The organism is Dehalococcoidia bacterium (genome assembly GCA_021295915.1).
Classification (GTDB): domain Bacteria; phylum Chloroflexota; class Dehalococcoidia; order Lucifugimonadales; family UBA1123; genus VXRN01.
On the sequence record JAGWBK010000029.1, the window covers coordinates 1 to 43,696 of the forward strand.

Sequence of the window (43,696 nt, forward strand, 5' to 3'; positions counted from 1 at the left end):
GTGCAGCAGTGCTTGCGGCGATGTCAGTCTGACGAAGTCTTCACCAGTCCAGGCCGACCGATGTGGTCAGGAACTCCGAGAACGGTGAGGCCACCCTGCAGGCGTCGGCAAACGTGTCGATGAAGTCGGCCGAACATGCCTCTTCTTCAGTGAACCTCGTGATGGCGGCGAACGATTTGAGCTTTAGCTGCTCGATTAGAGGGTGGTCAGGGTCGACCCCTCTCGGCGCTCGCTTCAGCGACTCCCCCTCAACTTTATACATCGAGCTGAATCCGTCTTCGTTGACTATGCTCGTCCATCTGTCAGGGTTTGCGATGATTGCTCCCCTGATCTTCCCAACAGTCGCAGAATTGGGACGCCAGATTCCTGCGGAGCCAAAGACCTGGCCGGGCTGGAGGTTCAGATAGATTCCGGGGCCGTGTACCTCGCGTCCGACCTCGTGGCGGAAGTGCATGCCAGCGTTGGTCTTGTAAGGGCTCTTGTCCTTGGAGAACCGTACGTCCCTGTAGATGCGGAATATCGAGCCACCGGACAGCCTCGGGTCGGCCACCATGTGAGGGCTTATCTCGCGAAGCTTGTCCCCAAAGTCTGATACGAAGTGCACGAGTGCATCTCGCACGTCCCTCTCGTAGCGGGCCTTGTTGTCCTGGAACCATTCGCGACTATTGTTGTCGGCAAGCTCCGACAGGAATTCGAACAGGGCTGGTGTGAAGTGGGGTGATGCGGTCATGGGCTCTCCTGATCTGGAGCTTCGGTTTCAGTGCTCGACATGGGAATAACTAGGTCGATATTTTAGGAATGGGGCAGCATGTGCCGCTAGGCGTATCGCTCAAAGAAATCGCCATTTGCTTTGTGGTACCGTAGGAGAAAATCAGCACAGGAAAGACCATGTCCCAGTCAGATATCAAGCTAATCGCCCACCTCATGCGCAGGGCCGGATTCGGCGCTACGCGAGTGGAATTGGACGCGTACGCGGCGAATGGCTACGAGGCGACCGTCGAGAGCCTTCTGGACCCACCCGACACTGATTGGCTCGGGGACGATATGGTCAGGCGCTTCGATCTCGAAGCGTCTGGAATGATCAACGCTCCCGGCTCTTCGCGGAACTGGGTCTACCGCATGATTACGACGAACGCGCCTCTGCTGGACAAGATGGCACTGTTCTGGCACGGAATGTTCGCGACAGGAGTACCGAAGGTCATCAACGGCAGGGTGCTGTACGACCAGATCAACACCTTTCGCAGGCACGGCATGGACAGCTTCAACTCCATTCTCGTCAGGCTTGCGAAAGACCCGGCGATGATCGTCTGGCTGGACAACCAGGAGAACCACAGCCACGCTATCAATGAGAACTGGGCACGCGAGTTGCTGGAGCTGTTCTCGATGGGTGTAGGCAACTACTCGGAGGACGACATCAAGGAGTGCGCTCGGGCCTTTACCGGCTGGACCATCGGCAACACCGAATACATGATGGTCCGATCGCAGAGAGACTCGGACTGGCCGTATGGGCGCATCGCCTACCACTTCGACTATCGCCCTGAAGACCACGATGACGGTGAGAAGAGCTTCCTCGGTCACCGGGGCAACTTCAACGGTGACGACATCATAGACATCATCTGCCAGCAGGAGTCCACAGCGCGTTTCATCTCGAGGCATCTGTACCACTACTTCGTGGCGGATGAGCCGGCCGTTCCGGCCTGGCCGTACACTCCTCCACGAGACCCTGAAGCTATCGAGACGCTGGTCCAGACGTACTTCGAGAGTAAATATGACATCAGGTCGGTCCTGCGTGTTCTGTTCAACTCCGACTTCTTCAAGTCAGAGGACGTGCGATACAAGAAGGTCAAGGGCCCCGCTGAGTACCTGGTGGGCGTGCTCAGGATGACCGGCGAGTTCGACATGCCGCGCAGGGACATGATTCCGAGGTATCGGCAGACTGTGTGGATGGGACAGGAGCTGAGCAATCCTCCGAGTGTCGAGGGCTGGCACGAGGGTGTTGAGTGGATCGACACTGGCACTCTTATCGAGAGAATTAACTTCGCGTCCGAGCAGTTCGGCGATCCGGACAAACCCGGCGTCAAGGCAATGATCGACAGGATCTTCCGGGACGGTGTCGACGATCTCTCATCCGAACAGCTTGTAGACCGCTGCCTGGACGAGATGGGTGCATTCTCGGTTGGCGACGAAACAAGAGACATCCTGATTCGATTCATCGAGGCAGACCGCAGTCGTGAAAACGTGGAGAACCTGTTGAGGCTGTCGGCCTCGACAAGAGAGTTCCAGCTTGCCTAATCCCATGCTCGAGTACAGTCACACAATTGGTATAGTCGCAATGGAGGGGCGCGGCTTCGAGTATCCCACCGATACAGTGCCGGCGAGAAATGGCCGGATGTACGTGCCGAACAGGTCCAGGGACTCCGGTGAGAGAGGAGTAAGGGTCACCGTCCTGGATCTGGACAGCGAGTACTACGGCACCTTCGGCTATCTGGGTGACGGAGAAGGGCAGCTTGTATCTCCCACCTGTGCGGCTGAAAGCCGAAAGGGGCTGATATACGTAGCCGACGACTTCACTCACCGCATCTCCGCATTCGACTACGATGGTGGTTTTGCGTTCAGGTGGGGCGCCAGGGGATCTCGTGAGGGTGAACTGAACGGGCCTTCAGGACTGGCCTTCGACAGACACGATGACGTTTACGTCGCGGATACCCATAACAGTCGCATTCAGAAGTTCACGTCTTCCGGCGACTTTCTCCACGCCTTCGGTTCGCTGGGTACTTCCAATGGTCAATTCAGGCTGCCCTGGGGACTGACTGTCGCCCGAAGCGGCGACATATACGTGGCCGATTGGGGGAACGACCGCATACAGCGCTTCTCGCCTGAAGGCGAATTCGTTGCGGCCTACGGCACAAGGGGCCGTGAGGATGGTCAGCTTCGGAGACCGTCTGGAGTTGCCGTCGACGAGCGTGGCTTCATGTACGTCTCCGACTGGGGCAACGAGAGGGTGCAGGTGCTGGACGGCGACGGCAATCCGGTCCAGGTGCTGAGGGGCGAGGCGACTCTGTCCAGGTGGGCCAGCGACTTCATGGCAACCAACCGTGAGGAGGCGCAGGCGCGTGCCACCGCCAACCTGAGTCCTGACTTGCCCGCTGTCTACGGGGGCGATCCGCACACTGAATCGGCCCATGTCGAGAGCCTGTTCTGGGCACCGGTGTCGATAAAGTTAGACAACGCTGGCCGGGTCTACGTCACCGAGGCCAATCGCCACAGAATTCAGATCTACGAACGCGCGTCCACTCGTTCCCCTTAGTTGCCGCCGAAATCACGACCAGACCGAGGCTTCATTGTCTTGCCCCCTACGCTTGACACGCACGCTCTCCTATGAGAACATATGTACTATATCAATGAGAGAGTGTTCCTAATGCTGATCAAGCGTACACCCGACCGATACGAGAAACTCGCCATCCTCGGCGGAATGGCGACTGACGACATCCTCTACCCGCCTGAGCAGAGGGGCGGACGTAAAGGGCCATATCCCCAGCCCAAGAAGAACCCTTCGTTTGGCGTCTATCGAGCTTCGTTACCCAACGGCAAATTCATCAACCTGATGCGCGTCATGTTCACAGACTTCTGCAAGATGGACTGCGCCTACTGTCCCAATAGCCACTGGGTACCGAGGAAGAGATATGCCTTCAAGGTTGACGAGCTTGCTCAGGTCTTCATGGAGGCTCAGCAGCGGGGGATGGTTAGCGGCCTGTTCCTGAGTTCAGGGATTGCCGGAGACGGATCGAAGACGACCGAGCGTCTAGTGAAAGTGGTGGACTCGATCCGCAATCGACACGGCTTCAAGGGATACATCCACCTCAAGGTGATGCCGGGTGCTGACTTCGAGCAGGTTGAAGCCGCCCACAACCTTGGCACTCGACTGTCGGTCAACATGGAGACCCTGACGACCGACCATATGCGCAAGCTCAGTAACATGAAGGACTTCGAGAACGACATCCTGGCCCCCATGCGCTGGATTGACCAACTCAATGAGGCCAGCACAGGCCGTGCGGTCGGACAGGCCACGCAACTGGTCGTAGGTGCCGCCGACGAGACCGACCGCGACGTGTTCTCCCGAATGGACCAGCTCTACTCTGAATGGAATCTAAAGCGCATCTACTATGCCCCGTTCAGGCCGGTGCGTTATACGCCGCTGGAGGAACATCCACCAACTCCGATGTCCAGAAGTCATCGTCTCTACCAGTTCGACTGGCTCAAGCGGGTGTACAGGTTCGCGAACGACGACCTCGACCTCGCCTTTTCAGAAGACGGTTATCTGCCTCTCGATCAGGACCCCAAGACATCGATTGCAGTAGAAAACCTCGATGCTTTCCCCGTGGACATCAACGGGGCGTCCAGAGAGCAACTGCTGCGCACCCCCGGCGTCGGACCAAAGTCTACGGAACGTATTATCAGCGCGAGGCAGCGACACACCGTCGACACGTGGAGAGACCTTCAGGCCATGGGCGTCGTGCGAAAGCGGGCCTGGCCGTTCATAGCCTTCTCCGGCTACCGACCACCAGCGGCAAAGCAACTGCGTATGGACCTGTTCGGCGCCGATGCAAAAGATAAGTCCCGCTCCATCTCTGATGAGGCCGAAGGGCAGGCGGCAGCCCCATGCGGAGAGCCGAGATCCTGCACGGGATGTCCGATGTTTGGAATGCCCGGACATCCGGGCCACTCCAGTTTCGCAGCGTAATTTCCCAGCGAGCTACCCGAACCGGGCCAGTGTCTCAACCGGTCCAAAAGCCGCGACGCCGTAGAAGAGTCCGCTCAGTATTGCGGCAAGGACGTACGGTACGTAGGCTGGCACCTTGGGCGTAGAAGAGTGAGTGGCCCAGTCCAGCACCCATGAGCCAATGCCGAACAGCCCTCCCGCCATCAGCCCTGTAAACAGCCCGAACACTCCGTGGGTGAATGCGGATGAAGGCGCCTGCAGTATGGCAGAGGTCGCGTGAACCAGAAAGTCCGAGGACGGAAGATCTCCGTTTTGGGTTGCCAGGAACACCATTGCCAGCGGCAGTGCGGCTCCGGTAGCCACGGGCGAGAGGACTCCGAAACCAAACCCCGCTAGGAGCCAGATGAGCAACCCTCGCGCGCGCTCACGCTCACTTGGGTTGGACATCCACAGCGTCATCAGTACCGCGAGGATGCCAGACGCTGAGGCGGCGCCACCTGACAGGAGAATCGTAGCGTCGACGGGCATGTGCTGAGGGACATGCGGTGGGTCGGTCCGTGCCAGGAAGTTGACCAGCAACGCTGCCCCGCCCAGGGCTGCTCCGTAAAGTCCAACGGAGACTAGGAGCCGCAGACGCCTCGGAGTGATCCCTTCAATTCTGATTGGATACTGTCGAGCTTGTGTCACCCGTCAGCCTGTTGCACCTGCGGAGGAATTACGCCGGCCAGTTCTAGCTCCTCGGCCCGATGGCAGCTCGCGAAGTGTCCGGGAGCGAGCTCTCGTAGCTCGGGAGTCTCGGTGCGGCAGAGGTCAGTCGCGAACTGGCATCGCGGGTGGAAGTAGCAGCCGGACGGAGGATTGGCGGGGTTCGCAACCTCGCCCTGAAGGATTACACGCTCCCTCTCCACCCTTGGATCCGGTTCGGGGACCGACGAAAGCAGAGCGGCGGTGTAGGGATGCTTCGGTGAGGCAAACAGTTCCTCGGTCGGCGCGGTCTCAACCAGCTTTCCCACGTACATTACGGCGACGCGGTCGCTGATGTGCTTGACGACGCTCAGGTCGTGCGCCACGAAGAGGTACGTGAGCCCCAGATCTCGCTGCAGGTCCATCATCAGGTTGAGCACCTGCGCCTGGACTGACACATCGAGCGCGGACACGGGTTCGTCTGCGACGATCAGGCGCGGGTTGAGCGCCAGCGCGCGTGCGATGCCGATACGCTGCCTCTGACCTCCGCTGAACGCGTGGGGGAAGCGTCGCATGAACTCAGGCCTGAGTCCGACCAGACCGAGCAGCTCGGCCACGCGGTCCTCCCGCTCGCCTCGTGGAAACCCATCGATCACAAGCGGCTCGCCGACGATGTCCATTAGCGTCATGCGCGGGTTGAGCGAAGAGAACGGGTCCTGGAAGATCATCTGCATCTCGCGACGCAGGCTTCGAAGCTGCGCCCGAGGCACGCCGGCTACGTCAATGACCGACCCGTCTTCCGACCTGTATAGCACCTCGCCGCTCGTCGGCTCCACGGCGCGAAGGATGCAGCGTGAAGTCGTCGTCTTCCCGCAGCCGCTTTCGCCTACGAGTCCGAGTGTCTCACCCTCGTTGATGTTAAAGCTGACGTCATCAACAGCTCGTATGGCGCCGACCTCGCGCCGCAGCAAGCCTTTCTTGATCGGGAAGTACTTGCGGAGATTGCTTATCTCGAGCAGCGTGTTCGGCGAACCGTTCTTATCGACCGCTTCAGTCAAGGCCTAACCTCCTCCGTGTCCATTTCCTGTCGGCGGATGGTGCAGGAAGCAGCTGACTTCATGGTTCTTGGCGAATGGGAGCAGCGTGGGGAATTGGGTGTCACAGACATCGCCCATGAACGACGGACACCTTGGATTGAAGGGACATCCGCTCGGCCTGGCATAGGGGTGCGGCACTGATCCGGTGATCGAAGCCAGCCTGTCCTGTGACTCGTCTGACTGGATGCGGGGGATGGACTCCAGCAATGCTCGCGTGTACGGGTGCTGCGGATTGTGGAATATGTCGTCCACGGGTGCACTCTCTACCACTCGACCGAGATACATTACCACAACGTAGTCTGCCATCTCAGCGATAACCCCAAGGTCATGAGTAATCAGGATGATCGCCATGCCGTACTGATCTTGCAGAGTGCTCATTAGGTCGAGGATCTGCGACTGCGTCGTTACGTCGAGCGCGGTCGTCGGTTCGTCCGCGATGAGTATAGTCGGATTGCAGGAGAGCGCCATAGCTATCATCGCCCGCTGCCTCAGTCCGCCGCTGAGCTGGAAAGAGTATTCGTCAACTCTCTGCTCGGGAAGTGGGATGCCAACGTGGCGAAGCAGCTCGACAGCCATTTCGCGCGCTTCCGACTTGGAGACGTCCTGGTGCAACCTGATCGCCTCTATCAGCTGGTTTCCCACTGTATGCACGGGGCTGAACGATGTCATCGGCTCCTGGAAGACGTACGAGATCTCGCCGCCACGGATCGCCCGCATTTCCGTGCTATCCGGGTCGTAGGACGTGAGATCCAATACCTCTTCCGTCCCGCTACTGGACTGGCGCCTGAAGATGATCTCTCCGTCGACGATCATGCCGGGTTTATCCAGGATACCGAGTATGGACCTCGCAGTTACGCTCTTTCCGCACCCGCTCTCCCCAACGATTCCCAATGTCTGCCCCGGATACAGGTCGAACGAGGCCCCGTCTACGGCGACGACCGTGCCCTCATCCAGAGGAAAGTGGGTGGCAAGATCTCTAACGGAGAGCAGAGGCTCTCCGGTTCGTTCGCTCTGGGTTGCTGGGCTAGCCGTATGGGTCCGCTGCATCTCTGAGACCGTCTCCAAGGAAGTTGAATGCCAGTACCGCTGCAATCACCGGTATCGCCGGGACTAACAGCCAAGGTGTCAGGGCCACTGCCTGAACGTTCTGGGCCTGTTGCAGCATAACGCCCCAGCTAATTGCTGGAGGGCGCAAGCCAAGCCCCAGGAAGCTCAGTGAAGTCTCGGCAATGATGATCGCCGGGAAAGCAAGGGTCGTGGCCGCAATTATATGGCTGAGGAAGGATGGCACCATGTGCCTGAATATGATGCGCAACTGGCTGGCGCCCGCAATCTCCGCCGCCGTAACGAAGTCTTCCTCCCGCAGCGACAGGAATCGCCCTCTGACCTCGCGGGCCAGCGTCGTCCAGCCTATCAGCGAGATGATTATCGTAATCGCAAAATAGACTTTGAGTATCGACCAGTCCCTCGGGACAGCCGCTGCTATTCCCATCCAAAGCGGAATCGTCGGGATTGACCTGAGTATCTCGATCACGCGCTGGATTATGGTATCTATCCAGCCGCCGTAGAAGCCTGACAGTCCGCCCAGCAGCACACCCAGGAACAGGCTGATCGCAACGCTGACCAGGCCGATGGTCATGGAGATACGTGTCGAGAACATCAGCCGGGACCACACATCGCGTCCCTGTACATCGGTCCCGAGAATGTATATGACCTCTTCGGCCTTCGCGGGGGCATCGACGCCAAGCAGGTGCCTGTCGGTCGTAATCAGTCCGAGGAACTTGTACTCGAAGCCCCTGGCGAAGAATCTTATCGGTAACTTCACATCAGGATCAGATACATAGACCCGCTTGAAAGTTCTCGGGTCTCGTGAACCCGAGACGGCGTTGACGTGCAGGTCGGGTGTCCACCCGTCGAAGAAATGCACCCGCTGAGGCGGCATCTCTCCGCGGCGCGCCTCACTCAGGAACGGGTCGGAAGTCGCAAGGAAGTCAGCCCCGATGACCATCAGGTACATGATGATCAGGACGATGCCAGCCCCCATTGCGAGGCGGTGCCTTCGCAGCCGCCACCACATCAGCTGCCATTGAGAGGCTACGTATACCTGGTCGTCTGCGACGTCCTGGCGCGTCCCCGGGATTGCCTCCTGAGCCTGAGCCATCAGGTGACCTCCAGTCTGATACGGGGATCAATCCAGGCCAGAAGCAGGTCAGAGATGAATGTACCGATCACTGTCATGACACCGATCAACATGATTATCGTGCCGGCCAGGAACATGTCCTGGGCCAGTAGCGCCACCAGCAGCATGGGTCCCACCGTGGGAAGGCTCATCACTACTGAAATGATGATGCTCCCTGAGACCAGCAGCGGCAGCAGGTATCCGATGGTGCTGATTAGCGGATTGAGCGCGACCCTGACCGGGTACTTCAACACCACTCGCCACTCGGAGAGTCCCTTGGCGCGCGCTGTCACCACGTACGGCTTGCGCAACTCGTCCAGCAGATTGGCCCGCAGCACACGAATCAGCTGCGCTGTTCCAGCAACTGCCAGTACGATGGCCGGCAGCCATAGATGATTCAACAAGTCAATAATCTTGGCTAGGTTATATGGCGAATCTGCATACTCTGGCGAGAACAGTCCCCCGATGTTAGCGCCCAGGAACACGAACCCCAGGTACATTAAGACGAGGGCTAATAAGAAATTGGGCACAGCTAGCCCAAGGAACCCCACAAATGTAAATGCGTAGTCACCAACCGAGTACTGTTTTACAGCCGAATATATCCCGATTGGGATAGCTAAGATCCACGTGAATACGACAGACGCAAAGGCGAGAGCAGCGGTCAGCCACAACCGGTCTCCAATGACGTCCCCCACGGGGCGCTGGTAGCCCATGGACAGACCGAAGTTGCCCTGGACGACCTGGTTCATCCACTTGAAGTACTGCACGATAAACGGACTGCCCAGTCCGTACTGCTCGCGCAGGTTGGCAGCCTCTTCATCAGTGACCTGCGTACCGGTGGACAAGAGCTGAGCAACGTAAGCCGTTACGTAGTCTCCGGGAGGCAACTGGATGATCCCGAACGAAATGATCGAGATCGCCCAGATCGTCAGTAAGGCTAAAAAGAGTCGCCTGACGGCGAATGCAATCAAGTGTAGGACCTTTCAGTCAGTCATTTGGGGTTGGTGCCACCATCCCCGCCCTGACCTTGTAGCCAGGGGGAGATGGCGGCACCGCTTTAGCCGTTTGGTAGGTAGACTCTACTCGTAAGACAGAGCCTGCTGCTCACGATTCTCTTCGCTCATCCACCAGAGGGTCTGGAGTCGAGAGATACCGGGAGTCTTGGTGTCCGGGCTGTTGAACTGCCGCTCGGGCACGTTGCCGAGATCGACGTTCGAGACCCTTACGCCCAGCGAAGCGGGGGACTGACCGACCAGTCCAACGGACCATGCCTGATCGAGCACGATGCGCCAGATCTGCTTGCCAATCTCGATGCGCTCTGCTTCAGGAACACCAAAGGCCTTCTTGTAGAGCGTCATCACTTCCTTCAGCTCAGCGTGAGGCTCCTGGCCCCTTTCGCCGTTAGACTGGAACCACAGGCCGAGGGCCGATCCCATCTCATTGCTGGTGAAGGCCGGGAATACGTGGCCTGGGAAGGTGAACAGGTGCTCGCTGCCGTCACCCCAGGAGACGCGAATCTGGTTCTCGTCTGATGCCTGGACTGTTCCGGCAAGGCTCCGCTCCATCGCCAGTACGTTGGTCTTGACCCCCAGGAATCTCTCCCAGTGCTCGGCGACCATCTCGGCCATCTGTACGAACTCAATGAACTGCGCGGTGCGGGCGCTGATCTCGATCACGAGCCGCTCGCCGTTGTCCGTGCGAAGCCTGAATCCGTCTGAGTCCTTGTCCGGGAGGATCTCGTCCAACATCGCGTTGGCCGTATCGGGGTCAAAGGTCGCCCATACGCCGCGATACTCGGACTCTGGTCCAGGTGAGAACGGGTTGGTTGGCGCCGGCGCAAACGAACCGGGGACACCGAATCCGAGGAAGAACACCTCGTTCATCTGTTCGCGGTCGATTCCGATTGCAAGCGCGCGCCTGAAGTCCACGTTGCGGTACAGGTCGCCGATGTACGGATCGACCTGGTACGACATGTTGAACTTGACGGTTGCGTCTGCTCCTGCTTCCTGGGTGTCGAAGTGCAGCTTGTAGCCGCCCTTCTCCTGATTCTCCAGGTACAGCGGCACCTTCGCCATGTTCAGGTGCCTGCCCTGCCAGTCGTACTCACCTGCGATGGCGCGCAGGTTGATGACCTCGAGGTCTTCAGCCAGCGTCAGGATCACTACGTCGATATACGGGAGCTGATTGCCGTCCGTATCCACCATCCAATAGTACGGATTGCGCTCCAGCTTCCACGTGTCGGAGTTGATCGGGGTGACCGTCACCCAGGGCGTGATCGCTGGAAGCTCGGTATTGAGCGCCCAGTCGTTCTTGAACTTGATGAGGTTCACCCAGTTGTCGTACCCCTCATCGTCGACAATCTTCTGGACGGTATCGTCACCGGCAATAGAAGGCAAGAACTGCTCAAGGTAGTGCTTGGGTGCCACCATGCCGAGCAGGGCCGGGCCCTGGTAGGCGTGTCCACCCAGGTGCGTCGAGCCTGCCAGGACGTCGAGGAAGAAGTAGTAGGGGTCCTCGAACGTGATCTTGATGGTTGTCGAGTCGACCTTCTCAAGCGTGCCCTGCTTGCCGTTGATGGCGAACCAGGAAGACTTGGTGGGGACCAACTCGTCATTCAGGTACAGCTGCTCGTACCAGAACTCGAAGTCGTCAGCGGTGAATGGTGCGCCGTCCGACCACTTCATGCCCTCGCGGAGGTTCAGCGTGTACTCGCGACCGTCGTTGGCGACTTCCCAACTCTTTATTACGTTCGGGCCGGGGTTGTTGCCGGTGTAGTCCCAGAACAGCATGTGGTCCGGGCCGGTGCAGCAACGATAGCCATTCCACTTGTCGGCAGGGCCTGTGAATCCACGCCGCAGGATGCCGCCGTACTGGCCGGTACCGTGGAGAGGCTCGATTACCATCAGGTCTGACTGTTTAGGCAGTCTCTCCTCAACGGGAGGAAGCGTGCCCGCAGAGACCAGTGCCGCAAGTTGAGGTGCCTCACCGAACGATGTCGGGAACTGGCTCTCGTCAGTTACGACCGATGGCCCTTCCAGCTTTCCAACGAGTCCGGTCTCCGTAGCTGGCGCCGACGGGGCCGGTGCTGCGGGAGCGGCGGTTGCCGCCGGAGCGGGCTGCGACGGTGCTGCGGGAGCGGCAGTAGCCGCTGGTGCGGGAGCCGGAGCCGCCGGAGCCTGAGTGGCTGCTGGAGCCGGCTGCGATGGGGCGGGTTCCTCTTCTTCAGAAGTGCTGCACGCCGCAAGAGTAAGCGCGGCAAAAAGCAACACAAGCGGGAGGACCAGGAAAATCCTCTTCAGACGCATGTTATTTCTCCTCCTAAGAGATTGCTGCCGGGCCCTGCTCTTACCGAGGCCGGTTCTGTGCTGACTGCGTCAACACTGAATCCTGCATCGTGAAATGCAATGCCCAGCACTGTTGGCGCGTATCTTAGGAGTCGAAATCGAAAGTGTCAACATTCAGTTAACGAATCGGAGACCCCTGGTGCATTCTGGGGCGTGTACCGGGAAATCGGCGCTATGAGTCAGGCCACGAATCCCCGCTGTAGGCTGCTTCCCAGAAGAGGTACTCGTAGCGCAGCGCAGTGTGAAAGGCCCGCTCTATCTTCGGACGCTGAGTACCGAGATTCGTGGTGTCCATGTACTCCTTGCACCAGCCGACGAAGTGGCCCAATACGGCTGGGCCGTGCAGGTCTATCCACTGCCGGTAGATCGGGTTGGATGGCCGCTTTCCCTGTTCGATTAGGCGTGTACCCCAGTCCAGATATGTCCCCTCGGTGACGTAGCAGACGGTTACTATCTCCTCGAAGCTGCCCTCGGTCCCAGTCCTCACAAGGAAGTCGCCAAATCCCTGTGTGACAGGGGATGCGCCGACCGCCGAATACTCCTCTTCAGTTGCCTGCAGCACGTCGAAAGCTCGAAGGAAGAACTGGTTCTCTGCTGCCGCCTGCGGGTCGAGTATCCCGGCCAGGAAGGAGTGCAAGTGGCTGGCCGCTACGAGGTCGGGTGCCTTCGCTACTCCCAAGCTCATCATGGCGACCAGGTCGTTCACGAACACGTAGTCCTGGAGGAAGTAGCGCCTGCCCCGCTCCAGTGACAGCGTGTCGTCGCCCATCTCGACCACGAACGGGTGGTGTGTCATTTTCTGCCACAGATCGTTGTGACGATCCCTGAGCTCTTGGATCAGTGACATTTCAGAGCCTTTCGATAATTTGCTTTCACCCGATTCTCTCTAATAGATAGTCGTTCACCCTGAGCCTGTCGAAGGGCCTACTCTCCAATCAGGTCCGCGTCGAACGCGTCCGACGCTGCAAAGCTGCCGTCAATCATGCCCTGCTGCTTCATCCAGTCCACGAAGCCCTGCCACCGGTCCGACTCCTGCGTCCCGAATCCGCCGCCGCCTGGCAGTTGCCACTGAGGCACGAGCAGGTCTGCTCCTGGCCTGTCTATCCCCTCGTCAATCTCGCCGGGGTTCTCCTCTACAAGTATGTCCACGCCAGCCTGCGGATCGCTTATCGCTTCCTCGAATCCCTTCTTGATCGCTCGGGCGAACCTCTCGGCGACGTCCCGGTTTTCCTCCAGGTAGTCTTCGCTCGTCACCAGCACCAGCTCGTAGTAGTCCGGCACTCCCCAATCCTGCATCTTCATCACGTTGACCGGATGGCCCTGGTTCTCCAGCAGAATCGACTCGTGCGTCCAATAGGCGCCCACAGCGGCGTCGACCTTCTCGGTGATCAGGGATTCACCGATGTTGAAGCCGATGTTTACAAGCTCCACCTCGGCGAGGCCGCCGGCGACACCGTCTGCCTTGAGCATTGTGTCGAGCAGTGGCTCGTTTGTGGGAATGCCTGGGTAGCCGACCTTCTTGCCGGCTAGTTGGGAAGGCCGAGTGATGCCCGACGACTCCAGCGCCATCACCGAGTTCAGCGGGTGCTGCACGACGGCCGCAATCGACACGACTGGTACGCCTTCGTTTCGGGCCAGTATGACGTCGGGCTGGTAGTTCATCCCGAAGTTGTCTGAACCCGACGCGACGGTCTGAAGCACCGTCGAAGGGTCAGAAGGCGTGTACATCGTGACGTCCAGACCCTCTTCCTCGAAGTACCCCTTCTGCTTCGCGATGAAGAGGCCAAGGTGGTTCGCGTTGGGATACCAGTCCAGCGCGAGCTTCACTGGCACCGCCTCTTCTTCGGTGCTGCACGCTACTGACATCAGCGCTATTGCAGCCGCCACAATGAACAGAGTGATCGTACGCTTCATCTTCATTTACTCCTTACCGAAGACTTACCACTGACCCCTCTGCCTCGGGGAGAGGGTGAAAATTACAGATATCTACTTCTCTCAGCCCTCCAGGACAGGAGGAGATCTTGAGAAGATTCCACATTCACAATTCCGAATTCTTCGCCGCCCTCCACCAGGGGATGGCAAAGCGTTCGATGATTCCAATTGATGCGAACAGGCCAACTCCCATCACGGACAGGATCGCGATTGCGGCGAACACCCGCTCGGTCAGGAACTGCGGCTTGGACCGGATCATCAGGTATCCCAGTCCCTCGCTCGAACCGACCCACTCGCCGATCACCGCTCCAATTACGCTTACCGCTATCGCTACCCGCATCCCGCTGAACAGGTAGGGCAGGGACGTGGGGACCTGTACCTTGAAGAACACTTGGAGCCTGTTGGCACCGAGCGTTCGCATGAGGTTGACCATGTCGCGGTCCACCGACTTCAGACCGTCCACCATGTTGACCACGATGGGGAAGAAGCTGATGAGCGCGACGACGATCACCTTTGGCGCAAGTCCGTACCCGACCCAGATCAGCAGCATCGGCGCGATTACGATTATCGGTATGGTCTGGGATGCGATAACGAACGGGTAGATGGCGCGCTCCAGCGTCCTGGACAGTCCAATTGCTGTCGCCAGGAGTACCCCGCTCGCAAGCGCAAGCCCGAATCCCACGATTATCTCGGACAGGGTTACACGCGTGTGCCTCCACAGAAGGCCGGCGTCGTTGTACAGGGCTGTCCCGATGTCAGAAGGCGCGGGGAGCAGCCATGTCTGCACGTCGAAGACCCGAACGTACATCTCCCATGCGACAAGAATTGCCACCACGATGAGAAGTGAAGGCAGCCATTGTCGTATCGCCCGGTCCAGCGAGCCTGCGAGAGATCCCGTGTCCTGATGTCCGGCCTGGCGCGTGTGTTGGACCTCGGCGCTCATGGATGGGCCCCCTCAGTGGCCTCTTCCCTGATAGAGGTCAGAAGCGTCGACTTCATGGCCATGAACTCCGCCGTGGAAATCACGTCCATGCTGCGTGGCCTCGGCAGGTCGACACGCTGCACCATCTTCATACTGCCCGGACGCGCGGTCATCACATAGACGCGGTCGGAGAGGAGGATGGCTTCATCCACGTCGTGGGTGACTAGGATGATGGTCTTCCGCATCGATTCCCATAGCCCGGTGACCCACTGGTGGATCTGCGTCCTGTTGAGCGCGTCCAGCGCGCCGAACGGCTCGTCGAGCAGAAAAACCTCCTGGTCGGCCAGGACTGTGCGGAGGAATGCAGCACGCTGCCGCATCCCTCCCGACAGCTCGTGGGGGTAGGCGTTCTCGAACCCCTCGAGCCCGAATCTGCCGAGGTGCTGCCTCGCTCGGTCACTGGCGTCCCTCCTGGAAACACCCTGCAACTCGAGTCCGAGAATAGCGTTGTCCATGACGCTTCGCCACGGCATCAGCAGGTCCTTCTGCTGCATGTAGCCGACAGAGCCCAGGCGCTGTCTGTCCTGGCTGCCGTGAAGCGTCACAGTTCCCGAAGTGGGGCTGTCGAGACCGGCGATGATGTTCAGGAGTGTGCTCTTGCCGCATCCCGATGGGCCAATTATGGAGACGAACTCACCTTCTTCGACGTGGAAGTTGACGTCTCTCAATACCGGGAGCGGCTGAGAGTCCCGCTCCATCTCCCTGGAGAGAAGTTGGACCTCGATGGCATAGTCAGCCGGCTGAAGCGTCTGGGCTCCAGTAGTGCTGCTGTCTGTTTTGCCTGATGTCAACATCGACCCAAATGAAAAACGCCCACTCTGTCTGGGTGGGCGGTGCATATGGTCGACGGGCTGTGCCACGATCCCTACGCTGGCATTATCCAGATCAGGTTCGAAGGGGTCGACAGCGTTTCGGCTGCCCTCTCAGCCTGGCGTTTTCCAAGCTCCCCCGGGGCTGTATTTTGTGTTGCGCGCAAGTCTAACCGGGCAACTGGTGTATGTCAAACCAGAAGTGGACATCCCAACCTGGCGTGGTAGGAGGGTCCACTTGCGACTGCCAAAGCTATCTCCTTAGAATGAGACTACACATCAGTACATGGATGGCCTATCTGCATTGGGAACCGAGTAGCTTCCTTCAGATTCATAACCGCGACAACTATCTAGCCTCTCGCGTGCCCGGTCCGGGGCGCAGCGAGAGGCTGTTGTGTGTTCCGGGCTGGTGTTCCACTCTTTCTTCACTTCGAACCATCGCCTGACTCGCATGTGCCACGCAGCATCAGAGCAGGCAAATTAGGAGACGACACATGGCACTTCAATCAGATCAGGACCTCGCCTACCTGCGCGAGAGGATCAGACACTCCACCGCCCACGTTATGGCCGACGTGGTCACAGCGATGTTTCCTGACGCCAAGCTGGCCATCGGCCCGCCGACTGAAGACGGCTTCTACTATGACTTCATGATCGACAGTCCGTTCACACCTGAGGACCTCGATGAGATCGAGCGGCGGATGCGCGTGGTGATCTCCGAAGACCACACCTTCGAGTACGCGGAGTACTCTCGCGAGCAGATGAACGAAATGAACTCAGACGAGCCTCTCAAGCTGGAGGTGATCGCCGAGATCCCCGAGGGTGAAGCGATCTCGACCTACACGCACCGGGACTTCGAGGACCTCTGCGCAGGTCCCCACGTCGAGTCCACGGGCCGCATCCCTGCCTTCAAGCTGCTGAACGTCGCAGGCGCCTACTGGCGCGGGGACGAGAACCGTCCCATGCTCCAGCGAATCTATGGCACGGCCTTCGAGTCCCAGGAAGCGCTCGACGAGCATATGGAACGACTTGAGCAGGCGAGGCTGCGCGATCACAGGACGGTCGGGCGCGACCTGGACCTCTTTTCTGTCCACGACGAGACTGGACCAGGTCTCATCATCTGGCATCCAAAAGGATCCCGTGTTCGTGGACTCGTCGAAGACCTGTGGAAGCAGGAGCACTACCGCTGGGGATACGACCTTGTTTACACGCCACACATCGGGCGCTCCACGCTCTGGGAGACCAGCGGCCACCTCGAGAACTTCAAGGAGAACATGTTCGCCGCAATGGACATGGAAGGGCAGGACTACTACCTGAAGCCCATGAACTGCCCGTTCCACATCATGTACTACCGCAGTGGCCTGCGCAGCTACCGAGACCTCCCGATGCGAATCGGGGAGCTGGGATCGGTTTATCGCTTCGAACGCGGCGGCACTCTCCATGGGATGCTGCGCGTCAGGGGAATGACCCAGGACGATGCCCACATATTCTGCCGGCCCGACCAGATCGTGGCCGAAGTGAACGGCGTCCTGGATCTCACGTTCCACCTGTTGGATATGTTCAACTTCACCGACTACTCGGTCATGCTCTCGACCCGCCCTGATAAGGCGGTCGGCTCCGAGGAGGAGTGGGAGGTAGCCACCAGCTCGCTGAGGTCTACTCTCGAAGATCGCGGCATGCCCTACGAGGTTGAGGAGGGTGGGGGAGCCTTCTACGGTCCCAAGATAGACGTACACATCAGGGATGCCATCGGACGTCTCTGGCAGTGCACGACCGTCCAGTTCGACTTCAACCTGCCTCGCAGGTTCGGACTGACCTACATCGGCGCCGACGGCGCTGAGCATCAGCCGTACATGGTCCATCGTGCTCTCTTCGGCTCTATGGAACGGTTTATGGGTGTGCTGATAGAGCACTTCGGCGGCGCATTCCCGACCTGGCTCGCGCCAGTTCAGGCCTCGATCATCCCGATCGCGGACAGGCATCACGAATACGCCGAGGCCGTCCGAAGTACCCTGGCCGACGCGGGCGTTCGCGCCGAGACGGACCTTCGCAACGAGCGCATGGGTTTCAAGATCCGTGAATCCCAGGTGCAGAAGGTGCCATACATGCTTATTGTTGGAGACCGCGAAATCGCTGCGGACGCAGTCGGTGTCCGCCTCCGCTCCGGGGAGGACCTTGGCGCAACTCCTGTCTCCGAACTAGTCGACAGAATCGTCGAAGAAACTAAATCAAGGTCCGGCTGAGCGCGGGCACGCTTCAGGCACCCCATTCCGGGCCGGGATTTTGCAGTACAGTAGTCTGGCGCCTTGTTGCCGGTTCGCATCGTGTGTGCTATATTCTGTAAAACTCAGGTGGGCGCCTGAGCTAATGTCATTTTGAGAAAGTGTAAGAAAGAGGTGTCAGGATACCCCCAAGGGACTACAGAGCCAACGAGCAGATAAGAATTCCGCAGGTCCGCGTCATCGACGAGGAGGGCACCCAATTGGGTGTAATGGCTACTCGCGAGGCGCTCGCGATTGCAGACGAAAGAGGATACGACCTCGTTGAGGTCGCTCCCGCCGCGCAACCGCCAGTCTGTCGCCTCATGGACTTTGGAAAGTTCAAGTACGAGGCCACACGCAAGGAGCGCGAAGCGCGCAAAGCTCGCAGGGCCAAGCCCACCAACGAGCTGCGCGAGGTGCGGATGAAAACTCGAATCGGTGAGCATGATCGCCTTGCCAAGACCCGGCTTGTGAAGCGCCTGCTCGGTCAGGGTTCGAAGGTCAAGGTCTCGGTAATGTTCCGGGGTCGCGAAAACGATCATCCAGAGATTGGAATGGCGTTGCTGCGAAAGGTTGCCGAAGCTCTTGTTGATGATGCAGCCCTGGAGAGTACTCCCAGATTCGAGAGCAGGAGAATGCTCTCGATGGTAGTGACACCCATAGCGCCGCCTGCTCAGGGCGAGCAGCGGTCTGAACGTCAACCGGAGAAGGTTAGTGCCTAAACTAAAGACACACAAAGGCGCCAAGCGCCGGTTCAGAATCACCGGCACTGGCAAGCTGGTCAGAATGAAGGGACATAGAAGTCACCTTCGGCGCAAGAAGTCCGCCAGGTCGAAGCGCCTCTTCGCCAAGAAGATCGAAGCGAGCCCGTCCGACGTTAAGATGTTGAAGCGCGCGCTTCCCTACGGTCTTCGCTAACTGCTAGAATTCCTAGTCGGGCCCGAATTCCACACCGCCCCTCCTTAGTGCAGGGGCGGTTGTATGTCTGAGCAGAGAGGGAACTACATTGACGCGAATCAAGCGCGGCGTTACAAAGCGAAAGCGTCACAAGAAGATACTCAAGATGACCAAGGGTCATCAGGGTGGACGACACACGCTGTTCAGGCAAGCCAATGAGTCCATGCTCCATGCCTGCCGCGAGCGCAAGGGCGATATGCGAAAGCTGTGGAACATCAAGATCAACGCTGCCGCCCGCGCCAATGGCATGACCTACAGCACCCTAATCCACGGTCTCAGGCAAGCCGGTGTCGAAGTCAACCGCAAGATGCTTGCCGACGTCGCCATGCAGGACCCGGGTGGTTTCACACAGATCGTCGAGACCGCCAGGCAGCACGTCGAAGCGGCCTGACGGCAGCCGGAGCCTTACTTCCCCTCTCCGCTTACTGGAGAAGCCTCCTGACGTCCTGAACGATCTCCTCCGGACTTAACGGAGACGTAAACACCACGCGTCTACTTCCCCCCCTGTCGATCAGGAAGACCGGGGCCGAGTGGATGACCAGGTATCGCTCTGTAATCGCCGCGCTCAGGGCATCTATCGCCCCTCTCGGCTCAGGAGTTGCCACCTGCACGCCGGAATCTTCGGCGTAGGGATCTACGAAGTAGCTCTCCCAGATGGGCTCAAGCGTCTCGCGGTCGCCTACCAGGTACTGCCACTCCTCCTCGATCTTCCATCGCCTGAGGTAGTCCTGGGCAGCTTCAACCGTGTCGCGTTCGGGATCAACGCTTATGGCCACGAACTCGACGCCACTTCCGTCATCAGCCAACTGGTCCTGGACGTCTCTGAGCTGCGAGGTGATGATCGGACAAACGTCGGGGCAGTACGTGTACAGGAATGTGAGGACGACGACCCGGTCCTGAAAACTCTCCAGGCTGATGGCTTGGCCGATCTGGTTGGTCAGATCGAATGGAGGAGAGGGTTCGGCGCCCTTGAGGACAGTACCGTTGAATTCAGGTTCGGACTGATCGTCGCTGCACCCGCCGAGCAAGACCAGGGTCCCGACGGCGAGGAAAATCGCCATGCCAATCCTGTATCCTAAGTCGCGTTGTGGACGATTGGCGCGACCTGACACATTGATCGGGGCGCTTGTCAGGTCCAGTGGTACGGGTTACTCCGCCGGCTCGTTTCGAGTGAGCAGGTAGGCGACTATAGGGACGCCGAACACCAGCGCAGACCCGAGAATTATGACTGAAAATATTCCGATCGTTTCATCGAGAACGATAAAGAGTGTGCCGAGTCCCCCACCATATAGAGCGATCAAGAAGATCGCGAGGAACGGGAATAGTAGGGAGAATTTAAACTCTTTGCTCATGTAGGGGTCTCCTCCAGTCCGGGAGCTCCGTTTTCAAGATAGTCCATGCGTTTTCTGCGGTTGGCCTGGCGCATCCTCTCCTCTTCGCCATACCAGCGGTAAAACGTCACCACCAGCAGACCGAGGAAGAGCAGCCCGCCTCCGATCTTCATAATGATCGCGCCGATCTGCTGATCGGTCAGGGTAGAGAACATTGTGATCCGAGGTGCGTCCACGTAGTGCTGGTACAGTGGCTGCCCTGCGAACGTCAATGCGCCGAACACGATTATCTGCGCGACTGACAGCCCGAACAGGTACATCATCTGCATCGGATAAGACACCCTCGGCAGTTCCGCCATGGTGCTCGTGAGGGGCCACCACATGACCATCGCCGTCGAAATCATCATCATGTGCTCAACGACGTGGACTATGTTGTTCGACAGGGACGCGTTGTAAAGCGCTGGAATATGCCATAGAGAGAATACGAGGTTGAACGCGAGAAACGCCGCGATCGGGTGCGTGATGGTACGCGCCGTCCGAAATGCCCAGTTGGGCCGAAGTAGTGGTCGGATCAACCAGTGGGGAAGTCCACGAATCAGGAGCGGTGGCGCCACCAGTGTCAGAAGCACGTGCTGGAGCATGTGGATGCTGAACAGGTAGTTGTCGCTGATCACATTGATCGGTGAGACCAGTGCGACGAACAGCACCAGAACGCCGAGCGTGAAAGTCGCAACTTGCCGCGGGTCCACGTAGTCTGCCCAGTTGTTGCGTTCCCTGAGCGGGCCCACACCGAGCAGGTACAGGCCCTCTATGGCCACGAGCAGGACTATCGACTCGGGTTCGGCCTGCCATGTAGTCCACAGCGACCCGGTGCCGAGTCCCATCCCTCATCTCCTTCCACTGCCGCCATCGCGAGCTATGCTGCCTAAGCACTTTCGGCCTGACCTTTATCTTAGAGCAGGAACCAACCGAACAGCGCCATGAGCGCGAATACGACGCCAGTAGCGACCATCATGCCGAAGAAGAACATTCCGGTGAAAATCTTCGAGTCGAACTTCAGGTGCATGTAGTACATCACAACGAGGGCGAACTTGCCGATGGACAGTACTGCCAGGATAGGAATGATCCCGTAACTCAAACCAGTGATGTAGAAGATCCCGACCTCGATCGCCGTCAGGACCGACAGAATCATCGCAACCTTGAAGTATGTTGACGGCGTAGGGTGACCGGTATGTGCGGCGTCTCCCCCGTGTTCGTCGACCTGAATGTTCTCCTGGCTCATTCCTTCCCCCGAGATGTTTGCAACCGTCAAGTGTGCAGGAACTTAGAGATCCAACTGCGTCAATGCGCCGCGTCTGTGGGTACTACCCCTGGGAAGCCCTCGAATACACCGAACAGGTAGACGACCGTGAAAATCACGATCCATACGATGTCTACGAAGTGCCAGTACAGTGCAGCGAGGTCAACGTCGAGATTCTTTTCTGCGGTAACGCCACCCTTCCTGAACGAGTGGAAGAGAATCGATAGAAGCCAGATGACTCCGAGCGTTACGTGCGCCCCGTGGAAACCAGTCAGCGTAAAGAATGTTGTACCGAACAGGTTCGTTCTTGGTGTGAGGCCGTGGACCGCAAAGTCCCGGAACTCGAAAACCTGGAATGCGAGGAAGGTCGTGCCCATGATGGCCGTCGCTGCCAACCAGATGCGGAACGCCTTGAGGTTGCCACGTGTCAGCCATGCGTAGGCCAACACCATGCTCATCGAGCTCATCAGCAGTACGAAAGTGCTTACCGAGGTGACGGGGATGTCGAAGACATCGATAGGGTAGGGGCCGACCAGGCTCTTGCCCTTATACACCAGGTAAGTGGCAATCAGGGTACCGAAGAACATGCAGTCCGAGCCCAGGAAGGCCCACATCAGGAGCTTCCTGTGATTCAGGCCAGTTGTCGTTGGTTCATGCTCGCCGTGAACGGCGGTAGCTTGTGCCACTTAAGTAGCCTCCGTGCTGTTAGTGGGCCGCGGCGTGCTCACCGTCCGGCTCAGGGTCATTGACCGGCTCGAACGACCAGCGGTAGACAGACACCATGCCGATCACGACGCCGAGTACCGTTGCCGTAAGCGCAGTCCAGTTCAGTGTCCTGATGCCGGCAGCATCCACGTTCATCAGATAGACAAGGCCAAACCCGGCTATGAAAAGTCCGAGCGATACGAAGAACGGCCAATACGATGGCTGCGGCAGGTGAATGTCGTGGTGCTCTTCTTCCTCATCGGAAGCTCCCGCGACAACGGGCACCTCAGTAGCCTCTCGCTGGCGCCGCTGCTTCTCTTCCCACCAGTCGTCTCGGTCCTGTACGTTTGGAATCTCAACGAAGTTGTACTCGGGCGGAGGCGACGGAATCGACCACTCGAGCGTCCGTCCGTCCCACGGGTCTGCCCCTGCGAGTTCGCCCTTCGTCCAGCTCTTCCACATGTTGTAGATGAAGAACAGGAACCCGATCGCTAGCATGAACGCGCCTAATGTCGATACCAAGTTCCAGAAGTCCCATCCCATCCCGCTGTAGTACGTATAGATCCGGCGGGGCATTCCATCGAGACCGGTGAAGTGCATCGGGAAGAACGTGACGTTTTGCCCAATGAACATCAGCCAGAAGTGGATCTGGCCCAGCTTCTCGTTGTACATGCGTCCCGTAAGCTTCGGGTACCAGTAGTAGACGCCCGACAGGATGGCGAAGATAGCCCCTCCAAAGAGGACGTAGTGAATGTGGGCAACAATGAAATAGGTGTCCTGCTGCTGGGCGTCCGACGCGGCAATGGCGTGCATGACGCCGCTGATACCGCCAATAACGAACATGGACACAAACGCGATTGCGAATAACATGGGGGTCTTCAGGTTCAGAGAACCTCCCCACATGGTTCCCATCCAGTTGAACACTTTGATGCCTGTCGGCACCGCTATCATCATGGTGGTTACCGCGAAGACCGAGTTGGCTACCGGGCCAAGTCCCACCGTGAACATGTGGTGGCTCCAGACCATCCAGCCCATGAAGGCGATGATGACGCCCGCCAGCACGATGGTCGGATACCCAAACAGGGGCTTCTTCGAGAACACGGGTAAGACCTCTGAGACGATACCCATGGCCGGTAATATCAAGATATACACTTCAGGGTGTCCAAATACCCAGAATAGGTGCTGCCATAGCACCGGGTTAGCGCCGGCGACGACATTGAAGAAGTTCATGCCAAAGGCACGGTCGAACAGGAGTTCGATCAGGGCCACGGTGATGACCGGGAAGGCCAGCACCAGCAGTATTGCTGTCACCAGTGTCATCCAGGTGAACAGCGGCATTCGCATCAGGCTCATGCCCGGAGCCCGCATGTTTACTATCGTCACAATGAAGTTGAACGAGGCCGCCAGTGAGGCAACGCCCAGCACCTGCAGGGCTACGATCCAGACGTCTATGCCGTGTCCCGTGTTGTAGGTGATCCCGGTAAGCGGGGAGTATCCGAACCAGCCACCATTGGGCGCGGCGTGTGTAAACCAGCTCAACTTGAGAATCAGGGCGCCGGCCAGGAACGTCCAGTAGCTGAAGGCATTGAGACGCGGGAACGCGACGTCACGCGCTCCTATCTGCAGTGGGATTACGAAATTGAAGAATGCCGCAGACAGTGGCATCACGCCAAGGAAGATCATGGTCGTGGCGTGCATTGTGAACAGCTGGTTGAATATCTCAGGCGTGACGAGGTTCTGCTCCGGCCTCATCAACTGGACGCGAATGATCATCGCCTCGATGCCGCCTGAGAAGAACATCAGGAACGCTGTGACGCCGTACAGAACGCCTATCTTCTTGTGATCGATTGTCGTCAACCAGTCCCAGATCCCCGAGGGGTGGACTGGCCTTGGAATCGCTAGGGGAATGGTCGTCATCCAGTTCCTCCGAACATTTGCGTCACAGGTGCTGCCCTTTACTTCAGGCTGGAGACGTAGGCAACCAGGGCGGACAGTTCAGCTTCCGTCAACGTGTTGGCTGGGTCGATATATGGCGCACCTCGCCGGGCCATAATGTTGCCCGTCTTGGCCGCCTCGGGATCTTCAATCCAGGTCCTGAGGTTGCGCTGGAAAATAGCGTCGTTCACCTGGCCGTCTTCGCCAAGGTTGTCAAAGACACCGGCCGCGAGCTGCGATCGGCTGGCTACGTGTGTCAGGTTCGGGCCGTCGCGTCCGGGAGTACCCTTGGCGACAACCGAATCGGTCGCGTGGCAGCCGCTGCACCCGGCGCTTGCGCTCGAGAACAGTTTCCTGCCCTCCGATATCAGCGGGTCCTGCGATTCAATCGCAGGCGATGCCTGGAATCTGAGCCATTCGTCGAATTCCTCGCGGGTTACTACGAACACCTTGAAACGCATGTTGGCATGCTGCACGCCACAGAATTCAGCGCACTGGGCGTAGTACTCCCCCGTTCGGTCGGCCTTGATCCACATGGTGTTGTCATTTCCTGGCACCATATCGACTTTGCCGGCAATTTTGGGAATCCAAAAGCTGTGGATCACGTCGATGGAGTCCAGATTGACGTTCACGACCTCGTCCACAGGCATATAGAGGTCGTTGGCAAATACGATCTCCTTCGTGGGATCGTCGGGATGAGGATATCGGAACTCGAACCACCACTGGTGGCCGATAGCCTCCACCGTCAACGCGTGCGGCTCAGGGGAGACCTGGTTATCAAAAATTGTGAAGACGGTCGGAATGGCTACGACGATGAGCAGGGCAGTCGGAGCGGCTGTCCAGGCGAACTCCAGAGTATGGTTGCCTTCGGTCTGCGTCGGCATTTCGTCCGCTCTTCGCCTGCGGAACTTTATGACTGAGTAGATGAGGGCGCCTTCAACCAGGATGAATACAACCGTGCCTGCTCCCAGAATGATCCAGAACAGGTTCAACTGCGACTGGGCGACTGGCCCCAGCGCATCGAAAGTGGACTGCGGATTGTTGGGCGTGCAACCGAACACGAGCGTCAGCAGGGCAATGCCGATCAGGATCCTACCGCGCTTTAACACTCTGGACATATTCCGGGTATCCCTCTGACTGGTGTCTGTTTTCTCAGAAATGGCTTGTGACACCGATTGTAAAATCTATCAAAGCACCCTATGGCAGTCAAGGATTTCAGGCAAGGGTTGAACGCCCTTCCTGACTCCGTTTACTGAAGCGTGTTCAGACTCGTTTCTAGCTACCATAACCGGTGCCTTATACATTCTTTCGAACTCTCCATCACACGGCCACCACGCTGTCGACCATCATGATGACGAACAGCAATGCGAGGTAGGCAAGCGAGTAGAGATAAGTGGACTTGGCTCCTTCGATCCCTGGCCTGCGCATCAGCCTGTAGGCTGAGTAGATGAAACCTGCTCCCAGGGTCAGCGAACCCGCGAAGTATACCCATCCAACCGCCTGGGTGGTGAAGAACATTGAGGTGAGCGCAACTAACAGGACTGTGTACAGCAGGATGGACCTTTTAGTCTCACTGACTCCGGCGACTACAGGCAGCATGGGAACCCCGGCCTGCGAGTAGTCGTCCTTGATAATCAGCGACAGCGCCCAGAAGTGCGGCGGGGTCCAGAAGAACACGATTGCAAACATGTACAGCGCCGGCAGATCCAGGCTGCCTGTGACTGCGACCCATCCAACCATCGGAGGGATAGCACCTGCCGCGCCCCCGATGACGATGTTCTGCGGAGTGCTCCTCTTCAGGGTCATGGTGTATACAAACACGTAGAAGAGCGTTGCTGAAAGCGTAAGTACAGCGCTGAGCGGATTCGCGAGCAATGCCAGGATCGCGAATGCAACTACGTTCAGTCCTATGCCGAACCACATCGCGTTGACTGGTGGGATGGTGCCGCTCGCGACCGGGCGGGTCGCGGTCCGGGTCATTAGCTGGTCTATATCTCGGTCGAGGAAGTGATTGAGAGCGTTTGCTCCTCCGGCAGCGAGCGCGCCGCCTGCCAGGACGACGACCGTCAGCAGGGGATCGGGAGCTCCTTTGGAAGCAACGAACATCCCGCCCAGAGCCGTGAAGACCAGGAGGGATATGATCCTGGGCTTCGTGAGCGTCACGTAGGCCCGCAGTATTGACTGCGATCTCCTGACTGTTACTGCCATGGTTGCCATTGAGTATTCTCGACTAGGCTTGCTGGAACCGCAGCGCTGTGGCTGCAGTAACCGTCTTCTGCTGAGGCAGGTAGATAAGCCCGACCATAGTCACCAGTGCCGCCCAGACAAGCGTTGCGACGCTCAGGTGGACGGCCTTGAAGTCCGCTCCGAACTTCGTCCATATCACTGCTGCGCCGACAATTATCTGTATCGCAAATACCAGAATGACAGCCAGTGCCGCGAGCCGCGCGGGAGGGTTGTCCTGGAAATTACGTATCACGTGCCACGCCGCGGCCAGAACGATAAGCCCGACCAGGGCGGCGATGTAGCGGTGCCCCATGTGTATCAAATAGGCCGCCGCATCTGACGGCCAGAAGCTGCCTCTGCAGAGGGGCCAAGTAGCGCATGATGTCCCGGCCCCGTAGCCGACCATGTACGATCCCGACAGAATAAGCATGAATGCGCCAACTATTGCCGCGATTACCAGATTCCGGGTAGTCGCGCCGGGCTTTGCCACAGCGGACTCGTTTTCGGCACGGCTGACGCTCCATCCCCCTATCGCGGCGACAATCAGGGAAGCTAGGAGCATCTCGGCTATTCCGAGGTGAAACAGCACCACCCACCATTCAAGCTCGGTGAGCACGGTGACACCGCCCAATATGGCAGCGACGACCACCAGCACGAGTGCCGCGATCGAACTGCCGATGACAACCCGGTTTTCGCGGAATTGCAGCCATGCCAGAACTGCTGTACCCAATACGAACAGACTGAGAACAGATGCTGACAATCGATGACTGTACTCGATCATGGTGGGCACGCTGAATGGGGGAATGATCTGACCATAGCAAAGAGGCCAATCGGGACAACCCAGACCAGAGTTTGTGACCCTCACCACTCCTCCCAGGGTGACCTGTCCAAACGCCGCTACCACCGCGGCAACCACCACTACGCGGAAGATGATCTGTGCCCTCTCGCTCGACATCATCGTCTCTAGCGGCCTGCGACAGGGCTACTGGGGGTGGCGGCAGAAGGTGCCGAATGTGCAATATTTCACGAACGAAATGGTAGCACAGGCTATTACTAGCGTCAATCCAATAGTCAGTGCAGAATACATGCACCTGACAGGGCTTTTCTTGACTGCTATCGACAGTCGTAACTAGAATTAGCCAGCCTGACCGACGACCGGTTCTGGCTTACCTAAAGACTCTGGCCCGCTAGCTCAATTCGGCAGAGCAACTGACTCTTAATCAGTAGGTTCTCGGTTCGAGTCCGAGGCGGCTCGTGGAGCGTCTCACTAATCGTACAGGAAGCTTCCTTCCTGTTCTGATACACTCCGGCGAACGCTCTGAAGGTTGCAACTCCGTCATCGGGGAGTTCAACCGAGGGTCCACTTCTGTGCATCTGACATGCGGGGGATAGCATGTTCGACCACCTGGAAATCAGGAACTTCAAGTCCGTCGAGCACGTTGATCTGAACTGTCGGAGAGTCAACGTACTCATCGGAAAGCCGAACACGGGCAAGTCCAATATCCTGGAATCGCTCGGGCTGATCTCCTATGTGGGCCACTCCAGTCGAGGAGGCAGCCTGGATTCTTTTGTCAGATGTGATGACCTCAGCAATCTCTTTCACGGCGGTCTTCTCGGACGGTCTATCGAGATCGCTCTCCATAGGTCACGTCTCCTTGGGGGAGAGCTTCGAATTCAGGAGCGAGTCGGACTGGTCCTCGGGTATGTCAACGGCAGGTTCAAGGGTGGCGTTGGCGAGGAGGGCCTGATACGTGAGCGCGGTACTGAACCGATTCGCACACCGGTCGAACCCAATGCGTACGCAATCATGGGCAACGGCCTGACTCTATCTGTCAGCCAGGGCGCAGATGCCCTTGGGATTGTCCCCACCTGCAAGTTCTACAGGTTTGCACCCCTGTTCACCTTCCCGGTCAAGGCCGGCGGATTCCTGTCACCTCCCTCAGGAGCCAATGTTCTGTCCCTGCTGCTCAGAGACAGTGACCTGGCTAATGAAGTGAATGCCCTATTCTCGGATAACGGCCTTAAGCTAGGCCTGAATGCTGAGGAGAACAGAATCGAGGTACTGACGGAGTATGGGAACTCCAGTTTCTCTCATCCCTACCATCTGACTTCGGAGCACCTGCAGAGGCTGGCGTTCCACATTGCCGCACTGAGAACGAATTCGGACTCGCTTGTCGTTCTGGAGGACCCCGAATGTTATCCGTATTCCAGCCAGTCACAGGACTTGGCAGAAAGCATTGCCCTCGACGACCGCGGTAATCAGTACTTTGTGTCGACACACAGTCCACAATTCCTGAAGTCATTGGTGGAGAAGACTTCTCCAGGGGACATCGCAGTGTTCATGACGAACTGCTATGACTACAGGACAAGGGTTACACAGGTCCCTCAGCATGACCTTGCAGTACTGACTCACGGAACCGATCTGCTGTCCAGCTTTGGGGCACTGCTCGAGACCGCATGACATCCTGCAGGGCTGGTGCTGAATTCCATTGCTCATCTGGACGAGTTGATACGTAGCAGTCCGGTCTCTGGTATGGCAACAGGACTCGGCGTCATTGGTTGCGGGAATGTCGAATTAAGAGCCTCGTAAGCGCGCGAGTTAGGAAGGTCACATATGCGATACGGATTTGCACTCCCGAAGAGCACCGACGGCGATGAGCTGGTCAAATTCGCCAAGGCCGTAGAAGACCTCGGGTTCGAGTCGGTCTGGGTGGGTGACCACATTGTCCTACCCGTAGATGAGACAGACCAGTACCCATACACTCCGGATGGGCGTTTCGTTTCCAGACCCAACGACCCACAGCTCGACGCTTTCATAATCCTGAGTTACATCGCATCTTCCACCTCGACGATTGACATCGGAACAACCGTGGCGATCGTCCCCTATCGCAACCCGATACTCCAGGCAAAGATGTACGCGACGCTCGACGTGCTAACCGGCGGACGGGCAGTGTGCGGCGTTGGAGTCGGATGGCTGGAGAAGGAGTTCGACGTTCTCGGCGCCTCATATCCGGATCGAGGGCCGGTTACGGACGAGTATCTACAGATCTTCAGGACTCTCTGGACCGAGCAGGAGCCAGAGTTCCACGGTGAGCACTACGACTTCGACGGCATCTACTTCGCTCCCAAACCCGTGCGAGACGGCCACATTCCGATCTGGGTTGGCGGGCATACTCGCAGAGCAGTCAGGCGGACCGTCAAATATGGCGATGCCTGGCACCCGACCCGGCAGACCCCCGAGTTTGTCGCCCGCCACCTTCCCTATATGCGCGAGTACTCCGAGTCGATTGGAAGGGACCCATCGGAGATAACAATGTCTCTGAAGAGGACACTCCACTTCACTGACCTAGGGATCGACGAAGGGCCTGCCAACCGCTCCAACGGAGCGCTCATTGCGTCCACCGGCGAGGTCATCGAAGATGTCGGCGCCTGCAGGGAGATTGGTATAGATCAGTTGACGTTCGACTTCCGTACTCCCGACATCGATGACTGCATACGCACGATGGAGCACTTCGCCACGAGGGTGGCTCCAGCGGTGTGATGTCGGCCGACGAGGAGCAGGAACCCCTCCCGAAGAGCGAATTCAGGACCGCTTCCGAACCGCTGGAGCTTCTGCCGCTTCTCAAGCGCGTGTCGAGAGCGTTCTACCTGTCGATCCGGGTGCTCCCAAGCACCCTCAGGGAGCCAGTTGGGCTCGCCTATCTGCTTGCCAGGGCGGCCGATACTATTACGGACACCGAGGCGTTGTCGCCGGAAGAGCGTCTCGGCGGTCTGCTGGCGTTTCGGGAAGTCGTTAGGTCCCGCCGAACAGATGGTGGCCGGCTGGATAACCTGGTCTCGTTGTCAGAGCATCAGCTTGCCGCAGCGGAATACCACCTGCTGGAATCAATTCCAAGTGCGATCGGTATGCTCTCCAATCTAAACGAGAACGACAGGTATCTCGTAACCAACATTGTGACCAGGCTTACGAACGGAATGGAGTTCGACCTGACCCGATTCCCGCCTGACGCTTCTGGACAGATGCGTTCACTGGAGAGTCGCAGCGAGCTGGACAGTTACACATACCTTGTCGCCGGGTGTGTTGGAGAATTCTGGACCCGAATCACGGTGACCCATACGGAGGCCCTTCGGAGTTGGGACCTGGAAGAGATGTCTGCGATCGGAGTGAGGTTCGGACAGGCCCTGCAGATGACGAACGTGCTTCGAGACTTGGCGGCGGACCTGCATTCAGGGCGATGCTATCTGCCAAGCGAGTGGCTGAGCGAGATTGGGCTTACTCCCCAGGACTTGACAGACCCGCGGATCGGCCTGGCTGCCAGGCCCGTCCTGGCGCGTGGCATTGAAGTTGCGCTCGACCACTTCTCGGAGGCCGAACGCTATTTGGTCGCCATTCCTCAATCGTGCGTCCGTCTTCGTCTCTCTGCGATATGGCCTTTGCTGATGGGACTGGCGACGCTCGAACGAGTCGTCCGAAGTCAATACTGGTTGAATCCGCGCGTCCGTCTAAAGGTGTCCAGATTGTGGGTCCTACGTATGATGGCCGCTTCGCTATTAGTAGTGCACTCTGACAGACTAGTGTCAATGTGGATACGGCGTCTTACGCGGCGTGTGCGACTTGAGGTCAACAGACCTTAGTCGGTGACGGGTCTGGTCCGGTTGACCGATGTCAGGCCCGCCAATAGAATTGGCCCGAATTTCCGCCACCCAGCCCAGTTTGGAGCACCCCTCAATGAAGATCACAGGATTTGAAACGGGAGTCGTTGCACTTCCGAGAACTGTAGGACCTCTATCCTCAGGCCCCGGCAGCGTTGCTGCCAGCTTTGTCACGCTCAAGCTAAGAACCGATGACGGCATCGAGGGTATCGGCTATGCCGGATTCGCCTCAGACGTAATGCTGAAGGCCCTGAAGCAGTCCATGGACAGCCTGTCCGAACAGACGATCGGCTCAGACCCGATGATGGTGGAGCAGATCAATGCCCACCTCATGGCGCTCGGTGGAAGCGGCTCTCCTGCCGGGCTGGTGACGAGGTCGGTATCGGCCATCGACGTCGCGCTCTGGGACATTCGCGGCAAGGCTCTCGGTCAGCCAATCTACAGGCTGCTGGGAGGATTTGCCGACCGCGTTCCTACGTATGCGAGCGGACATCTCTGGAGGACCTACGACCTTGACATGCTTGCCAGGACAGGCCCTGACCTCGTTGAACAGGGCTTCAAGGCCATGAAGTTCAGGATGGGCGGCGAGGACACCGACGCCAAGGAGATAGAGCGCATGAGGGTGATGCGCTCCGCGATTGGCGACGAGGTCGACCTCATGGTGGACATCAACCAGGGGTGGGACATCAACACGACGATGCGTATCGGACGCCTCATGGCGGACTTCGGTCTGTTCTGGCTCGAAGACCCGATACAGCACCAGGACTATGAAGGCTACGCGCGTATCGCCGACGCGCTCGACACGCCGATCGCGACCGGCGAGTACCACTACGGCACGATTCCGTTCAGGCACATGCTCGAGCACAGGTCGCTGGACATCGTGATGGTCGATCTGCTCAGGGTAGGGGGACTCACCGGATTCATGAAGGTCGCCCACATGGCGGAGATCTTCAATCTGCCGGTGGTCAGCCACCTCGCCACCGAAGTGCTTGTACACGCGGTAGCAGCGGCGCCCAATGGTCTCACCGTAGAGCACATGCCCTGGACGTTCGACATGTTCACCAAGGAGCCGAAGGTCGAAGACGGGCAGATCGTGCTGCCACAGGCACCGGGCCTCGGGGTAGAATTCGACGAAGAGAAGCTTGCGATGTACGCGGTGGACTAGGTCCCGCCGGTGCTCCAGGGCAGTTCGACCTCGTCAGCGCCACCGTCCTCGACGATTTCCACCAGTTCCAGGTCGAACGTGAGGTCGCGCCCGGCCAGCGGGTGATTGGCGTCCAGTATCGCCCGGCCATCGACTATGTCGATTACCACGAACCGTAGCTGCTGGCCTTCAGCGTCCTGACCTACGAGAGTGACGCCCAATTCGACTCCTGGGGGAAGCGCTGAAATGTCCTCTTCCAGCATCATGTCCTGGTTGTGGGGTCCGTACGCCTGGCTTGCGGGAATCGTGACCGTCTTCTTTTCACCAGGGGTCATGCCGAGCACGGCGCTTTCGAATCCAGCCACTACCTGCCTCGCCCCGAGCACGAACTCCAGCGGCTCGCCCCGTTCGTTGGATGAGTCGAACTGCTGCCCTTCGGTCGTGCCGACGTAGTGGACGCGTACCTCGTCTCCGATTTTAGCTGTCTGGTTCGTTTCGCTTTCGGTCATCGTGTCCTGGCCTGCCTACAGATGGCTTTCAATGGGGGAAGCGGACAGTTTCGAGTCCAGTCCCTCGTAGTCCTGGTAACCGATCAACTCGTACAGCTCGGAGCGCGTCTGCATGTCGTCTAGCATACCGGCCTGCGTGCCGTTCTCGAGGACTTCTCTCATCGCGGTCCGCATCGACTTGGCCGCGATTCTGAGCGATGTCACTGGGAAGATCACCAGGTGGTAACCAAGCGCTCCGAACTCGGAAACGCTCAGGTAGGGAGTCTTCCCAAACTCGGTCATGTTCGCAACCAGGGGGCCGCTGACAGACTCAGAGTAGTGTCGAAACTCGCCTGCGGTCTCGAGCGCCTCCGGGAAGATTATGTCTGCGCCTGCGGCCAGGTACATTCGTCCCCGGTCGATGGCGTCGTCCATGCCGTTGATTGCCTTGGAATCGGTCCTCGCCACGATCAGCGCGGAGCTGCGTGCCTGGGCGGCTGCTCTGACCTTGGTGCAGAACTCGTCCGGACTCACGACCTGCTTGCCGTCGAGGTGTCCGCAGCGTTTGGGCATAACCTGGTCCTCGATCTGGATCGCAGCGGCCCCGACAGCCTCAAGCTCCTTGACTGTCCGGTAGGTGTTGATCGCCTCTCCGAAACCGGTGTCAGCGTCAACGATCAACGGCAGGCTGGTAGCTCGCGTCACCCACCTGACAGCCTGGGTAAGCTCGTCCAATGTGAAAAGACCGATGTCCGGGATTCCCAGGCTTGCTGAGAACGCCGCCCCTGAGAAGTACAGCGCCTTGAATCCAACTTCCTCGGCGATGAGCGCCGAAAGCGGGTTGAAGACTCCCGCAACTGGTATCGTCCCGCCAGTTGCGAGCAGTTCGGCCAGGGTGTCAGTCTGCCGTGAAGCTCCGGCTCGAATCTCCCAGGTCATCGGAATGCTACCCCATGAATCCCCGGGCGCCTTCGACAGGAGTCCACTCCTCACCCGAACCGTCCTCAGGGGAGAAACCGATGATCCTCTCACCGGCCTCGATGTCCCAGATCCGAAGGTCGTTCCTGGACATTCCATAGACGATTGCGAAACCGACCGAAGGTGGAGCGTCGATGGCCTTCTGGATGAGCTGCGCCGCATCGCGGTGGCTGAGCCACAGGGAGAGGGCGGCCGGATGGAAGGTCGGGTCGTCCGGTGTCATTACCCAGCCGATTCGGAGGCAGATGATGGATAGTTCGTACTGGTCGTGATAGTAGCTGCCCAGGGACTCCCCGAACGCCTTGCTAACTCCGTACAGGCTGTCGGGACGGAGGTCCCTGTCGTCCAGCATCCTGAAAGGCCGTCTGACCTCTGCCAGCCGACCGTCATATATCGCTTTGTATGGGTCGTCCTTGAGCGGGTAGAACCCCACTGCGTGGTTGGTGCTGGCGAGTATCACCCTCCTCGCTCCTGCCAGCCTGGCAGCCTCGTACACGTTGCGGGTTCCAACTATGTTGTTGCTAAGTGTCGACTCCCAGGTGGCCTGCGGGCTTGGGTCTGCGCCCATGTGTACGACGACGTCCACGCCCTCAAATGCCGGGGTGATCGAGTCGATGTCGCCAAGGTCGGCGACGTGCGACTCGGGCCATCCGCAGTCGACGATGTCAAGACCAACCAGGTCACACCTGTATGCCAACTTGCTGCGGATGATGCCGCCGATCTGTCCGGCGGCGCCAGTCACCAAAACTCGCGCCCTGTCCGTCATACTATCCTCCGTTCACACTTGGCAGGTGCTAGGCTAGAATGTCAGCGGCGCCCTATCAGGGGCCGTCCCTGAGCGCCAGGATCAGGAGAGTGATTACTATCGGCACCACAATGGTCCAGAGTGCCCTTCGTGGAGTGAATCGAAACATGCCGAACCCCGCTGATGGTGTCATGGAACGCCGACGGAATGGTATCACAGACCCAAATGGAGCGGTGTGCAGATGAACAAGCGCTTCAGGCTGATCGCGCTTGACGTCGACGGCACCATTCGCGACCGTGAGCGGCAGATCTCCTCGCGCACACGGAACGCCATCGACCGCGTGCGTGAGAGCGGCGCATACGTGACACTGGCGACTGGCAGGACGTTCCTCAGCGCGCTGAACGCCTCCACCGACCTTGGCCTGACGTGCCCGATTATCACATTCCAGGGCGCACACGTCGCAATGCCTAGCGGCGACCTGCTCTGGCACACTCCGCTCACCTCGCAAATGACAGAGACCGCCCTCGACGCTCTGTCTGGCAGGGACGAGTTCGATGTCATGGCCTACTACGGCAACGATATATTCGTAGTAGAGATGTCGGAGTGGGCGCTGGACTACGGCAAGCGGAACTCCATACCGATCCGTGTCGTAGAACAGGATGAGATCAGGTCCGGGCCAATGACGAGGCTCGTCGTGAGAGGTGACGACGACGCGATAGAATCTCTGGAGGTCGAATTGAATGACAGGTTCGACGGCGCCTTGTACGTCACCAGATCGCTGTCGTACTTCTGCGAGATACTGCATCCCGACGCCGGCAAGGACAAGGCGATCGAGTGGCTGTGCGATCATCTCGACATAGACCCCAGCGATACACTCGCGTTTGGAAATGGGTACAACGACATAGAGATGCTCAGCACCGCCGGTCTTGGCGTAGCAGTCGACGGGGGAGTGCCGCAGGCCATCGCTGCTGCAGACCTCGTCGCTCCTTCGATGGAAGATGACGGTGTTGCCAGGGTGCTCGAATACCTGCTGGATGGAGGTTACGTCGGATGAATGCCTCACGCTCTCCGGTTGTCGTGGTGCTGGGCGGCATCAACATGGACCTCGTGGCCACGTCCGAGCGTATGCCCAACCTTGGTGAAACAATCTTTGGGACTTCCTTTCACACCGCGCCCGGTGGGAAGGGTGCCAACCAAGCCGTCGCGGCTGCCCGCCTCGGCGCAGAGGTGCGCATGGTGGGCCGTGTCGGCGACGACCAGTTCGGGCCTACATTGCTCGAAGGAATGCGATCTGAGGGCATTGATGTCTCTGGCGTCGCGGTTGATCCTGACAATCCTTCAGGTGTCGCCCTCATCCTGCTGGACGAGCAGGCTGAGAACATGATAGTGGCCGTCTATGGAGCCAACCTGGCGTGTGACGATGCGCAGGTAGCTGCAGTCGATGACGCGCTCGACGGCGCAGATGTACTTCTGCTGCAGCTTGAGACACCGCTTGACGTTGCGTTGAGTGCGGTGGCACTCGCGAAAGAGTGGGGAGCGACTGTCGTCTGGGACCCGGCTCCTGCGCTCAAAATGGGTCATGAAGCCTATCGCCTCTGCGATGTGCTGACTCCAAACCAGGCTGAGGTCGAGTTTCTGACTGGCATAGCCGTTACCGATCCAACTTCGGCAGAGGGTGCTGCTAAGGTCCTTGTTGAGCAGGGGGTTCGGGCAGCGGTCGTAACACTGGGCTCAGGTGGGGCTTTCTTCCTGACTCGTGACGAGAGTGGGCTCGTTCCACCGTTCAACGTCGATGCCATCGACTCAGTAGCGGCCGGAGACGCCTTCGCCGCCGGACTTGGGATTGCTCTGGCAGAGGGTGAATCCCTTGCGGGCGCAGTGAAGTTCGGGTCAGCAGCCGGCGCTCTTGCCGTCACCAAGAGCGGGGCGCAGGAGGCTATGCCGTACAGGGCCGAAGTGGATGCGTTGATCGCGCGTTCCTGAAGTCCTGCATGTCTCCTTACTTTCCTGCTGACGGCTGATGATTGATGGCCCAGCATCGGACACGGTGCGTCGGAGTGGTTTGATGGGCCGGTTTGGCTCTTTCTTTTCCGCTGGTGATGACACTCCGTCAGGGGTAACAGACCTAAGCCGCCGAAGCTCGACCATTGTCCTAACCGTAATTCTCTTGGCCGCACTCGCCCTTCGGCTGTACGGACTGAACTGGGACGAGGGGTTTGGATGGACACCCCATCCAGACGAGCGGGCGATTCTCTTCAAGGTCATCGAGATCGAGCTGCCCCCTCTGAGCGATCTCTCGGTGCTGCTGGACGCGGAGCAGAGTCCGTGGAATCCTGGCTGGTTCCCTTACGGCAGTTTCCCTCTCTATCTCATCAAGCTTGTCGAGATACTCTTTAGCGATCTGCCTGTGATCGGGTTTGACGACCTCAGGGTTCCCGCACGCGCTGTCTCTGCCCTGGCAGACGTCGTGACGATCCTGGTCACATACCTGATTGGAAGGGCGATCTGGTCACGCATGACCGGCCTTCTGGCAGCCGGGCTTGTCGCCTTCTCAGTCATCCACATTCAGCTCAGCCACTTCTTCGCCGTCGACACGCTCATGGCGCTGTTCGCCACGGCCACACTTTTCTTCCTGCTGAGAGTCGTGCTGTGGGGCCGGTACACCGACTCCGCGTTTGCCGGACTGTGCATAGGCCTCGCCCTAGCAACCAAGATAAGCGTAGCCCCGATCCTGGCCGCGTATGTCGTTGCCCACTTCATCTACGTGACCGGACTTGTTCCCCTTGAATCGCGCCGAAATATAGCCTTCTTTGACAGATTATCCGCTGGCACTAAGGCGGGGACAATCGGACTGGGCGTGATGATTGGCGCACTCCTGTTGGCCCAGCCCTATGCCCTCTTGGACTGGAGGCAGTTCTACGCTGATTTCGCCGAGCAGTCCGAGATGGTCCGCAGAATTCGGGACTATCCGTACACCCGCCAGTACATCGACACCACGCCTTATCTGTACCACGGTCAGCAGCTCGCGCGCTGGGGTCTGGGTCTGCCCCTCGGTGCAGTGGCTGTCGTGGGGACTCTCTACGCGGCGCTCAAGGGTCTCAGGACATGGTTTGCGGTTCCCTATCTCGTGATTGGCCTCGTTTTGCCGGCCGGGATTCTCATCCTGTCGAGCAGCATGTTGGCGACCCTGCTGGCTTCGGCCATAGCGGTCGGGGCAATCGTCGCCACAGTGCCAGTCCGGTCTCTGGACACGAGACTGAACGCTGTGCTTCTGTCGTGGGCGATCCCGTACTTCCTGATAGTCGGAGCATTCGACGTGAAGTTCATGCGTTACATGCTTCCGATTACACCTGTGCTCGTCCTGTTCGGAGCCATGATGGCTGTGGATGTCTGGTCATGGGGCAGGAGCAGACAGCCTGCTTTGAAGTTTTCGCTGGGAGTCGTTGCTGCGCTGGCCGTCGCTGCCACTGCGTTCTACGGAGTCTCATACAGCGGCATCTATTCCGAGGTACACCCGGCGGTTCTGGCATCCGAGTGGATCCAGTCGAACGTTCCCCGAGGCTCGGTCATTCTCAAGGAGCACTGGGAGGAGGGCCTGCCCGGACTCTACGAGTACGAAATCGAAGAGTTACCCATATACGAGTACGACCTCCCCTCGAAGTTCAGCCGCATGAGTGACCTGCTGTCGGAAGGGGACTACATAGTCCAATACAGCAATAGACTGTACGGGACGGTCTCCCGGTTGTCTGACAGGTACCCGGTTAGCAGGGAGTTCTACAGTCAACTCTTTAGAGGCGAACTCGGCTACACACTGGAGGCCCACTTCACGTCGTATCCGAACCTGCTCGGGATTGGCTTCGTAGATGAGACCTTCGAGCGGCCCGATCTGCCGCCCCCGGGCGACCTGTCTGAAGCACGACCATACCCTGTTTCGATAAATCTCGGCTATGCCGACGAGAGCTTCTCAGTCTACGACCATCCCAAGGTGCTGGTCTTCCGCAACGTGGAGCGGCTCGACGCCGATGAGATCATGCGTCGGATAGAGGATGGCTCTGGCGGCTACCCGGTGGTCGACCCGCTTGCGCTACCGGACCCACCTGCTGCTGGCAGGCAACTGATGCTGACCCCGGATGAGGCAGCTGACCGCCAGGCAGGCGGGACGTGGAGTGAAATCGTCGACACCGGCGGGGTCGCTGAACAAGCCCCCGCGCTGCTCTGGATTGTCGTCGTCGAGGTGATTGCGCTGTCGTCAGCGCCGCTGGCATTCGTTGTCTTCAGGCCATTTGTAGACCGGGGCTGGCTGATGTCCAAGGCCCTGGGGCTGCTGATCGTCGGACTTGGAATATGGCTGCTCGCGAGCCTCGAGTTGATGGCATTCAACAGGACGACCGCCTTCGCGGTCCTGATAGTCTTTGCCGCAATTAACGCCGTGCTGCTCATCGCCAATCGCGCTGCGATCGCCGACTTTCTGAAGAGGCGTTGGAAGACAGTTGCAGTCGCCGAACTGATATTCCTCGCGGCGTTCATAGCCTTCGTCGCCATCCGAATGGCGAATCCAGACCTGTGGCACCCGTACAGGGGCGGTGAGAAGCCGATGGACATGGCCTACCTGAACGCCGTGATGAAGTCGGTCCACATGCCGCCCTACGATCCGTGGTTCTCAGGTGGATACCTCAACTACTACTACTGGGGGCAGTTCCTCGTATCCACTCTGATTCACCTAACCGGCATCATCCCTGACGTCGCTGTGAACCTCGCGGTGCCGACCTTCTTTGCCATGACCGCCGCGCTTTCGTATTCAGTCGTCCATGCGCTTGTCTCGTGGGTCCGAAGTTCCAGGGGTGAGCCTGCCGGTCTGTCACCCGTGATTGCAGGACTGGTCGGGCTTGTGTTCGTCACAGTCATTGGCAACCTGGACGGTGCGATCCAGATCGCGCAATCAGCGTGGAAGGCACTGATGCAGGGGCTTCCAGTGGGCGAGTTCGACTTCTGGCGCTCCAGTCGCATGATGCCTCCCGACCCTCCAGGTCACGAGATCACCGAGTTCCCGTTCTTCACTTTCCTCTTTGCCGATCCGCACGCCCACCTGTGGGTGCTGCCGTTCACGCTGCTATGCATCGGATTGTCCGCGTCAGTGGTGCTAGGACTGGCGCGCAATGGCTCGCTGCGAAACGTATGGAGCCCCGGACACGTTCTAGCGCTGGTCCTATTGGGTGTATCAGTTGGTGCTCTCAGGCTCCTGAACACCTGGGATTACCCAACGTATCTTCTGTTCGCATTCGCGGCAATTGGGCTCGCAGAGTACCTCACGCAGGGTGGCATATCTGGCGGCGTGATCTTTAGGACTGCTGCCAAATCGGTGTTCGTACTGGCAGTTGGTTTCGCAGCCTTCCTGCCGTTCCACATGACCAACGAGACATTCTTCCTTGGTGTCGAACAGACGACAAACCAGACTACGCTGTGGCAGTTCCTGGCGATCTTGGGACTGTTCGCGTACGTGATCGGGTCGTATTTGATCTGGGAGCTCCGAGGCGCTTTAGCGATCGCGTGGAACGGAGTCCTGCGTGGTTCGGGCTCGCTCTCCCGTGCCCTGGCGGTGGATGCAGTTCTGGACTCTGCTTCGGTGTCAGGACTGAATGTGCACATCGGTCCCGCCCTCGTTCTCACTGCCGTTTCAGGCGCCCTGCTGCTGGGATTCCTGCTGACCGCGCTCCTCTCCGGCTCTGGCTGGGGAACCGTGGTCGTCGTGGGGGTGCTGCTCACCCTGATCGCTACCGTAGGCCTAAGGGCTCTCGCCAGCCGGAGTCATGAGGCACCGGCAGTTGCCTTCGTCGCACTCCTGCTAGGCACCGCTTTCGCTATCGTCATCGGGCTCGACTTCGTGAGGGTCGAGGGCGACATCGAAAGGATGAACAGCGTGTTCAAGTTCTACATGCAGGTGTGGGTACTCATCGCCTTGGGATCTGCGTATCTCGCATGGCGTATGACCGGGTCTCTTTTCGGCCTGACAACTCAGGGCCTGAAACTCCGCCGTACATGGGTGGTTGGTCTTGTGGTACTGGTAGTCTGCTCCGCCGTGTTCACGGTTCTGGGCACGCAAGACAGGCTTCGGGATCGATTCGACTCTGACCGGGTCCCACTGACACTCGATGGACTGGCCTACGTACCCGGTACGACATACCTGGACCGTGAGGGGGCAATAGATCTGGAGTCAGATCTCGAAGGTGTTCACTGGCTGAGAGAGAACGTACAGGGATCACCGGTCATTCTTGAAGCAAACACACCGCTGTATCGATGGGGCGGGAGAGTTTCGATTCATACCGGACTTCCCAGCGTTGTCGGGTGGCGCTGGCATCAGCAGCAGCAGCGGTGGGGATATCGCAATCAAGTCGACATAAGAATTCGCGACGTGGACCGGATTTACTCGACCACAAACGTGTTGGAAGCGGTTGACCTGCTCACGCAATACGGTGTGAAGTACGTCTACGTGGGCCAGGTCGAGCGGCTGTACTACCCGGACCGAGGCATCGCCAAGTTCGAGGGCGACCTGAGTCAGCATCTGACTCCGGTGTTTCACACTGATGACGTGACCATCTATGAGTTCAACGGCTGAAGCAGAAAGAAGAAGACCATGTGCAGGAGTATCAAGCAGCTCAGGAGCTCGGAACGTGAGGCCACGGACGACGAGATCAGGGAGGCCGCTCTCCAGTTTGTCCGCAAGATCAGCGGATATCGAAAGCCATCCAGGGCCAACGTGGAAGTGTTCGATCAAGCCGTGGATGACGTCGCTGCCGCATCGAGGATTCTCCTGAGCTCGTTGCAGGTAAGGGGTGGGTCACTCCGCCAATCGTGACGAGTCCGGTTTTGGTCATCCCCAACACCAAATAGCGCTAGCCGCACAGCCTCGCGCATTCCTAAGATGCATTCAGTCATCCATCCAATCGATGCGCGAGTGTTGTTATGGTACTTCCACAGTTGACGATCGACCTGACTGAAGCGATGGCCATCCTGGGTCCGCTCGCGCTGATCATAGGCGGCATTACCGTCTACGGTGTGTTCGTGTTTAACTTCTACAGGTTACTGGCGCGGAAGGACATCTTCACCCTGGATCTGCAGAAGCACAACCAGGCCAAGCGTCCGGCCCTGAGAAAGACCATCAGCGTAATCTTCTACACGGTCAAGTGCCTGGTGCTCTATCCAGTGTTCGTTTTCTTCTGGTTCTTCATCATGGCGGTGCTGCTCTACTTCCTGAGCAGAAATCAGTCGGTTGAAGTCGTGATGCTTGTCGCCATGGGAGTCGTGGGGGCGATCCGGATTTCATCGTACTACCAGGAGGCCCTTGCTACAGATATCTCGAAGATTCTCCCCTTCGCCCTTCTCGGTATCATGCTGATCGATAACTCGGTACTTCGCCTCGTGGAATCGACCGAGAGTGTGAGAGAGGCTGCTCTCCAGTGGGAGACCGTGACCTCCATGGCTTACTACCTCGCGTTCGTAGTCTCGCTGGAGCTCCTGCTCAGGATGACATCGGGCATCTTCGTCTACTTCAAGAACAGACGGAGGGCCAGAAGGGAACAGAGGACGCAAACGAAACCAGAAGCTGGAAGGCCGACCACGGGGCCTCAGTTTGGGGCTGCCGGCACTGGAACGGTATTCGAGCCACGAGCTGCAGGACGGGGTTCGGCTCCACCTATGAGGCCCAACGGGGCTCCGGCGATGGGTGGCAGGCCGGCGTTCATTCAGGCACGGAGCGATGAATGGTCTCGTCCAATTCGCGACCCTCAGTTCGACGATGCGCCCGAGCCCGCCGATAGTGTCAGGCGCAGCAGACCCGCCTATTATTCTGCGTTCTCATCAGAGTTGCCTAACTCGGACTACAGGACCAACGGCGGTCATCGGATCAGCTAGCTCTGAAGAAGGCTACGGGCCGCTCCCGGCACTTATATCACTGGGCGGTCGCGCCTCCGTCTATCACCAGGGGCTGACCCGTCATGAATGACGACTCGTCGGACGCCAGGAACAGCGCGCCGTAGGCGATCTCCGAGGGTTGGCCGAATCTCTTCATGAAGTTGGAGTTCGCCGCGTCCGCCAGGAACTGCTCGCGTTCCTCGCCGGTGAACTGGCGATGCTGTTCGGTCGCCTGCGTGAGGATCGCGCCCGGACAGACGCAGTTGACCCGTATGTTGTCCGGTGCGAGATCCAGGGCGAGGCAGCGCGTGAGCTGAAGCAGCGCCCCCTTTGACGTGTTGTATGGGACGAACGCAGGCTGCGCGATAAAGCTCGACACTGATGCTATGTTCACGATGGAGCCGCCCCCGACATTACGCATGTGGGGCAGAACGTGCTTGACCGTGTACGTGGGCCCCAGTACGTTGACGCCCAGTACCCGCTGCCAGTCTGCGTCAGAGGCCTGCTCGACCGTGCCGAACACGAACGCCGCCGCGTCGTTCACCAGGACGTTCACTTCCCCATAGGCGTCCACTGCGGCTTCGACCAGCCTTTCGACCTCGGGTTCGTTCGACACGTCTGTGGCGACGAACGTTGCTGTGCCCCCCGCGTCGCTGATGAGGTCAACAGTCTGCTGACCACCGTCCCGGTCGATGTCTGCTACTACGACCCTTGCTCCTTCAGAGGCGAACAGCTCGCAGATTGCCCTTCCAATTCCCGCTGCGCCGCCGGTTACTATTGCAGCCTTGCCTTCGAGCCTCATACCGTACTCCTTCGCCGCGGGCCAATGTCAGTCGGTGTGGAAGACCTCTTCGAGTTCGATCATCATCTGGTCGGGCAGGGCGCCCTCCGGAATCTCGAAGTACGGCGCCATGAACTCCTGCCATCGTGCATTTACTTCCTCGTTGGACATGCCATCTAGGGAAGCCTGGAAGTCCTCGTCTGCCTCGAAGTACCCGAACAGCAGGCCGTCAGGACGCGCGAAAAGCGAGTAGTTTCGCCAGCCGTTTCTGCGCAGAGCGTCGAGCATCTCCGGCCACACGGCCTGATGGTGCTCCGTGTACTCAGGGAGGAGGTCTTCTTTGACCTTCAGCAGAAATCCGACGCGCTTGATGGTTCACTCCCGTTAGATGCGACAGCGTGATTGCGCGCGTGTCACCTGGGGATGGGCATGGATCGGGGCAACTGTGTGAAGTCCACCCATCGAACGCCTTAAGGGTCCAGCTTCAAGCTGGGGTGGAGCGGGAGACCGGATTCGAACCGGCGACAGCCTGCTTGGAAG

Annotated in this window: 41 protein-coding genes, 1 tRNA gene and 1 riboswitch; of the genes, 17 read left to right on the plus strand and 25 right to left on the minus strand. The window is 58.7% G+C overall.

The features are described 5' to 3' along the window. Nucleotides 1-40: 40 nt before the first annotated feature. On the minus strand, nucleotides 41-730 hold the full coding sequence (locus J4G14_09695; protein MCE2458072.1) for a DUF2461 domain-containing protein: 690 nt from the start codon (nucleotides 728-730) through the stop codon (nucleotides 41-43). A 158-nt stretch (nucleotides 731-888) separates the two neighbouring features. Here J4G14_09695 and J4G14_09700 point away from each other — a divergent pair, with 158 nt between their 5' ends. The 3 genes from J4G14_09700 (at nucleotide 889) to J4G14_09710 (ending at nucleotide 4,741) form a co-directional block, all read left to right on the plus strand. Then, nucleotides 889-2,292, plus strand: a complete 1,404-nt coding sequence (locus tag J4G14_09700) for a DUF1800 domain-containing protein (protein MCE2458073.1) — start codon at nucleotides 889-891, stop codon at nucleotides 2,290-2,292. Further along, nucleotides 2,285-3,307, plus strand: a complete 1,023-nt coding sequence (locus J4G14_09705) for an NHL repeat-containing protein (protein MCE2458074.1) — start codon at nucleotides 2,285-2,287, stop codon at nucleotides 3,305-3,307. Before J4G14_09700 ends, J4G14_09705 begins: the two co-directional genes overlap by 8 nt. 81 nt (nucleotides 3,308-3,388) lie before the next feature. Continuing rightward, nucleotides 3,389-4,741 carry a radical SAM protein gene (locus tag J4G14_09710; GenBank protein ID MCE2458075.1) on the plus strand — a complete coding sequence of 451 codons (1,353 nt, stop codon included), beginning with the start codon at nucleotides 3,389-3,391 and terminating at the stop codon, nucleotides 4,739-4,741. Nucleotides 4,742-4,753: 12 nt separating this feature from the next. On the opposite strand, the gene J4G14_09715 is transcribed toward J4G14_09710, so the two are convergent. From J4G14_09715 to J4G14_09760, 10 genes are all read right to left on the minus strand, one after another. Next, the gene (locus J4G14_09715) at nucleotides 4,754-5,407 is read right to left on the minus strand and encodes a hypothetical protein (GenBank protein ID MCE2458076.1); all 654 of its coding nucleotides are present in this window, start codon (nucleotides 5,405-5,407) and stop codon (nucleotides 4,754-4,756) included. After that, the gene (locus tag J4G14_09720; protein ID MCE2458077.1) at nucleotides 5,404-6,462 is read right to left on the minus strand and encodes a dipeptide ABC transporter ATP-binding protein; all 1,059 of its coding nucleotides are present in this window, start codon (nucleotides 6,460-6,462) and stop codon (nucleotides 5,404-5,406) included. Before J4G14_09720 ends, J4G14_09715 begins: the two co-directional genes overlap by 4 nt. A gap of 3 nt (nucleotides 6,463-6,465) precedes the next feature. After that, nucleotides 6,466-7,548, minus strand: a complete 1,083-nt coding sequence (locus J4G14_09725) for an ABC transporter ATP-binding protein (protein ID MCE2458078.1) — start codon at nucleotides 7,546-7,548, stop codon at nucleotides 6,466-6,468. After that, entirely contained in the window at nucleotides 7,526-8,662 is a 1,137-nt protein-coding gene (locus J4G14_09730; GenBank protein MCE2458079.1) for an ABC transporter permease, read from the minus strand. Before J4G14_09730 ends, J4G14_09725 begins: the two co-directional genes overlap by 23 nt. Next, the gene (locus tag J4G14_09735; protein ID MCE2458080.1) at nucleotides 8,662-9,651 is read right to left on the minus strand and encodes an ABC transporter permease; all 990 of its coding nucleotides are present in this window, start codon (nucleotides 9,649-9,651) and stop codon (nucleotides 8,662-8,664) included. Before J4G14_09735 ends, J4G14_09730 begins: the two co-directional genes overlap by 1 nt. 108 nt (nucleotides 9,652-9,759) lie before the next feature. Further along, nucleotides 9,760-11,985, minus strand: a complete 2,226-nt coding sequence (locus J4G14_09740; GenBank protein ID MCE2458081.1) for an ABC transporter substrate-binding protein — start codon at nucleotides 11,983-11,985, stop codon at nucleotides 9,760-9,762. A gap of 211 nt (nucleotides 11,986-12,196) precedes the next feature. Beyond that, complete coding sequence (locus J4G14_09745) at nucleotides 12,197-12,871, minus strand: TenA family protein (protein ID MCE2458082.1); 675 nt, start codon at nucleotides 12,869-12,871, stop codon at nucleotides 12,197-12,199. A gap of 77 nt (nucleotides 12,872-12,948) precedes the next feature. Next, nucleotides 12,949-13,938 (minus strand): ABC transporter substrate-binding protein, encoded by a 990-nt coding sequence (locus J4G14_09750; GenBank protein MCE2458083.1) that lies wholly within the window; start codon nucleotides 13,936-13,938, stop codon nucleotides 12,949-12,951. Nucleotides 13,939-14,062: 124 nt separating this feature from the next. Then, nucleotides 14,063-14,899, minus strand: a complete 837-nt coding sequence (locus tag J4G14_09755; protein ID MCE2458084.1) for an ABC transporter permease — start codon at nucleotides 14,897-14,899, stop codon at nucleotides 14,063-14,065. After that, nucleotides 14,896-15,732: an ABC transporter ATP-binding protein gene (locus J4G14_09760; GenBank protein MCE2458085.1), complete on the minus strand. Its 837-nt coding sequence runs from the start codon at nucleotides 15,730-15,732 to the stop codon at nucleotides 14,896-14,898. The genes J4G14_09755 and J4G14_09760 overlap by 4 nt, the downstream gene beginning before the upstream one ends. Nucleotides 15,733-15,781: 49 nt before the next feature. Further along, a riboswitch (TPP riboswitch) is annotated at nucleotides 15,782-15,898 on the minus strand. Between the two features lie 343 nt (nucleotides 15,899-16,241). Between J4G14_09760 and J4G14_09765 the strand changes: the two genes are divergently transcribed. From J4G14_09765 to rplT, 4 genes are all read left to right on the plus strand, one after another. Continuing rightward, nucleotides 16,242-17,987 (plus strand): threonine--tRNA ligase, encoded by a 1,746-nt coding sequence (locus J4G14_09765; protein MCE2458086.1) that lies wholly within the window; start codon nucleotides 16,242-16,244, stop codon nucleotides 17,985-17,987. Between the two features lie 161 nt (nucleotides 17,988-18,148). Beyond that, nucleotides 18,149-18,727 (plus strand): translation initiation factor IF-3, encoded by a 579-nt coding sequence (gene infC, locus J4G14_09770; protein MCE2458087.1) that lies wholly within the window; start codon nucleotides 18,149-18,151, stop codon nucleotides 18,725-18,727. Next, entirely contained in the window at nucleotides 18,720-18,923 is a 204-nt protein-coding gene (gene rpmI / locus J4G14_09775; GenBank protein ID MCE2458088.1) for a 50S ribosomal protein L35, read from the plus strand. Before infC ends, rpmI begins: the two co-directional genes overlap by 8 nt. 88 nt (nucleotides 18,924-19,011) lie before the next feature. Then, nucleotides 19,012-19,353 carry a 50S ribosomal protein L20 gene (gene rplT, locus J4G14_09780; GenBank protein MCE2458089.1) on the plus strand — a complete coding sequence of 114 codons (342 nt, stop codon included), beginning with the start codon at nucleotides 19,012-19,014 and terminating at the stop codon, nucleotides 19,351-19,353. Between the two features lie 31 nt (nucleotides 19,354-19,384). On the opposite strand, the gene J4G14_09785 is transcribed toward rplT, so the two are convergent. The 9 genes from J4G14_09785 to J4G14_09825 form a co-directional block, all read right to left on the minus strand. Then, nucleotides 19,385-20,023 (minus strand): SCO family protein, encoded by a 639-nt coding sequence (locus tag J4G14_09785; protein ID MCE2458090.1) that lies wholly within the window; start codon nucleotides 20,021-20,023, stop codon nucleotides 19,385-19,387. A gap of 87 nt (nucleotides 20,024-20,110) precedes the next feature. Next, the gene (locus J4G14_09790; protein MCE2458091.1) at nucleotides 20,111-20,314 is read right to left on the minus strand and encodes a hypothetical protein; all 204 of its coding nucleotides are present in this window, start codon (nucleotides 20,312-20,314) and stop codon (nucleotides 20,111-20,113) included. After that, nucleotides 20,311-21,177, minus strand: a complete 867-nt coding sequence (locus J4G14_09795) for a cytochrome c oxidase assembly protein (protein ID MCE2458092.1) — start codon at nucleotides 21,175-21,177, stop codon at nucleotides 20,311-20,313. The genes J4G14_09790 and J4G14_09795 overlap by 4 nt, the downstream gene beginning before the upstream one ends. Nucleotides 21,178-21,245: 68 nt before the next feature. Next, a complete protein-coding gene (locus J4G14_09800; GenBank protein ID MCE2458093.1) occupies nucleotides 21,246-21,575 on the minus strand; it encodes a cytochrome C oxidase subunit IV family protein in 330 nt (109 codons plus the stop codon). Between the two features lie 59 nt (nucleotides 21,576-21,634). After that, nucleotides 21,635-22,207 carry a cytochrome c oxidase subunit 3 gene (locus J4G14_09805; GenBank protein MCE2458094.1) on the minus strand — a complete coding sequence of 191 codons (573 nt, stop codon included), beginning with the start codon at nucleotides 22,205-22,207 and terminating at the stop codon, nucleotides 21,635-21,637. A 91-nt stretch (nucleotides 22,208-22,298) separates the two neighbouring features. Then, entirely contained in the window at nucleotides 22,299-24,215 is a 1,917-nt protein-coding gene (gene ctaD, locus J4G14_09810) for a cytochrome c oxidase subunit I (protein MCE2458095.1), read from the minus strand. A 38-nt stretch (nucleotides 24,216-24,253) separates the two neighbouring features. Beyond that, entirely contained in the window at nucleotides 24,254-25,351 is a 1,098-nt protein-coding gene (gene coxB, locus J4G14_09815; GenBank protein MCE2458096.1) for a cytochrome c oxidase subunit II, read from the minus strand. Between the two features lie 202 nt (nucleotides 25,352-25,553). Continuing rightward, the gene (locus J4G14_09820; protein MCE2458097.1) at nucleotides 25,554-26,450 is read right to left on the minus strand and encodes a heme o synthase; all 897 of its coding nucleotides are present in this window, start codon (nucleotides 26,448-26,450) and stop codon (nucleotides 25,554-25,556) included. Between the two features lie 13 nt (nucleotides 26,451-26,463). Beyond that, nucleotides 26,464-27,414: a heme A synthase gene (locus tag J4G14_09825; protein MCE2458098.1), complete on the minus strand. Its 951-nt coding sequence runs from the start codon at nucleotides 27,412-27,414 to the stop codon at nucleotides 26,464-26,466. A gap of 226 nt (nucleotides 27,415-27,640) precedes the next feature. Here J4G14_09825 and J4G14_09830 point away from each other — a divergent pair. The 5 genes from J4G14_09830 (at nucleotide 27,641) to J4G14_09850 (ending at nucleotide 32,277) form a co-directional block, all read left to right on the plus strand. Next, nucleotides 27,641-27,714: transfer RNA gene (locus J4G14_09830), tRNA-Lys, on the plus strand. 138 nt (nucleotides 27,715-27,852) lie between these two features. Beyond that, entirely contained in the window at nucleotides 27,853-28,920 is a 1,068-nt protein-coding gene (locus J4G14_09835; protein ID MCE2458099.1) for an AAA family ATPase, read from the plus strand. Between the two features lie 153 nt (nucleotides 28,921-29,073). Then, a complete protein-coding gene (locus J4G14_09840; GenBank protein ID MCE2458100.1) occupies nucleotides 29,074-30,000 on the plus strand; it encodes an LLM class F420-dependent oxidoreductase in 927 nt (308 codons plus the stop codon). Then, the gene (locus tag J4G14_09845; GenBank protein MCE2458101.1) at nucleotides 30,000-31,094 is read left to right on the plus strand and encodes a phytoene/squalene synthase family protein; all 1,095 of its coding nucleotides are present in this window, start codon (nucleotides 30,000-30,002) and stop codon (nucleotides 31,092-31,094) included. The genes J4G14_09840 and J4G14_09845 overlap by 1 nt, the downstream gene beginning before the upstream one ends. 94 nt (nucleotides 31,095-31,188) lie before the next feature. Continuing rightward, nucleotides 31,189-32,277 (plus strand): mandelate racemase/muconate lactonizing enzyme family protein, encoded by a 1,089-nt coding sequence (locus tag J4G14_09850; protein ID MCE2458102.1) that lies wholly within the window; start codon nucleotides 31,189-31,191, stop codon nucleotides 32,275-32,277. On the opposite strand, the gene J4G14_09855 is transcribed toward J4G14_09850, so the two are convergent. The 3 genes from J4G14_09855 to J4G14_09865 are packed head-to-tail and all read right to left on the minus strand — an operon-like array spanning nucleotide 32,274 to nucleotide 34,488. Beyond that, nucleotides 32,274-32,765 (minus strand): FKBP-type peptidyl-prolyl cis-trans isomerase, encoded by a 492-nt coding sequence (locus tag J4G14_09855; GenBank protein ID MCE2458103.1) that lies wholly within the window; start codon nucleotides 32,763-32,765, stop codon nucleotides 32,274-32,276. The genes J4G14_09850 and J4G14_09855 overlap by 4 nt on opposite strands. A gap of 15 nt (nucleotides 32,766-32,780) precedes the next feature. After that, on the minus strand, nucleotides 32,781-33,638 hold the full coding sequence (gene prpB / locus J4G14_09860) for a methylisocitrate lyase (GenBank protein MCE2458104.1): 858 nt from the start codon (nucleotides 33,636-33,638) through the stop codon (nucleotides 32,781-32,783). A gap of 52 nt (nucleotides 33,639-33,690) precedes the next feature. Continuing rightward, nucleotides 33,691-34,488 carry an NAD(P)-dependent oxidoreductase gene (locus tag J4G14_09865; GenBank protein ID MCE2458105.1) on the minus strand — a complete coding sequence of 266 codons (798 nt, stop codon included), beginning with the start codon at nucleotides 34,486-34,488 and terminating at the stop codon, nucleotides 33,691-33,693. A gap of 220 nt (nucleotides 34,489-34,708) precedes the next feature. Here J4G14_09865 and J4G14_09870 point away from each other — a divergent pair, with 220 nt between their 5' ends. From J4G14_09870 to J4G14_09890, 5 genes are all read left to right on the plus strand, one after another. After that, nucleotides 34,709-35,521, plus strand: a complete 813-nt coding sequence (locus J4G14_09870; GenBank protein MCE2458106.1) for an HAD family phosphatase — start codon at nucleotides 34,709-34,711, stop codon at nucleotides 35,519-35,521. Beyond that, entirely contained in the window at nucleotides 35,518-36,450 is a 933-nt protein-coding gene (gene rbsK, locus J4G14_09875; protein ID MCE2458107.1) for a ribokinase, read from the plus strand. The genes J4G14_09870 and rbsK overlap by 4 nt, the downstream gene beginning before the upstream one ends. An 82-nt stretch (nucleotides 36,451-36,532) precedes the next feature. After that, nucleotides 36,533-41,080, plus strand: a complete 4,548-nt coding sequence (locus J4G14_09880) for a glycosyltransferase family 39 protein (GenBank protein MCE2458108.1) — start codon at nucleotides 36,533-36,535, stop codon at nucleotides 41,078-41,080. Between the two features lie 18 nt (nucleotides 41,081-41,098). After that, complete coding sequence (locus tag J4G14_09885) at nucleotides 41,099-41,320, plus strand: DUF2277 domain-containing protein (protein MCE2458109.1); 222 nt, start codon at nucleotides 41,099-41,101, stop codon at nucleotides 41,318-41,320. A 107-nt stretch (nucleotides 41,321-41,427) separates the two neighbouring features. Continuing rightward, entirely contained in the window at nucleotides 41,428-42,375 is a 948-nt protein-coding gene (locus J4G14_09890) for a hypothetical protein (protein MCE2458110.1), read from the plus strand. A 37-nt stretch (nucleotides 42,376-42,412) separates the two neighbouring features. On the opposite strand, the gene J4G14_09895 is transcribed toward J4G14_09890, so the two are convergent. Then, a complete protein-coding gene (locus J4G14_09895) occupies nucleotides 42,413-43,177 on the minus strand; it encodes a glucose 1-dehydrogenase (protein MCE2458111.1) in 765 nt (254 codons plus the stop codon). Between the two features lie 27 nt (nucleotides 43,178-43,204). After that, nucleotides 43,205-43,528, minus strand: coding sequence for an L-rhamnose mutarotase (locus J4G14_09900; protein ID MCE2458112.1), 324 nt, complete (start codon nucleotides 43,526-43,528; stop codon nucleotides 43,205-43,207). Nucleotides 43,529-43,696: the final 168 nt, after the last annotated feature.

Bases quoted from the DNA above. Each gene is read 5' to 3' on its own strand.
- J4G14_09850 (MCE2458102.1), top strand. From the start codon at position 31,189: ATGAAGATCACAGGATTTGAAACGGGAGTCGTTGCACTTCCGAGAACT.
- coxB (MCE2458096.1), bottom strand. From the start codon at position 25,351: ATGTCCAGAGTGTTAAAGCGCGGTAGGATCCTGATCGGCATTGCCCTG.
- rbsK (MCE2458107.1), top strand. From the start codon at position 35,518: ATGAATGCCTCACGCTCTCCGGTTGTCGTGGTGCTGGGCGGCATCAAC.
- J4G14_09725 (MCE2458078.1), bottom strand. From the start codon at position 7,548: ATGCAGCGGACCCATACGGCTAGCCCAGCAACCCAGAGCGAACGAACC.
- J4G14_09765 (MCE2458086.1), top strand. From the start codon at position 16,242: ATGGCACTTCAATCAGATCAGGACCTCGCCTACCTGCGCGAGAGGATC.
- ctaD (MCE2458095.1), bottom strand. From the start codon at position 24,215: ATGACGACCATTCCCCTAGCGATTCCAAGGCCAGTCCACCCCTCGGGG.
- J4G14_09870 (MCE2458106.1), top strand. From the start codon at position 34,709: ATGAACAAGCGCTTCAGGCTGATCGCGCTTGACGTCGACGGCACCATT.
- J4G14_09730 (MCE2458079.1), bottom strand. From the start codon at position 8,662: ATGGCTCAGGCTCAGGAGGCAATCCCGGGGACGCGCCAGGACGTCGCA.
- J4G14_09695 (MCE2458072.1), bottom strand. From the start codon at position 730: ATGACCGCATCACCCCACTTCACACCAGCCCTGTTCGAATTCCTGTCG.
- J4G14_09855 (MCE2458103.1), bottom strand. From the start codon at position 32,765: ATGACCGAAAGCGAAACGAACCAGACAGCTAAAATCGGAGACGAGGTA.
- J4G14_09795 (MCE2458092.1), bottom strand. From the start codon at position 21,177: ATGGGACTCGGCACCGGGTCGCTGTGGACTACATGGCAGGCCGAACCC.
- J4G14_09865 (MCE2458105.1), bottom strand. From the start codon at position 34,488: ATGACGGACAGGGCGCGAGTTTTGGTGACTGGCGCCGCCGGACAGATC.
- J4G14_09760 (MCE2458085.1), bottom strand. From the start codon at position 15,732: ATGTTGACATCAGGCAAAACAGACAGCAGCACTACTGGAGCCCAGACG.
- J4G14_09835 (MCE2458099.1), top strand. From the start codon at position 27,853: ATGTTCGACCACCTGGAAATCAGGAACTTCAAGTCCGTCGAGCACGTT.
- J4G14_09785 (MCE2458090.1), bottom strand. From the start codon at position 20,023: ATGGCGATTTTCCTCGCCGTCGGGACCCTGGTCTTGCTCGGCGGGTGC.
- J4G14_09700 (MCE2458073.1), top strand. From the start codon at position 889: ATGTCCCAGTCAGATATCAAGCTAATCGCCCACCTCATGCGCAGGGCC.
- J4G14_09750 (MCE2458083.1), bottom strand. From the start codon at position 13,938: ATGAAGCGTACGATCACTCTGTTCATTGTGGCGGCTGCAATAGCGCTG.
- J4G14_09840 (MCE2458100.1), top strand. From the start codon at position 29,074: ATGCGATACGGATTTGCACTCCCGAAGAGCACCGACGGCGATGAGCTG.
- J4G14_09825 (MCE2458098.1), bottom strand. From the start codon at position 27,414: ATGTCGAGCGAGAGGGCACAGATCATCTTCCGCGTAGTGGTGGTTGCC.
- J4G14_09800 (MCE2458093.1), bottom strand. From the start codon at position 21,575: ATGAGCCAGGAGAACATTCAGGTCGACGAACACGGGGGAGACGCCGCA.
- J4G14_09755 (MCE2458084.1), bottom strand. From the start codon at position 14,899: ATGAGCGCCGAGGTCCAACACACGCGCCAGGCCGGACATCAGGACACG.
- J4G14_09710 (MCE2458075.1), top strand. From the start codon at position 3,389: ATGTACTATATCAATGAGAGAGTGTTCCTAATGCTGATCAAGCGTACA.
- J4G14_09805 (MCE2458094.1), bottom strand. From the start codon at position 22,207: ATGTGGGCCTTCCTGGGCTCGGACTGCATGTTCTTCGGTACCCTGATT.
- J4G14_09790 (MCE2458091.1), bottom strand. From the start codon at position 20,314: ATGAGCAAAGAGTTTAAATTCTCCCTACTATTCCCGTTCCTCGCGATC.
- J4G14_09820 (MCE2458097.1), bottom strand. From the start codon at position 26,450: ATGGCAACCATGGCAGTAACAGTCAGGAGATCGCAGTCAATACTGCGG.
- J4G14_09895 (MCE2458111.1), bottom strand. From the start codon at position 43,177: ATGAGGCTCGAAGGCAAGGCTGCAATAGTAACCGGCGGCGCAGCGGGA.
- J4G14_09880 (MCE2458108.1), top strand. From the start codon at position 36,533: ATGGGCCGGTTTGGCTCTTTCTTTTCCGCTGGTGATGACACTCCGTCA.
- J4G14_09890 (MCE2458110.1), top strand. From the start codon at position 41,428: ATGGTACTTCCACAGTTGACGATCGACCTGACTGAAGCGATGGCCATC.
- J4G14_09885 (MCE2458109.1), top strand. From the start codon at position 41,099: ATGTGCAGGAGTATCAAGCAGCTCAGGAGCTCGGAACGTGAGGCCACG.
- J4G14_09845 (MCE2458101.1), top strand. From the start codon at position 30,000: ATGTCGGCCGACGAGGAGCAGGAACCCCTCCCGAAGAGCGAATTCAGG.
- J4G14_09740 (MCE2458081.1), bottom strand. From the start codon at position 11,985: ATGCGTCTGAAGAGGATTTTCCTGGTCCTCCCGCTTGTGTTGCTTTTT.
- J4G14_09745 (MCE2458082.1), bottom strand. From the start codon at position 12,871: ATGTCACTGATCCAAGAGCTCAGGGATCGTCACAACGATCTGTGGCAG.